Consider the following 55,295-nt stretch of genomic DNA (forward strand, 5'->3'; position numbering starts at 1 on the left):
TCCAGAATCGGCTGTCTTTCGCCAAAGCTCAGCTCGAGTGGAGCGCTATGGCTGCTGACCGCCTTACCGTTCACGCTTTCTAACACAAAGCGATGATGCGCAAGGCTCTCGCCGTTGGTCGACATTTTGCTGTTGTAAACGCAGCCTGAGAGAAGGGCGGCCGCCGCCAGCAGGAAAAACAGGTTCTTCATGGCACAGTACTTCTTCTTAATTATTGGTTTGGTGAATATATTGAAGTCTAACTTTAACGCGGGGCGTGTCTGTGGGGCTTATCCGAAAATGCTCCCCGGCCGTTGTTGCCGGGGAGCGGTGGACATCAGGCGATAGCGTTAGGGCAATCAGCGCCGGTGTCGATTTGCTGCAGGTTTTGCAGCGTGGTTTCTGAGATGCTGGTCAAGGCTTCCGCAGTCAGGAACGCCTGGTGGCCGGTAAACAGCACGTTGTGACAGGCGGAAAGACGACGGAATACGTCATCCTGAATCACGTCATTCGACTTATCTTCAAAGAACAGATCGCGTTCATTTTCATAGACGTCCATCCCCAGCGCGCCGATTTTCTGCGTTTTCAGGGCCTCAATCGCCGCCTGGGAGTCAATCAGGGCGCCACGACTGGTGTTAACAATCATCACGCCGTTCTTCATTTTTTCAAATGCGCTGGCGTTCAGCAGGTGGTAGTTCTCCGGCGTCAGCGGGCAGTGCAGTGAAATAATGTCCGACTCGGCAAACAGCGTCGGCAGGTCGACATACTCCACGCCCAGTTCAAGCGCGGCAGCGCTTGGGTACGGGTCAAAGGCCAGCAGGCGCATGCCGAAACCTTTGAGAATACGCAGGGCGGCAACGCCGATCTTCCCGGTGCCGATCACGCCAGCGGTTTTACCGAACATGGTGAAACCGGTCAGCCCTTCCAGTGAGAAGTTGGCATCGCGGGTGCGCTGATAGGCGCGGTGAATGCGGCGGTTCAGGGTCATCATCAGGCCGATAGCGTGTTCGGCAACGGCTTCCGGGTCGTAGGCCGGCACGCGCACCACGCGCAGCCCCAGCTCTTTCGCCGCGTCGAGATCGACGTTGTTGAAGCCCGCGCAGCGCAGCGCAATGTACTTCACGCCGTTGGCTTTTAACTCTTCCAGCACCGGACGGCTACCGTCATCGTTAACGAAAATACACACCGCTTCACAGCCATGGGCCGTTTTGGCGGTTTTCTCCGTTAACAGGAAATCAAAAAACTCAAGCCCAAATCCATATGCCTGATTAACATTTTGCAGATACTTTTTATCGTACTGCTTTGTACTGTAAACGGCGATTTTCATGAGACTTTTCTCCAATGATTTTAGAGTCAAGTTAGCATAATTCAAAAAATCTTACAAAATATAAAAATGTTTTGAATGCTAAGGATACGTAAATATATACGCATGAGTATAGGTCGTTTAAATGGGGGCGCGTAGAGGTAATCTCAATCAGAATCAACTGAAATTCCTCACATTTTATTATGCAGCAGCTACGCTTAATCCATCACAGCGGTTTCACTATCTGGTCTGACATGACACAATATGCGCCTTTGGACCGCCCGCTGTGCGGCCAGGCATGACTGCTTTTTCAATCTGGATATGACTGCACCCATGAAGGGTAAATATAAAGCCATCATTGCGCTACTCCTGCTTTTAGTACTGCTGCCGCTCACGCTGGTGATGACGTTGGGGTACTGGGTTCCTACGCTGGTGGGCATCTGGCTTCCGGCCGGAACGCGCATTGCCTTTAACGAAAGCCCGCGGCTGACCCGCTCGGCGCTACGCATTCCCGATCTTCGCTATCTGGTAGGCGACTGCGAACTGGCGACGCTCAAAGAAGTGACCCTGTCACACCCAAGCCGCTGGCGACTGCACGCCGCGGCGGTCAACCTCAACTCACTCTGCTTTACTAAACTGCCACAAAACGATGCCGTGCCCGGTGCGCCGCGCACGCTGGCGGAGTGGCAGTCAATGCTGCCCAACACCTGGCTGACGATTGATTCGCTCAGCATTTCGCCGTGGCAAAAATGGCAGGGCAAGCTAACGTCTTCGCTCACCCCGCAGCGCCAGGACATCGCGTATGAGGGCGAGCAGGTCGCACTGCGTGCCCGCCTGCACGGGCAGGCGCTGACGGTCAGCGAGTTTCGCGCTAGCCTGCTTGACGGGGAACCGCCGGTAAAGCTGCTGGGGGAATTTACGCTGCCGCTGGTGCCGGATGGCTTACCGATCAAAGGGCATCTCGAGTCGACGTTTCAGGTGCCTCAGGTGCCGTCTCCGGTTGACGCCGAGCTCAACTGGGACGGTAATCAAGGTCAACTGGTGATGATGGCCCGCGGTGAAGACGATCCGCTGGTCGATTTGCCGTGGACCTTAACCGAACAACGGCTCACCATCAGCGATGGCCGCTGGAACTGGCCTTATCAGGCCGGTATTCCGCTGAGCGGGCGCGTAGGCGTGAAGCTGGAAAACTGGCAGCAGGGGGTAGATAAGACGCAGGTAAGCGGTCGTCTTAGCGTGCTCACCTCCGGCGATGCTGGCAAAGGCGTGGCGGTGTTGAACGTGGGGCCCGGCGTGCTCAGTATGGACAACAGCGACATGCCGCTTCAGCTGGTGGGGGAAGCCAAACAGGGCGATCTGATTTTCTACGCCAAACTGCCCGCACATCTCAGCGGCCCGCTGATGACGCCGGTGCTGGCGTTCCAGCCCGGGGCACTGCTGCGTTCACGCGGGCGAGTGATTGATGCGCTCAATATTGACGACGTGCGCTGGCCGCTGGCTGGGGTGAAAATCTCCACTCAGGGGATTGATGGCCGCCTGCAGGCGATCCTTCGTGCCCACGAGCAGCAGACAGGGGATTTTGTGCTGCACCTTGATGGGCAGGCCGACAACTTTATGCCGGATAAAGGCACCTGGCAGTGGCGCTACTGGGGCGACGGTCATTTCACTCCGATGCAGGCTCGGTGGGATGTGACCGGCACCGGAGAGTGGCGCGACAGCGCGATTGTCCTCAATACGTTATCGACCGGTTTTGATAAGCTCCAGTACGGCACCATGACTATTGATAAGCCGCGCCTGAAGCTGGAGCAGCCGATTCACTGGATCCGCAATGAACAGCATCCGTCCTTTACCGGCGCATTGGCGCTGGACGCCAGCGAAACCCGTTTTACCGGCGGCAGCGTACTGCCAGCCTCGGCGTTAACCTTCAGCGTGGAAGGGCGCGATCCCACATTCTTTCAGTTTAAAGGTGACCTCAAGGCGCAGGCTATCGGCCCGGTGCGCGTAACCGGGCGCTGGGACGGTGAGCGTCTGCGCGGCCAGGCGTGGTGGCCCAAGCAGTCGCTGACGGTATTCCAGCCGCTGGTGCCGCCGGACTGGAAAATGAAGCTACGCGAAGGGTCGCTGTACGCACAGGTCGCCTTTTCCGCCGCCGCTGGCCAAGGCTTTGAAGCAGGCGGCCACGGCGTGCTGCGCAGCGGCAGCGCGTGGATGCCGGATAACGAAATTAATGGCGTTGATTTTGTGCTGCCGTTCCGTCTGAAGTCGGGCGTCTGGCAGTTGGGGACGCGACGTCCGGTTTCGCTGCGTATCGCCGAAATTGTTAACCAGGTGACCGCACGTAACGTGACCGCCGACCTTCAGGGCACCTGGCCGTGGAGCGAAGCATCGCCATTGCAGCTGAGCGACGTCAGCGTTGATGTGCTTGGCGGCAAGGTGACGATGCAGCAGCTGCGGTTGCCGCAGCATGATGCGGCGCTGCTGCGTTTACAGCATATTTCGACCAGTGAACTGGTGAGCGCGGTTAACCCGAAACAGTTTGCAATGTCCGGAGCGGTCGATGGCGCGCTGCCGCTGTGGCTGAACGACAGTCAGTGGATTATTAAAGACGGCTGGCTGCATAACCCGGGCCCGATGACCCTCCGGCTTGATAAAGACACTGCCGATGCGGTTGCTGCGGACAACATCGCCGCTGGCGCCGCCATCAACTGGCTGCGCTACCTGGAAATCTCACGCTCGTGGACGCGCATTAACCTCGATAGTCTGGGACAGTTATCGCTTCAGGCTACGGTTACCGGTACCGGGGTGATGGATGAAAAACGCAGTACGGTGCAGCTCAACTATACGCACCAGGAGAATGTTTTTGATTTGTGGCGAAGCCTGCGCTTTGGCGACAAACTTCAGTCATGGCTTGAGCAACACGCGACCCTTCCCGGGGGGCCGTGTCGTAGCGGCAAGGAATGTAAGGAGCAACAATGAAATTATCCATCGCCATGCTGGCCGTCGCGGCAACGGCATTGCTATCGGGCTGTGTACCGCGTATAGAGGTGGCGGCGCCGAAAGAGCCGATTACCATCAATATGAACGTCAAGATTGAGCATGAAATCCGCATCAAGGCCGATAAGGACGTTGAGGATCTGCTCAAATCGCGTAGCGATCTATTCTGAGGCCGGTGATGATAAGACAAATGCGTATAATCGCGGTTTTGCTGGGGGGCCTGATCGGCGCGCAGGCGATGGCATTAACGCTGTCGGACGCCCGCACACAGGGGCGGGTAGGCGAAACGCAGGGCGGCTATCTGGCGCCGATCGCGCAGGACAGTGAAACGCTGGCGCTGGTGAAAAAGATTAATCAGGCCCGTAGTGAGAGCTATCAGCAGCTTGCGCAAAGTCATAACCTGCCGCCGCAGGACGTGGCGCGGCTCGCTGGAAAAAAACTGATTGAAAAAGCGCAGCCTGGGGAATATGTGCAGGGGATTAACGGTCAGTGGGTGCGCAAGTAACATACTGGCAGGGATAAGAAAAAGTCTATTCCGGTTGAAAGAAGGGCTGTAACTCGCTCATAATCCTGGCATCTAACCTGTTTGTCGGCCACGCTTTTACCGACGGCATAGGACAATAATAAAGGAATTCGTTATGGCAGAAGAAACCATTTTCAGCAAAATTATTCGTCGGGAAATCCCGTCGGACATGGTGTATCAGGATGAACTGGTGACCGCTTTTCGTGATATCTCTCCGCAGGCACCAACCCACATTCTGATTGTGCCAAATACGCTGATTGCCACCACTAATGACGTTAGCGCGGAGCATGAGCAAACGCTGGGGCGGATGGTCACGGTGGCGGCCAAAATTGCGCAGGATGAAGGGATTGCCGAAGATGGCTACCGCCTGATCATGAACTGCAACCGTCACGGCGGTCAGGAAGTTTACCACATTCATATGCACCTGCTGGGCGGGCGCCCGCTGGGGCCGATGCTGGCACATAAAGGCTAACTTATGAAATCGGCATGTCTGGTTCTTTTGCTGGCTACGGCGCTGCTATCCGGGTGTCATTCACGCCCGGAAATCGCCGTCGGTGAACAGCAGACGCTGGTGATGGAGTCCAACGTTCTGGCCGCCGGGATCAGCGCAGAACAGCCTGAACTGACGCTGTCGGACATTCAGGCCACCGCCAGTGCAAAGCTGTTCAATGAAAGGCGAGAGCCGGTCACCGTTCATTATCGTTTTTATTGGTATGACGCCAGAGGGCTGGAAATGCACCCGCTGGAGGCGCCGCGCAGCGTGACGATACCCGCGATGGGCTCGGTCACCCTGTACGGGACAGCTAACGGTTTGGGGGCGCATAAAGCCCGACTGCATCTTTATCTCTGAGGGGTAAACAGGAATGAGTAAATTGGGTCGCTATGCGTTGATTGCTTCGCTGGCAATCGTGCTTGCCGGGTGTACGGTACGTCAACAGCCTGCACCGGTAGAGACGGCGAATCCGCAGCAGCCACAGCAGCCTGTTGAGCCGCAGCAGCCGGTGCCAACGGTACCGACGGTGCCGACGATTCCGCAGCAGCCGGGGCCGATTGAGCACGGCGGAGAAACGCCAGCGCAGCCTACGCCGCGTGTGCGTCATTACGACTGGAACGGCGCAACGCAGCCGCTGGTCGCAAAAATGCTGCAAACCGGCGGCGTTAACGCGGGCAGCATTCTGCTGGTCGATAGCGTCAACAACCGCACCAACGGTTCGCTGAACGCGGGCGAAGCCACCACCGCGCTGCGTAATGCGCTGGCGGGGAACGGCAAGTTCACGCTGGTCTCTGCGCAGCAGCTGGCGGTAGCGAAACAACAGCTGGGCCTGTCGCCGCAGGATAGCCTGGGTTCGCGCAGTAAAGCGATGGGGATTGCCCGCAACGTCGGCGCCCAGTATGTGCTGTATACCAACGCCACCGGCAACGTCAATGCGCCGACGCTGCAAATGCAGCTGATGCTGGTGCAAAGCGGTGAAATCGTCTGGTCAGGTAAGGGTGCGGTTGCGCAACAGTAAGCTCTCGCGTGACGCGCTGTTGTCACGCGAATTTCCGCATTATCACGTCGTCGCCAGCCCTGAAACTTCAGGGCTGAGCGGCAGCAGCTGTATTCTGCAATGCGGCGAAAGGCGGCTGGTGCTACGCCAGCATCACGCGCCCGATGCGCCGGAAAGCGAATTCCTTCGCCAGTATCATGCGCTGCGTCAGCTACCGTCGACGCTGGCGCCAAAGCCTATCTTTTATACGCCCGGCTGGATGGCGGTCGATTTTTTAGCCGGAGAGATCAAAAGCGTGCTCCCGGCGCCTCGACCGCTGGCCACTCTCCTGTATGATTTACACCAGCAGCGCCGATTCGGCTGGCGGCTCGCTTTGCTGCCGCTGCTTGAGCAGTACTGGCAGCAGTGTAGCCCGTCGCGACGAACCCCGCGCTGGCTTCGCTGTTTGCAGCGCCTGCGTCAGCAGGGGGAGCCGCGCCCGTTACGGCTGGCGCCGCTGCATATGGATGTCCACGCGGGCAATATTGTGCACACGGTAGACGGTTTACGTCTGATCGACTGGGAATACGCCGGTGACGGTGATGTTGCCCTGGAGCTGGCGGCCGTGTGGACGAAGGACAATCAACAGCGTCATCAGCTGATGCTGGCCTACGCCATGCTGGCGAGAATACCGCCGGAACGGCTTTGGCGTCAGACAATGCGCTGGCGACCATGGGTACTGATGCTGATGGCGGGCTGGTTCGAGTGTCGCTGGCAGCAGACCGGTGACGAACAATTTATCACGCTGGCCAATGAAACCTGGCAGCAGCTTAAGAATGATAAGGAGGCCGTGTGGGGCCAGTAATGTTGGATGTGGAAGGCTACGAGCTGGATGCCGAAGAACGTGAGATTCTGGCGCACCCGCTGGTGGGTGGCTTAATTCTGTTTACCCGTAACTATCACGATCCGGCGCAGCTACGTGAGCTGGTACGCCAGATTCGCAGCGCGTCGCGTAACCATCTGGTGGTGGCCGTGGATCAGGAAGGCGGCCGCGTGCAGCGCTTCCGTGAAGGTTTCACCCGCCTGCCGGCCGCGCAGTCTTTTGCTGCCGTTCTGGGCGAAGAGCAAGGGGGGCGCATGGCGGCCGAGGCGGGCTGGTTGATGGCCAGCGAAATGATCGCCATGGATATTGATATCAGCTTCGCGCCGGTGCTGGACGTTGGGCACATTTGCACCGCCATCGGCGAGCGCTCCTATCATGAAGACCCGCAAAAGGCGCTGGCGATGGCACGCCATTTTATTGACGGTATGCACAGTGCCGGTATGAAAACCACCGGTAAACATTTCCCGGGCCACGGCGCGGTCACCGCCGACTCGCACAAAGAGACGCCGCACGATCCTCGTCCGGAAGCGGACATCCGTGCAAAAGATATGGCGGTGTTCAGGACGTTAATTACCGAGAATGCGCTGGACGCGATTATGCCGGCGCACGTTATTTATGATGCGGTCGATCCGCGTCCAGCCAGCGGTTCCGCCCATTGGCTGCAAACCGTACTGCGCGGCGAGCTGGGGTTCAACGGCGTTATTTTCTCTGACGATCTGTCGATGGAAGGCGCGGCAATTATGGGGAGCTACGCCGAGCGCGGCCAGGCGTCGCTCGATGCCGGTTGCGATATGATCCTCGTCTGCAATAATCGTAAAGGTGCGGTGAGCGTGCTGGATAACCTGTCACCGATCAACGCAGAGCGTGTTACGAAGTTGTATCATAAAGGTTCATTTAGCCGTCAGGAACTGATGGACTCCGCCCGCTGGAAAACGGTTAGCGCTCAGTTGGAACAACTCCATGAACGCTGGCAGGATGTGAAGGCTGGTCATTAACCCTCCCGGTGTGGGAGTAATGGTGTGGTGAGGACGCGATGATTATCTATTTACACGGTTTTGACTCGAATAGCCCTGGTAACCATGAAAAAGTGCTGCAGCTGCAGTTTATCGACCCGGATGTACGGTTGATTAGCTACAGCACGCGGCATCCGAAGCATGACATGCAGCATCTGCTTAAAGAAGTGGACAAAATGCTGCAGCTGAACGCCGATGAGCGTCCGCTGATTTGCGGCGTGGGGCTGGGTGGCTATTGGGCCGAACGTATCGGTTTCCTGTGTGATATTCGTCAGGTGATGTTTAACCCGAATCTGTTCCCCAACGAGAACATGGACGGCAAGATAGATCGCCCGGAAGAGTACGTGGATATTGCCACTAAGTGCGTCAATAACTTCCGTGAGAAAAACCGCGATCGTTGCCTGGCCATTCTCTCTCGTCATGATGACGCGCTGGATAGCCAGCGTTCAGCTGACATGCTGCATCATTACTACGAGATCATCTGGGACGAACAGCAGGGCCATAAGTTCAAGAATATCTCGCCGCACCTGCAGCGAATCAAAGCGTTTAAAACGTTAGGTTAAACGCGGATCGGAAAAGCCCCGGCGTCGTCGAGTCGCCGGGGCTTTTTTTTGTTAATTTTTAACCTGGCACGGGCGTTTTTTGCGGGCTTAGCCGCCGTTCGTTCAACTTCTGCGCGATAAAACTTGATACACATCAATTTTGGTATGACCAATGCACCATTCATGTTATTCTCATTGCAGCTGAATGGTTTCTTGTTAGTAACTTGTTGTTAATTAAAGGCTATATTTATAACTTTTAATTAACAATTGGTTAATAAATTTTAAGGGGGTCTCGTGACTACGCCAATGAAGAAAATTGTAATTGTAGGTGGCGGCGCTGGCGGCCTGGAACTGGCGACTCAGCTGGGGCACAAACTTGGCCGCGGTAAAAAAGCGAAAATTACGCTGGTAGACCGTAACCATAGCCACCTGTGGAAGCCGCTGCTGCACGAAGTGGCGACCGGTTCGCTTGACGAAGGCGTAGATGCGCTGAGCTATCTGGCGCATGCGCGTAATCATCATTTCCAGTTCCAGCTGGGTTCGGTGATGGACATCAACCGCGAAGCAAAAACCATTACGCTGGCCGAGCTGCGCGATGAAAAGGGCGAGCTGCTGGTGCCGGAGCGTAAGCTGGCGTATGACACGCTGGTGATGGCGCTGGGCAGCACCTCGAACGATTTCAACACCCCGGGCGTGAAAGAGCACTGTATCTTCCTCGATAACCCGCATCAGGCGCGTCGTTTCCACCAGGAAATGCTGAACCTGTTCCTGAAATATTCGGCTAACCTTGGCGCGAATGGCAAGGTCAACATTGCGATTGTCGGCGGCGGGGCGACCGGCGTTGAGCTGTCGGCTGAGCTGCACAACGCGGTGAAACAGCTGCACAGCTACGGCTATAAAGGCCTGAGCAATGAAGCGCTGAACGTCACGCTGGTGGAAGCCGGCGAACGCATTCTGCCCGCGCTGCCGCCGCGCATTTCCGGCGCTGCGCACAGCGAACTGACTAAAATGGGCGTGCGCGTACTGACCCAAACGATGGTGACCAGCGCTGACCAGGGCGGTTTGCACACCAAAGACGGCGAATATATTCAGGCCGATCTGATGGTGTGGGCGGCAGGCATCAAAGCGCCGGACTTTATGAAAGAGATCGGCGGGCTGGAAACCAACCGCATTAATCAGCTGGTGGTGGAGCCGACGCTGCAAACCACCCGCGACCCGGATATCTATGCGATCGGCGACTGCGCATCCTGCGCGCGTCCTGAAGGGGGCTTTGTGCCGCCGCGCGCCCAGGCTGCACACCAGATGGCAACCTGTGCGCTGAATAACATTCTGGCACAGATGAAAGGCAAAGAGCTGAAGCCGTACACCTATAAGGATCACGGCTCTCTGGTGTCACTGTCCAACTACTCGACCGTTGGCAGCCTGATGGGCAACCTGATGCGCGGCTCAATGATGGTAGAAGGGCGTATTGCCCGTATGGTGTATATCTCGCTGTATCGTATGCACCAGATTGCGCTGCACGGTTACTGCAAAACCGGTCTGATGATGCTGGTGGGAAGTATCAACCGCGTCATTCGCCCGCGTCTGAAGCTGCACTAATCTCTGCACCCGGCCTGCATGTTCTGATGCGTGCAGGCCGGATTGGCACAGCGCTATTCGGCAATGCATGCCAACGTAGCCTGATGGTGCCACGCTTTCCAGGTTTCAAATCGTTACCCGTGTTTATCCTCTCGTTGGCCTTCAGAATCCTCTCAAACACCTCTTTCGCCAGAGAAAATCCTGCTTTTGGGCTTTTGTCTGATAGCGGTCATTTACCTTAAGTTGCACAATTGTTACCAATAGCAACAAAGGAGGATGTCCCGTGAATAAATCAATGTTGGCGGGTATGGGTATTGGCGTCGCCGCCGCGCTTGGGGTGGCTGCCGTGGCGAGTATGAATGTCTTCGATCGCGGCCCGCAGTATGCGCAGGTGATCTCCGCTACGCCCATCAAGGAAACCGTAAAAAACCCGCGTAAAGAGTGCCGCAACGTGACGGTCACCCACCGTCGTGCGGTCCAGGATGAAAATCGTATCGCTGGCTCAGTGCTGGGCGCGGTGGCAGGCGGTGTCATTGGTCATCAGTTCGGCGGCGGGCGAGGTAAAGACGTTGCCACCGTCGTCGGTGCGCTGGGCGGCGGCTATGCCGGTAATCAGGTGCAGGGTGCGATGCAGAACAACGATACCTACACCACCACCGAGCAGCGTTGTAAGACGGTGTATGACAAGTCTGAGAAGACGCTCGGCTATGATGTGACTTATAAAATCGGCGACCAGCAGGGAAAAATCCGCATGGATAAACAGCCTGGTAGCCAGATCCCGCTGGACAGCAACGGCCAGCTGGTACTGAATAAAGCCTAAAAAAGCATGAGTGTGCGATTCGCCCCGTCGTCTCCCCGACTGCGGGGCGTTTTTTTATGCGGTAATCATCTGCGGCCACAGACGCAGGGTGGTTTCCGTAATTTGCATCAGCGTTTCAAAGCTTGCCCCTTCGCGAGCGCTGATTGACATGCCCTGTAAAATACAGCCCAGGAACAGCGCCAGTTCGGCGACGTTTTTCTCTGCCGGGATTTCCCCGCGCGCTTGCCGCAGCTGCAGGAACTGGCTCAGCGTCTGCTCCTGTACCGCGTGGCGTGACTTGATAGTCTTCGCGATCTCTTTAGAAGACGCCGCCAGGGCCGCCGACGTGTTAATCATAAAGCAGCCCGCCGGCGTGTCCTTGCTGGTAAAGCAGGTTGCGACAGCGGTGAAATAGTTGCGTAACGCTTCAATGAGCGTCTGTTCTTCGCAAAACAGACAGGCTTCATTCTTCGATGCAAAGCGGCTGATATAGTGATCGAGAACGGCGCGGAACAGCCCCTCTTTATTCACAAATTCAGCGTACAGCGTCGGTGCCTTTGCCCCCGTAGCCTCGACAAGGTCGGAGAGGGATGTTGCTTCGTAACCATACTGCCAGAATAGCGTCATCGCTTTATCAAGCGCCGCTTCCCGGTCGAATACTTTAGGTCGCCCACGGCCTTTTTTCGCGCAACCTTGCGTGTCAGTTGTCATCGTGCCGCCTACCTCAGTCGGTGATTAGTGAACGGTCATTATAAAAATAATCTGCGACGGGGGCTAGCGCTTCCGCCGAGAAATACGAATTCATCATATTTGTATGAAAAATATATGAATTTATAATAAATAAACGGTCGTTATAAAAATACGTTGACGTGTGACCTGGATCTCATTATTATTATCTTATCGATCGTTAAGTTAATAACGTCTGACCTACAAAATTCATCTGCAAGGTAACAATCATGAAAAACGTAAAAACCCTGGCCATCGCCGCTGTACTGAGCTCTCTGTCATTTGCAAGTTTTGCCGCTGTTGAAGTGCAATCCACTCCGGCAGACCAGCATAAAGTCGGCAACATTGCCGCGTCCGCAGGCCCGAACCTGGCATCCCTGGAACAAGAATTAGCGCAGAAAGCTGACGAAATGGGTGCGAAATCTTTCCGCATCACCTCTGTTAGCGGTCCGAACTCCCTCCACGGCACTGCGGTAATCTATAAATAAGCGTTAAAACCCTCATAATGCTTATGTCACTGCAATAAAAAAGGCCCTGAGCGTATCCCGCTCAGGGCCTTTTACTTTTCAGCGTTTTTTCTACATATTTTGCTGCGTGACGCCGTGATGGCGGGTCACATCGACCGGCATACCGGAACGCACGGTCATGACTTTATTCATCACTTCCGCATCGGTACCCGCGCTTTGGCTAAACGCCTGCATGCTGGCATTCAGCACAATCGGCAGCGTTTTCGGATCGTCATCAATATGCTCAGACAACGGCTGGTGGACCTCGACCAGATGCACGCCGTTTGGCTCAATAGACGCTTTGATCGGCGTATTAATAATGTTCACTTTAGTGCCCGGGGACACCTTATCGTACAACGCCTTAATGTCGTTATCGCGCAGGCGAATACAGCCGGAGCTCACGCGCATACCGATGCCGAAATCGGCATTGGTGCCGTGCAGCAGGTACACACCGCCGTAGGCCGCCAGACGAATGGCGTGATGGCCCATCGGGTTGTCCGGCCCGGCCGGCATGACCGCAGGCAGCTCGATGCCCTGCGCGCGGTAGCGTGCGCGGATGTTGGCCGTCGGCGTCCAGGTCGGATTGGCGCGTTTATCGGAGACGGTGGTGACCATGGTCGGTGTCACCGTGGTGCCGCCAAGCTGACCGATGCCAATAGGGTAAACGGTGACGGTATTGCTGCCCGGCGGATAGTAATACAGCCGTAGCTCGGCGAGGTTAAGCACAATGCCTTCACGCGGTACATCCGGCAGCAGCGTCTGCAGTGGGATGGTCAGCACGCTGCCGGGACGCGGTACGTAAGGGTCAACGCCTGGATTGGCCTGCAGCAGCGCCAGGAAACCGACGTTATATTTTTTCGCAATGGCTTCCAGTGAACCGCCGTTGTTTTCGACGACGTGGAAGCGGTTTTCACCCACCAGGCGGCTACCCGGCGGCGGCAGCGGCCAGGTGTTGGCGCTGACCGGCAGCGCAACGCTGACGGCAAGCACAATCCCGGCCAGCCAGCGTGAAAGTTGCAGTGTGTGTCGCATCGCACTAATCCCTCAAAGTCACAAATGTTGTCCAAAAGTTAAAGTGGCTATTATGCGTAAGGATACTGTAGGGAAGTGACGATGGATTGAAAGAGTATGTAAAGCCCGAAGCCTGCACGTACGCTGGCCCCGGGCGGCAGGATCAGAAGGACATTTTCACCGTAAACTGCACTTCACGCGGGTCGCCAATCTGGTTACCCAGGTTATTGCTGGCAATTGACGAGGTGTAGTAGGTCTTGTTAAACAGGTTCTTAACGTTAACCTGCAAGGTGACCGGATATTGCAGCTTCATTTTGTACGCGGCGAAAACGTCCGCGACGGCATAACCCGGTAAGTAGTAGTCCGCGCCGTTGGTGCCGGAACGGCGGCTCAGAGCGTGACCACCGCCGCCTACGGTTAAGGTATTGCTGTCGTAGACGTTGTGAATGTCATAGGTCAGGAATAGCGAACCGGTGTGGCGCGGCACGTTCGGCAGCGGCTTACCCGCATAGTCCGGATCTTCCAGAACCTTCGCGTCGGTGTAGCCATAGCTGCCGATAATATTCAGGTTGTCGGTCAATGAACCGGCAACGTCAACTTCAATCCCCCGTGAGCGGACTTTCCCGGCGGTTTTCGCGTAGGTTTCATCGCCGATGGTTTCGGTATACAGCACGTTGCGTTTGTGGATATCAAAGAAGGTCACGTTCGACGTTACACCGTCGAAGAGGTCGAACTTGGCGCCGACTTCGTAGGAGGTTGCTTCTTCCGGCGGCAGATCGCCAATGTAGCTGGCAATAGAGGACTGCGGCATAAACGACTGCGCGACGTTACCGAATAGCGAGACCTGCGGCGACAGTTTGTACACCAGGCCGAATTTCGGCGTCAGTTTTTCATCCTGGCTGTCGGTATTTGCCTGGAACGGACGGCCTTTGCCCGCATACTGGGTGTAGTACTGGTAGCGCACGCCCGCGACCGCAATCCATTTATCCGTCAGATATAACGCGTCCTGTAAATAGGTGGCGTAGGTTTCCTGCTGAATACGCTGATCGCTGTCGGCAGCCGACACGGTGGTGCATTTATCCAGCGTACCGTACACCGGATTGTAGATATTAAGGCTCTTTTTAACATTCTTACAGCGGATCATATCCGTGCGCAGCAGGTCATAATTCTCATAGGCGATGCCGGTGAGCAGCTCATTATAGAAGCCACCGATCACCACGTTTCCTTGTAAATCTGCCCGCGTGGCATGCATGCGCTGGGTTGAACCCTGCGTGGCGTCGACGCGGCGGGTCAGGTCGCCGGTTTTGGCGTCATAGGCCATCACGCGCGCCTGGTTGTCGCTGTACATATCCTGGCTGAAGCTGTAGTCGAAACGCGCGGTCCATTGGCTATTGAGACGGTACTCCGCGTTCAACTGCGCGAGGTCAGAATTGCCGTCGGTAATGTTAAACGGTTCGTCGAAGCGTTCTTTACTCGGTACGTTAACCGCCTGACCGGTATTCAGGTCAAAAATTGTGCCGCGATCGAAAGGCGTATTGTAGTTCCGGTGGGACCACGACAGGTTAACCGTGGCGTCATCGCCAAACCAGGTCAGGGAAGGGGCAATAAAGCTGCTACGCGACTGACCAAAGCTGCGCCAGTAATCTTCATTCTGGTATTCACCAATCAGGCGATAGGCCAGCCGGGTACCGTCGATAGGCCCGGTGACGTCAATCTGTCCGGTACCGCCGCCGAAGCTGCTGGAGGTGGCGGAAATATCACCCGAAAAGGTACGTTCCGGGCGTTTGGTGACAACATTAATCAGCCCGCCGGGATCGAGTATGCCATACAGCGTCGAGGCGGGTCCTTTCAACACTTCAACACGCGACGTCGCGGCATTAAAACTGCGCGGCAATACGGTACGTAGACCGTTGGTCATAATCGAACCGTCGCGGTTTGCGCCAAAGCCGCGACGGGTGAAGGCATCCTGGGTGCCGCCGAGGGTATTGGTTTGCACAACGTTGGCGACGTTATACAGCGCTTCATCGAGTGAAGTGGCATGCTGATCGGCCAGTACCCGATCGCTGACGGTATTCACCACCTGCGGAATATCGAGCATAGGCATTGAGGTCAACGTGGCCGTCGAGCTGCTGAGCGGCTGGTAGCCGTCCGTCACGTCCCGATCTGCCTGCGCGGTCGCGCCGACCACCGTCATGGATTCTTCTTTTTTTGCCGCGTCACCCTGCGGCTGTGCTTCCGCCGCCATCAGCGAAGGGGACGCGACCGCCCCCAGAAAAAGCAGTGAAAAAAGTGCGCGCCCGGTAGTTCCCGTGAACGTCGGGGATAACTGTGTCATCTCTCTGTTTCCCATAAAAAATCTGCCGATGGACGGCAGACAAATTGTATAAAAATCATTGCCCTGAATCGCAAAATCTATCCGTTCACAAGCGTTATAAACGTTCCGGATGTGTAATGAGAATCATTCAAACATGACGAAATGTAGTAGTAAATGCATGGAGGAATAAATTTATAAGGCACAGGTAACGCAGGCTTTCAGGGGCGAGAGTAACGAGGTGGTCTGTTTTAACTATTTGAATATTTATATTTTTATTGTTCATGATGTGTCTGGCGGAACGCGGCGGCGCTCGAAAACCTTATGAAGCAAAGTGGTAATGTAGCGAGCTTGACTACTACATTACGTCATTGCATGATCAAAAGAGAATGAGATTTATTTAAAGTGCGAAACGATATCACGTCGTTGCGGCCGGAGAGAACGAAATATGCCTCAGCGGCAAGATACCCCGCAGGAAAGCGGGATTGTGCTGGAATCCCTGTGCGCAGGATACGGTAATCAGCGAATTGTCGATAACATCAGCCTGACGCTGCCCGTCGGTAAAATGACGGTGCTGGCAGGGGCTAACGGGTCGGGTAAGTCCACCTTACTGAATACGATTGCGCGCATGCTCAAGCCGCTGGGCGGCTGTGTACGTCTTGATGGTCGCGATATTCATCAGCAACCGACAAAGCAGGTCGCACGCCAGTTGGGGCTGCTGCCGCAGTCGCCGCTGACCCCGGAAGGTTTGACGGTATTTGAACTGGTGTCGCGTGGCCGCTATCCCTGGCAGGGGCTGATTCGTCAGTGGTCAGAGCAGGACGAGCTGGCGGTGGAAGAGGCGCTTCGGCTGACCGGGACGCTGGAATATGCGCATCTGGCGGTAGACAGTCTTTCCGGCGGCCAGCGTCAGCGCTGCTGGATTGCTATGGCCCTGGCGCAGCAAACCCCTACCATTTTACTGGATGAGCCAACCACCTGGCTCGATCTGCGCTACCAGGTGGAGATCCTTGAACTCCTTCAGCAACTGACCCGCGAACATGGGCGCACGGTCATTACCGTACTGCACGATCTCAATTTTGCCGTTAACTATGCCGATACGCTGGTGTTTATGAAGCAGGGGCGTATTGCGGGCGTGATTGATGAGCAGCAAACGTGCACGCCGACGCTGATCAAACAGGTGTTCGACGTTGACGTGCAGATGTTGCATAACCCGCAGACCGGCAAACCGTTGTTTATGCCGTTTTGCGCGCGTTCGGCGTTGTCCTGATGTCGGAGCAAAGCATGCTGGCGCGACCGCGTTCTTTCCGTCCGTTCTCGGCATTGATGCTGCTTGGTGCGCTGTTGTGCGCGGCGGCGATTATCCATCTTGGCCTTGGCGCGCGGATGATTGCGCCGCGCGTCGTGGTGGAGGCCTTATTCCACTACGATCCGCGTAATTTTGACCATCGCATTATTGTCAGCCTGCGATTAACCCGACTGCTGGCGGCGCTGCTCACCGGCGCGTCGCTTGGCGCGGCGGGTCTGTTGCTACAAACCGTTATTCGCAATCCTTTAGGTGAGCCGCATATCCTCGGCCTGAACGCCGGTGCCACGCTGGCGGTGGTGGCCTGCTCGGCGGCAGGGGTGTCGTTTAGCGACTGGGGTATCAGCCGCCCGCTGGCAGCAGCGGGCGGGGCGGCGGCCCTGTTTGGTCTGGTCATGCTGCTGGCCTGCGCCGGACGCGCGGGGGCGACGGCCATGAAAATAACCCTCTGCGGCGTGGCGCTATCGGCGTTTGCTTCAGCGATAACGGCCTCTATTTTGATCCTGGATGAGCAGACGCTCCAGGCGATGCGCACCTGGCTCGCCGGTGATTTAGCCGGTATGAATTTTCCCTCGCTACAGCTGGCCTGCCTCCCGGCACTATTGGGTGTGCTGATGGCGGCGTGCCTGACGCCGCGGCTGAATATTCTGGCGTTGGGCGACCGCGTTGCCAGCGGGCTGGGCGTGTCGGTGGCGCGGACCCGGCTACTGGGCGTCGTGGCGATTGCGCTGCTGTGCGGCGCATCGGTGTCAATCGCCGGGCCGATCGGATTTATTGGGCTGGTTGTGCCACATGTGATTCGTCGCTGGGCCGGGCAGGATGTGCGCGTTGGGCTGTTGCTGGCGCTACCGACCGGCGCGCTGCTGCTGCTGCTGGCCGATATTCTTGCCCGCTGGCTGCTGGCCCCGCAGGAGCTCGCCACGGGGGTGATGACCGCATTGATCGGGGCTCCGGTGTTTATCGCTATTGCCGTGAGGTATTTCAAATGACGCGCGCGGTGACCAAAGCGGGCTTCCGCCCGTTGACGCTAGGCCCCTGGCGGGTTTTGTTACGCCCAAGGCTATTAAAAATTAGCGCACTGCTGGCGGTGATGATTGCGCTGTTGTTGCTCTATGGGGTAACGCGCGGTTCGTTACCGATCCCTACCAGCGACATAGGGCGAGCGTTGTTTTATCCCCAGTCGCTTAACGCTCAGCAGCTTTATATCGTGCGGGATATCCGCCTGCCGCGCCTGCTGATGGCGATTTTCTGCGGCGGTATGCTGGGGCTGGCCGGCGCTGCGATGCAGTCGATGACCCGTAACGGTCTGGCCGACCCTGGGCTTATCGGCGTGAAAGAAGGCACCAGCGTTGTGGTGCTGACGCTGATCCTCGTTTTCCCGTCGCTAAGCCTGGCCTGGCGGCCGTTGGTGGGGATGGTCGGTGGTGTCCTGGTGGCGCTGCTGGTGATTGTGCTGGCGCGGGATCTTTCACGGCCGCGCTTTATTTTGATTGGTATTGGCGTGTCATGGGCGCTGTCGGCGGCGATGGGGCTGTTTGTCACCACCGCAGATATACGTGATGTCCAGACGGCGATGACCTGGCTTGCCGGCAGCCTGCACGCCGCGACCTGGCCGCTGCTTGCTGTGGCCGTCGCGTGGGCGTTGCCTGCGGTCGTGATTCTGTATCTGACTGCGCGGGCTGCAGATGTGGCGATGCTGGGCAATTCGGTTGCCAGCAGTCTGGGCGTGCGCCTTTCGCGCCTGACCCTGCTGCGCTTTTTCGCGCCGGTGCTGCTGACGGCGGCGAGCGTATCCTGCGTCGGTAGCCTGGGATTTGTCGGACTGATGGCGCCGCATATGGCGCGCTTCTTACTGCGCGGGGGGCAGGTTGCGCTGCTTTCCGGCAGTGCGCTGATTGGCGCACTGCTGGTGTTGCTCACCGATACCCTTGGGCGCCTGGCGTTTGCGCCGCTGCAAATTCCGGCGGGGATCATTATTTCCCTGATCGGCTGTCCGTTCTTTATTTTACTGCTGTGGCGTCGCCGCGACGCTTTGTGAGGATCCATGACCATTCGAGGGTTATTGCCCATTTTGTGGCTGATAAGCGCCGTTGCTGGCGCGCAAACGCAGGCATTTACTGACGATCTGGGGCGGGTGGTGCAGGTGCCTGAGCACCCGAAACGCATTGTATCGATGCACGATCTCGATATTACCATTCCGCTGATTGAACTCGGCGTGCCGCCGGTTGCCAGCCACGGGCGTACGCGGCCGGACGGTAGCCATTATCTGCGCGCCAGCGCCGAACTCACCGGCGTGGATTTTGAGAATAGCGACATCGCGTTCATTGGCACCGCTGATATCGATCTTGAGGCCGTGGCGGCGGCAAAGCCTGACCTGATTATTACCGAGCCTAACCGCAATGTGCCGATAGAGCAGTTGGCAAAAATTGCCCCCACGGTCAGTATTGACCATTTATTGGGCAGTGCGCCGCGAATCTACAGCAAACTGGCGCAGCTTACCGGCACTCAGGCGCGGCTGGCGGTGCTTGACCACCGCTATCAGACGCAGATTGCGCAGCTCAAGCAGACCGTGGATACGCAAAATATCAGCGTATCGGTCATTCAAGCCAATAATGGCAAAGTGACCGTACATCATTCATACCACTCACTGGGCCGCGTCCTGCGCGATGCCGGCTTTCGTTTCCCGCCGTTGATCGAACGCATTCCCGACGGACAGCGAATCGACGTTAGCGCTGAACAACTGCCGGATCTGGACGCGGATTTTGTCTTTGCCACCTGGCGCTCCGACACCGGCGGTAAACCGCAGGATGAGCTCAATGAGATGGAAAAAGTGATGCCGGGCTGGTGCGATTTTATGCGCGCCTGCCGTACCGGGCACTATGTCCTGCTGCCGCGCGATGAAGTTATCTCCAACTCGTATGCGGCGTTGAGCCTGCTGGTGGCGCAGGTGCAGTCCCAGATTGCCGGAAGACCGCTTGCCTCGGAGGGCAAATGAGCCAGAGCGTGCAGCGTAAGGAAAAAAAACGAGTAGATTTGTTCGGCGAGCGCCTGCGCAACCGGGCGGCACAGCTGTCGCCACGGCTATTAGCCGTGGCGCACTGGATTGACGATAACCGCGAAGCGGTGCTTGACCACACGGCAATGGAGATTGCAGCGGCGACGCAAACCTCAGATGCGACGGTGGTGCGCGCCATTCAGGCGCTAGGCTTCGCCGGGCTACGTGACCTTAAGCAAACGATGCAGCACTGGTTTGGCCCGACCATCACGTCATCAGAAAAAATGGCCTCTACCGTGGCGACGCTAACCAGCGACGTCAGCGCCAGCATTGATTTTGTCCTGGAAGGACACCTGCGCGCCTGTGAAGTACTGGCCACACCGGATAACCGTGCGGCTATCGCTCGCGCCGTCGCGCTGCTGAGCGACGCCCGTCAGGTTGCGCTGTTTGGCATTGGGGCATCGGGTATTCTCACCGACTATACCGCGCGAATGTTCAACCGTATCGGCCTGCCGTCGTATGTCCTTAATCGCACCGGATTTAGCCTGGCTGAACAGTTAATTTCACTCCAGCGTGGCGATGTGCTGATTATGATGGGGCAAAAGTCTCCGCACCGTGAAGGGCTGACGACCCTGCGCGAGGCCGCACGTTTGGGTATTCCGACGATTTTGTTGACCCAGGCAACCGACTCGCGGTTTAGCGAAATGTCTCAGGTGGTCATCCATGTTCCACGTGGTGAAAACGGCCGTGTGCCGTTGCACGGGACGGTGATGGTGTGCCTGGAGATGCTGGTGCTGTCGGTCGCGTCGACGGCTTCGCAGCGCACGCTACGCTCCATGAAACGCATTAACGATCTTCACAAAGCCATCGGCAAATCCGGTGGGCGAAAAAGCGAATAGCGCAACCCTCGCTAATGCCAGACCTCAACGGCGGACACTATGATGGACTAACCGGTTGCATTATGACCGGAAAATCATCAGGCTACAAAAAACGACCGAGCATGTGAGGAGAGAGAAATGAAGGCACTGCCCGCGGTAGCGGTTCTGGGATTGGGCGCAATGGGGCACGCATTTGCGGCCAATCTGCTAAAAAAAGGCTTCACGGTATACGGCTGGAACCGCACGCCAGGCCGTGGCGAGGACCTCGAGCACGCGGGGTTACAGCTGTGTAATGACCCCGCGCTGGCGGTCGCCGATGCGCAGGTAGTTATCGCCATGCTGACCGACGGCGATGCGACGCAGTCGCTGATCCGCGCCGTAGCCCCGTCCTGCCAGCAGGGGGCGACTTTCTGCCAGATGGGGACTATCGGGATTCAGGAAACCGCGAATGCGGTCGCGCAGCTTCACGCGCTGCGCCCGGATATGCTCTATCTCGATGCGCCGGTATCCGGTACTAAAGCCCCGGCTGAAAATGCGCAGATCCTGGTGATGGCCAGCGGCGATCGCACCCGCGCCGAGGCGGCGCAGCAGGTGTTTGACGCGATTTCTCGCGGGACACAGTGGTACGGTGAGGTGGGAAACAGCCAGAAAATGAAGCTGGTGATCAACGCCTGGCTGATTGCCATGATGCAGGGCGTGGCGGAAAGCATGCAGCTGGCAAAACAGTTTGGCTTCACGGCGGACAAGCTTTGGGAAACGCTGGAAGGCGGCCCGCTGGCAGCACCGTACGTGAAAGGGAAGCTGGCGATGATCCGCGAGAACGACTATACCCCGCAGATGCAGCTACAGCATGCGCTGAAGGATGCGCGTCTGGCGCTGGCAAACGCGCCGCAAGGCACGATGCCGATGATGAGCGATATTGCCACACTGTGGGAGAACGCAGCGCAGGGCGGGCTGGCCGAGCAGGATCTGGCGGCGGTGTACGCGTGGCTTGATAACGCGCGTCAAATCTAACGTGCGGGGAGGGGGCAATGGAGTGGCTACGTCAGCGTATTGAGCAGCAGGTACTGGGCCTGACGGGGATGGCGTTGAAAGAAATAGACTTCGAGCATCCTATCGGCGATCCGGGACTGTTTGGCCCGCAGTCGGCCATCTGGCCGGTGCACGGCGATTTTACCTCCATGCTGTGCGGTGGCATCAGCGCGTTGCTGCTGCAAATGCTGCACCCCTTGGCGCTGGCAGGCGTCTGGGATCATTCGTCATTTCGTGACGATATTTTCGGTCGCCTGCGGCGTACCAGCCAGTTCATTTCCGCAACTACGTTTGCGACCGAGCCAGACGCCGAGCGATTGATTGCCAAAGTCAACGCGATTCACGCGCGAATTAACGGCGTAGATAACGATGGTACGCCGTATGCGGCTAACGACCCGGACTTACTGACCTGGGTGCACGTTGCGGAATGCCGTTCGTTTATGGCCTCGCACCTGCGCTATCGGCGTACGGTGGTGAGTCCTGCGCAACAGGCCCAGTATTTTATTGAATCGGCCAGCATCGCCGAGCGGCTGGGCGCGCGAAACGTGCCGAAGACGCCGGACGCGGTGGCGGACTATCTGGCGCAAATGCGCCCACAGCTGCGCTGCGACGAACGGACGCGTGAGGTGGCGAGGGTGCTCATAACGACGCGACTGCCCGGCCGGTTGGCGCAGCCCGCCGGGGTGATTTTCATCAAGGCAGGAATCGATCTGCTGCCCGGCTGGGCGCAAGACATGCTGGATTTACGGCTGAGCCCGATCGAACGGCGTGCGGTACGCGGCGGTGTGCGTTTGATTGCCGCCATCCTGCGGCGTTCGGTTCGCAATGGTGCCTACCACTGCGCGATGCGACGAATGCAGCGAGAGGGATAATAAAAAACCGGCACGGGGTGCCGGTTTTTTATTAGATTTTGCAGGCGTCGCCGCAGTCGTCATCGGCGATGATCGCCTGCGCTTTCTTATCCGCATCGTCCAGACGCTCCGCATTACGTTCCTGCGCTTCGTCTAATCCATCAAAAACCAGATTGTCGAGATCAATTTCCATTCGTCATGTACTCACTCTGTTCTACACTTGTCACAGTATATTGCAAAAATGTTGATTGATGTACCCACTCAGACAGCCGCCGACCGTCTATTCAGCACGAACCGTCTCTTTTGCCGAACTCTTGGTCAAAATGTGACGTAGCGCGACTGGAATGCGCACGCATTGTTCAAAGTGATATCGATAACAGGCGAATACTGGAAACAGGAAAGCATATAACCTTAAAAAATGAACCAGTTCGGAGGGATATGCAATGCAGAAACAGGACCCACAGGCATTAACCAATTTTGATTTTTTGGCCCGCAGCTTTGCTCATATGCACGCGTTGGGCCATCCCATCGACATCAGCGCCGTAACGGGCAACATGAACGCGCAGCAGAAAGCCTGGTTTTGTGCAAGGTATGAACATTACCGAAAGCAGGCTGAGAGGGCCCGTACGCGGGCGCTGGAAGTGTGTTAATCATTAGCGGGCCGAATGGCCCGTTTTTATTGGTATCTGAGGGCCTGGGCTTGATGTTATGCGCTGTTCGTTTTTCACCCTCCTGCCGTCCCGCATGATTGATGAAATTTATTCATAGGCCAGTTCTGATTTACCCCGCTAATCGCCATCGTTGTCGCTCGCTATAATTCTCGCATCCACACATTCAGACGGGGCGACGGCTCCGTTTCGGAGACCATAACATGCACACCTTACTGAACGCTCGCCAGCAGGCGCTAATCCCGATTGCAGCATTTACCGCCTGCGGCGCGATGGACAAACTCGATCAGGCGCTAAATGCAGGGCTTGATGCAGGCTTAACGATTAATGAAATTAAAGACGTGCTGGTTCAGCTCTACGCCTATTGCGGTTTTCCACGCAGCCTGAATGCATTGGGCTGTTTTATGTCGGTTGTGGACGCGCGCAAACGGCAGGGGAAGGTGGACGACGAGGGCAAAAGCGCCACGCTGCCGCCGGAGGGCTGGAACAGCCTTGTTGCGGGAACGGATAATCAGACCCGGCTGGTCGGGCAGCCGGTTAGCGGGCCGCTGTTCGACTTTGCACCCGCAATAGACGTTTATCTGAAGGCGCATCTGTTTGGCGATATCTTCCAGCGCGATGTGCTGGACTGGCCTACTCGCGAACTGGCGACTATCGCGGCGCTGGCGGCCATTCAAGGGGCGGAAAGTCAGCTGAAAAGTCACTACGCCATCAGCCGTCATAATGGCATTACGGTGGAGCAACTGCGGACGTTTATCGCGGTACTGGCAGAAAAATGTTTGCCCGCCATGGCTGAAAACGCGCGTGCGGTGCTTGAACAATTTCTTAATCAACAGGAGCAGTGATGAACACACCGTTTGATGGTAATAGCGCCTTCCCGCGCGGTGAAAAAAATGAAGCCTACGCGCAATATTTCACCGGAACCAGCTACCTGACCATGCTGTCCCGTGAGGGAGTGACGATTGGCAACGTAGCGTTTGAACCCGGCTGTCGTAACTTCTGGCACATTCATCATCAGGGTGGGCAGATTTTGCTGGTGACCGGTGGGCGGGGCTGGTATCAGGCGTGGGGTGAAGCGGCACGTGAGCTGAAGGCGGGCGATGTGGTGAATATTCCTGCCGGTACCAAACACTGGCACGGCGCGGCGCACGATAGTTGGTTTGCCCATATCGCGGTTGAAGTCTCGGCGCCGGGAGCCTCAAATGAGTGGCTTGAAGCGGTGAGTGACGACGAATACGCAAAGCTGCCCTAGGCTTGCATGGAGCTGAATGGTCATGATACATGACTCAGGTCACCTTTTTACCGCGAATGATGGCTATCCCCTATAAATCAGAGGGCTATAATCTGACGTGACGTTTAATTTGAGGAAATATCATGTCTAAACAGCTTCGACTGCTTAAAAAAATCCTGCTTGCCGGTACCGTTATGCTGGCCTCTACCGCGACCTGGGCCGCTGAGCATTGGATTGATGTACGCACGCCAGAACAGTATCAGGAAACGCATGTTCAGGGCGCGGTGAATATTCCGCTTAAGCAGCTGGCGGCGCGAATTGGCGAAGTGACGCAGGACAAAAACGATACGCTGTACCTGTACTGTAATACCGGCAACCAGTCGGGTAAAGCAGAAACGCTGCTGCAAAAAATGGGCTACAAGAACGCCATCAATGAGGGTGGCCTGAAAGACGTTGAGAAAAAACAAACGCTGGTGAAGTAATCGCCGTTCGCTGGCCGAGGGTTGGCGAAAATGAGACTCCGTTGCTAGCCTGAATAATTCAGGTCCCCGGGTGGTTTCCGCGTGAAGCCGCTCGGGGTAGTCATTAATGCACGAAGGATCTCACATGAGCGAAGTCAAGATTGTTGCCACTCTCACCCCCCGTCCGGAATATATCGACACCATCAGACAAGCCGCGCAGGCCATGGTACCGCTGACGCACCAGGAGGCGGGGTGCCTGCAGTACGATCTTCATGAAAGTAAGGCCATTCCCGACGTGCGTGAGCTGGCGAACGAGGGCAGGGTATCGTTCGTGTTTATCGAGCGCTGGAAATCAGAGGATGATCTGAAAAAGCACGTCGCAATGCCGTACCATGATGATTTTCTGGCAACGCTGGATGGAAAGCTGGACGGCATCAGCGTACAGCGCTTAACCAAGCTGCCGTGATGATGTGATACATAAGAGAAGAGAGAGGCGCCATATCGAGAGGATATGGTGCGTTCGATTGGACTCGAACCAACGACCCCCACCATGTCAAGGTGGTGCTCTAACCAACTGAGCTACGAACGCGTTATGGTGCGTTTAATTGGACTCGAACCAACGACCCCCACCATGTCAAGGTGGTGCTCTAACCAACTGAGCTATAAACGCATAATGGTGCGTTCGATTGGACTCGAACCAACGACCCCCACCATGTCAAGGTGGTGCTCTAACCAACTGAGCTACGAACGCATTGTTGCTTGCGGCAACGGGGACGAATATTAGCGGCAGCGCCGGGCTGTGGCAAGTGGAAAATGTGTGATTTCACGCGACTGGAGAACTTTTGCCCATCTCTGACGCATTTTTCTTCGCTTTACAAAATACGTTGATCTCGCTGGCTTTTATTCCCCCCACTTTTGACGCTTTTTATCACTCCTGCCGCTGCCGGCCATTTTTGTCATCGATGGTTGAAAATGGAAATGTAATGTTATAACGTTTTGCACCCTATCAATATCACAGAAGGAAGAGGCGAGTGAAGCATCTGGGAAAAATGGCGCTAGCGATGGGCGCGCTGCTGATGAGCGGGCAAACATGGGCCCATGGACATCACGATCACGGCAAGCCGTTGTCGGAAAAAGAGCAGAAGGCAGCAGAAGGCATTTTTGACGTCAGCGACGTGAAGGATCGCCCGCTTGAGGACTGGGACGGCGTGTGGGAGTCGGTGAATGCGCTGCTGCTGTCCGGCGAGCTCGATCCGGTTTTCCGCCAGAAAGCGCAAAAAGACCACAGCAAAACGTTCGCGCAGATTAAAGAGTATTACCGTAAAGGTTACGCGACGGACGTGAACATGATTGGCATTGAAAACGGCGTCATGGAGTTTCACGTAGGTGACAAGGTCAGCGCCTGCCAGTACCGCTATGCCGGGCACAAGGTGTTAACCTACGCGTCAGGCAAAAAAGGGGTGCGCTATTTGTTTGAGTGTCAGGATGCCAAAAGCGCTGCGCCGAAATACGTGCAGTTCAGCGATCACACGATCGCGCCGCGTAAATCCGCACATTTCCATATCTTTATGGGCAACCAGTCGCAGGAAGCGCTGCTGGCTGAGATGGATAACTGGCCGACGTACTATCCGTACCAGCTCACCAGCAAGCAGGTTGTAGAAGAGATGCTGCACCACTAAGGTACGGCCCGCGCCGCGTGGGTTCACGGCGGCGCGGGCGGGGCAATTAGCGTGCCGCGCGTTGTAAAATAACCGCCGCAGGCTGACGCTGAAGGAAACGCATTCTGAGCATCATCATGATTGCGGCCGAGGTCAGACCAATAATGAAGCCCCACCAGAAACCCGCCGGACCCATGCGCTCAACCACCAGATCGGTCAGCGCGAGCACATAGCCGCACGGCAGGCCCAGCACCCAGTAGGCAATAAAGGTGATAAAGAAGATGGAGCGAGTATCTTTATAACCGCGCAAAATTCCGCTGCCAATCACCTGAATGGAGTCGGAGATTTGATACAGCGCTGCCAGCAGCATCAGCTGTGCCGCCAGCGTCACCACTTCCGGGTTATCGTTATAGAGCAGGGCGATATGGGTCCGCATCAGCGTCGTGAATACTGCCGTACAGACGGCCATGCATACGCCGACGCCCAGGCCGGTGCGGGCAGAAACCTGTGCGTCGGGCGTTGAACCCTGGCCCAGACGGAAGCCTACGCGAATCGTCACCGCTGCCGCCAGCGACATCGGCAGAACGAACATCAGCGAGCTGAAGTTGAGCGCAATCTGATGGCCAGCGACATCCACGATCCCCAGCGGAGAGACCAGCAGTGCGACAACCGCGAACAGCGTCACTTCGAAGAACAGCGCCAGCGCAATCGGCAGCCCCAGCGTGGTCAGCCGCTTCAGAATGGTGAGGTCCGGGCCGCTAAAACGCGCGTGGTGACGAATATCTCGCATCGAGCCTGCGTGGCGGACGTAGTACAGCATGCTGAAGAACATCACCCAATAAACCGAGGCGGTTGCCACACCGCAGCCAACGCCGCCGAGTTCCGGCATCCCAAAATGCCCGTAAATAAAGATATAGTTCACCGGAATGTTCACCAGCAGGCCGATAAAGCCCATGACCATGCCGGGCTTGGTTTTCGCCAGCCCTTCACACTGGTTACGTGCTACCTGGAAGCAGAGATAGCCCGGCGCGCCCCACAGCAGCGCACGCAGATAACCAACGGCTTTGTCGGCCAGCGCCTGGTCAATGTTATGCATGGCGCGGATAATATGGCCCGCATTCCACAGGACAACCATGATCAGCAGAGAGACAAAACCGGCCAGCCAGAACCCCTGGCGAACCTGAAGCGCGACGCGGTCGCGTCGGCCGGAGCCGTTAAGCTGGGCGATAACCGGCGTCAGCGCCAGCAGGAGGCCGTGGCCGAAAAGAATGGCGGGTAGCCAGATAGACGTGCCGATCGCCACGGCGGCCATATCGGTGGCGCTGTAACCGCCGGCCATCACCGTATCAACGAACCCCATGGCCGTTTGTGCTACCTGCGCAAGGATAACCGGGATAGCCAGAGCTAATAACTGACGCGCTTCGCTAAAGTACTTCTGCACGTGAACACCTGTATTGTTGTTATTTATTCTCGCCGTACGCCGTGTACGGGAGACAGATAAGCCGCCTTAACCGGCAGCAAGAAGAATAAATAGAGGAATTGCTCCGATATTGTAGCGGGGATTTGCTATTAATCTAGTCAAAAAAAGGGGGGAGCGGCGCGGAAGGTGGCAACCTGTTTTATCAACTGCTATTGTGCGTAGCAGATGAACCGGTAGCGATGCCGGCACGATGATTAATAGGAGTTGACGATATGTTCACGGGTATTGTGCAGGGCACGGCAAAAATCGTGTCTATTGATGAGAAACCGAACTTCCGCACCCACGTAGTAGCGCTGCCAGAATCTATGCTGGCCGGGTTGGAAACCGGGGCTTCGGTTGCACACAACGGCTGTTGCTTAACGGTCACGGAAATCAACGGCGACCAGATTAGCTTCGATCTGATGAAAGAGACGCTGCGTATTACCAACCTTGGCGATGTGAAGGTTGGTGACGTCGTTAACGTTGAGCGCGCGGCGAAGTTCAGCGACGAAATTGGCGGCCATTTGATGTCGGGTCATATTATGACCACTGCGGAAGTGGCTAAAATTCTGACGTCTGAAAACAACAAACAGATTTGGTTTAAAATCCAGGACCCGTCGCTGATGAAATATATCCTCTACAAAGGATTTATCGGCATCGACGGTATTAGCCTGACGGTAGGTGAAGTCACGGCGACGCGTTTTTGCGTGCACCTGATTCCAGAGACGCTGGAGCGCACGACGCTGGGTAAAAAACGTCTGGGTGACCGCGTGAATATCGAGATCGATCCGCAAACGCAGGCGGTAGTGGATACCGTTGAACGCGTGATGGCCGCGAAAGAGGCTGCCGCGCAGGCGGTAGCAGAATAACGGAAAACGCCTGCGCCGGGTGGCGCAGGCGTCAATGCCGGATTACCGCGCGACGCGCAGACCTTGTTCAACCCCACGGGAGAACATAACCTGCCACAGCTGAATATCACGCGCACGGAAGGCTCCCGCACAGGCGTTAAGATAGTAGCTGAACATGCGTTTGAATCGTTCAGAATAGTTGTCGGCGATTTCCGGCCAGCTGGCGAGGAAACGGCTATGCCAGGCCATGAGCGTGGTATCGTAGTCGGCACCAAAGTTGTGCCAGTCTTCCATCACGAAGTGTGGTTCGCTGGCGACGGCAATCTGGCGCACGGACGGTAAACAGCCATTCGGAAAGATGTATTTGTTGATCCACGGATCGACATTGTTGTCGGTTCTTTTCGAACCAATGGTGTGCAGTAAAAACAACCCATCGGGCTTGAGATTGCGGTCAACGACGGAGAAATAGGTGTCGTAGTTTTTTGGCCCAACGTGCTCAAACATGCCGACGGACACGATGCGGTCGAACTGATCGTTTAAGTCGCGGTAGTCCTGGAGCAAAATCTCAACGTCCAGCCCTTCACAACGCGCCTGCGCCATCTTCTGCTGTTCAGCGGAAATGGTGACGCCCTTGACGGTCACGCCGTAGTTTTTCGCCATATAGGCTGCCAGGCCACCCCATCCGCAGCCGATATCCAGCACGCGCATTCCCGGCGCCAGCTGCAGCTTCTGGCAGATAAGCTCAAGCTTGGCCTGCTGGGCTTGCTCGAGGTTTTCAGCCTCTTTCCAGTAGCCGCAGGAGTATTGCATGAAAGGGTCGAGCATGCGGCTAAAGAGATCGTTGCCGAGGTCGTAGTGCTCTTTGCCCACCTGCCAGGCGCGTCTGCGGCTCTGGAGGTTAAACAAACGCGCACCGGCCACGCGCAGCGTATCTTTGAAATGATGGGGGAGTTGGTTTTCAAGTCCGGCGCGCAGTACCTTGTCGAAGAAGATATCCAGACGATCGCATTCCCACCAACCGTCCATATAGCTTTCGCCAAGACCCAGCGAACCTTCCTGTAAAACTCGTTTAAAAAGACGCGGATTTTTAACCTGAATATCGCAGGAGGCATTGCCGTTAATTTCAATGCCTGCTCGGTTTAGCAGCTCGCTAACGATACGATACCAGTCGTCATCCGGTACGCTTACTTCTTCTATACACGATGAGCTCATAGCTTCTCCATCCCGACCTGATGATCAGAACCTTAAAACAGCGTAGACGCTTTTTTCTGGTTTGTGAGAAATGTCACGAAAAATTCGTGAGCCTGCTATCCGACGTAGCACAGAGGAAGGGAAGAACCCCTTGCCGAAAGCCAATCCGTGGTTTAAGGGGAAGCCGTCCTGCTTCCGCATAATAAGTTCAATGTATACTAATTATGTGATGCCGATCCAGTATAGGACGCTAAGTGCCTTGATTCAACAAAAAAACTTAGCGCCCTAATCATTTATGGAGGTATTGATGCGAGGAATATTCAGACGTGGGACGCAGCGGCGTCAGCCTGGCGTTCGGCGCGACGGGCGGCGCGCTGCATGCCGTAACCGATACCGGCCAGCACTACGGTTACCAGCATCACGCTGGTAGTGGTAAGCAGCGGAGTCGCAATCAGTGTCGATACCGCCAGGCTGGCCAGGAAGCACAGACCGAGCTGAAGCGTATTTTGCAACGCCGCCGCGCGACCGGTGGCCTGTGGGAACGGCTTCAGCGCCTGTGCCACGACGATCGGATAGATAGCGCCGTTAGCGGTGGCCATCACGCAGAACGGAATCAGCAGTGCGGTCAGCGACACACCCTGGGCCAGGCCGACGGCCCAGGTTCCCACGACGCTCAGTGCGAACCCGACCAGCAGCCATGGCAGCAGCTGTGAACCCTGCCATTTTTGCAGTGCGGCGCGACAACCGTAGCCACCAATCAGGAACGCGATTGTCTGCGGCACATAGCTCAGGCCAATGACGGTCGGGCTATAGCCCATTTCGTGCAGGATAAACGGCGAGCCGGTCAACCAGGCAAAGAAGCTGGCGGAGCAGGCGGCGTAGATAAGTACGTTACCGCGATAGTCTTTACTGCGCAGCAGGCGCATAAACGTCAGCTTTTCTCCGTTGACGGCGTGCTTTTTGTGCGCGGGCTTGAGACGAAAAGCCGGCAGCATCAGCACCAGCGTGATAATAAACAGCGTCGCAAAGATGGCCTGCCAGTCAAAGTGGACCAGGAGCCAGCTGCCAAGCAGCGGTGCCAGCGCGGGTGACAGCCCGACGAGCGGCATGATGGTTGCGAAAATGCGGTTAGTACGCTGGGCCGGATAGTAGTCGGTGACCATTGCCTGCCAGGTAACGGCTGCGGCGCATACACCGACCGCCTGCACAAAGCGCAGCACCAGCAGGGTAGTGCCGTCACGGACCCACAGCATCCCCAGACAGCCCACGGCGAAAATGGTTAAGCCCGCCAGCAGAATGGGTTTGCGGCCATAGCGGTCAGACAGCGGCCCCCACAGCAGCTGCGCGACGGCGAAGCCGGCCAGGAACAAACTCAGGCTGGCGCTGACCGCCGAGGCCGGCGTTTGCAGGTCTTGCTGAATGGCAGCAAAAGCAGGCAGGTACATGTCGGTGGCCAGAAAACCCAGCACGCTCAGCCCCGCGAGCCAGACTAAAAATCCTTTCCCAGGTTGCATAAATTGCCCTTTATTATCTGATATTAACCTTGCCGCCGAGTGTAGAGAGTGCATTCAGGGTTGTGAAACGCTAATATTTGAGTCATGGATTCAAATTTTTTGCAGGCAGAAAATGTGGTCTGAATATTCTCTTGAAGTCGTTGATGCGGTAGCGCGTAACGGTAGCTTTAGCGCCGCCGCGCAGGAACTGCATCGTGTGCCTTCTGCGGTAAGCTATACGGTACGACAGCTGGAAGAGTGGCTGGCTGTACCGCTGTTTGAACGCCGTCATCGCGACGTGGAATTAACGCCTGCCGGGGCATGGTTCCTGAAAGAAGGGCGGTCTGTTATCAAAAAAATGCAGATCACCCGCCAGCAGTGCCAGCAGATTGCCAACGGCTGGCGTGGCCAGTTGGCGATTGCCGTTGATAATATTGTTAAGCCACAGCGTACGCGCCAGCTGATCGTCGATTTTTACCGTCACTTTAGCGACGTTGAGCTGATTGTTTACCAGGAAGTCTTTAACGGCGTATGGGATGCGCTGGCGGACGGCCGCGTCGAGCTGGCGATTGGCGCCACGCAGGCGATTCCGGTCGGGGGGCGCTTTGCTTTTAGGGATATGGGAATGCTCAACTGGCACTGCGTGGTGTCCAGCGCACATCCGCTGGCGCGTCTGGATGGGCCGCTCAGCGATGATGTGCTGCGCAACTGGCCGTCACTGGTGCGCGAGGATACTTCGCGTTCGCTGCCTAAGCGTACGACCTGGCTGCTGGATAACCAAAAACGCGTGGTGGTGCCGGATTGGGCGTCGTCAGAAACCTGTATTTCCGCCGGCTTATGTGCGGCGATGGTGCCGGGGCATCTGGCTCAGCCATGGCTGGAGAGCGGAGAGTGGGTCGCACTGACGCTGGAGAACCCGTTCCCGGATGCCGCCTGTTGCCTCACGTGGCAGCAAAGTGAAGCGTCACCGGCATTAAGCTGGCTGCTGGAGTACCTGGGGGATAGTGAGACGCTGAACGAGGAGTGGCTGCGAACGCCCGTATAGGGCGCTCGCAGAACGCGATTAACGGCGGTAGTCGCGATACGGACCGTCGGCCACAGAACGACGCTCAATCAGGCGCGGGTGCACCTCAATTGACTGTGACTCTTCGCGCTTGCTGACAATGCGATCCATCAGCATGTTAAAGGCCGTTTCGCCAAGCGAGTCCTTCGGCTGATGGATAGTGGTCAGCGCGGGGGTGAAGAAACGTGAGTTACGCACGTTATCATACCCGATCAGCGAAATATCCTGCGGCACGCGCAGCCCCATTTCATCGGCGGCACACAGTGCGCCCATGGCCATAATATCGCCGCCGCAGAAGATGGCGGTTGGGCGCGGGTGCTGGGACAGAATCTGCTGCATCGCCCGGTAGCCGGATTCTGGTTCAAAGTCGCCCTGAACAATCCAGTTTGCCGGTACGTTAATCTGCGCTTCTTCCATCGCTTTCATAAAGCCTGCCAGACGGCCTGCGCCGGTATTGCGCTCCAGCGGGCCCGGGATCACGCCGATATCGCGATGGCCGCGTTCGATCAGATAGCGGCCCGCCATATAACCGCCTTCGAAGGCGTTATCGATAACCGAGTCGGTAAAATCGGCTTTGGCTTCGCCCCAGTCCATCACCACCATTGGAATGTGACGATACTCTTCCAGCATGGAGAGCAGTGACTCCGGGTATTCTGAGCACATGACCAGCAGACCGTCGACGCGCTTTTGCGCCATCATTGACAGGTACGCGCGCTGCTTCTCAAGATTGTTCCACGCGTTGCCGAGGATCAGGGTATACCCTTTCTGGAAGCAGTTTTTCTCTACGGCCTCAATAATTTCGGCAAAATAGGCTGCTTCACTGCTGGTGGCCAGCAAACCAATGGATTTGGTGTGGTTGACCTTCAGGCTGCGGGCAACGGCGCTCGGCGAGTAGTGCAGTTCTTTAATCGCCGCCCAGACCGCTTCACGCGTCTCTTCGGCGACAAAACGCGTTTTGTTAATTACATGTGATACGGTTGTAGTGGAAACGTTTGCGCGCTTCGCTACATCTTTAATTGTTGCCATTCCATCTCACTCCAGACCCTGGCCTGCCCCTGAAAAAATCGAAAGGAAAACGTTTGCCTTCACACACCCTGACGCAATTTTGTGAATTGCGATTCGCCGGGAAAACGATACAGGACGACAGGAGGGGGTCAATGGCCGGTACGCTTATAAATAAGCGTCGAATTTTGACGTATCCCGACGCAAAGTGGAAGAGCAAAAAACAACATCCTGCTAAATCTGTGAAGATTTTTACGATTATCTGTGCAAAAATGAGTAAGCTCAGTTTCACTGTGGCAATAAAAAGGAGAAAAATTGATGAGTACCGAACTTAAGCTGTCGCTCACCACTACCATTATTACGCTTGCGCTCATTGTTGCCGCTGCACTGACCGCCGTATTGCATTAATTCCTCCGGTGAGGGAGTTCGCTCCCTCCCGTCAATTGTTATCAAATTAGCAATAATCTTTTGCTGTTTTGTACACTTCTGATTTTCTGTGATTGATGTCATGCTTTTGCCCTATGTTGTCATGCCGCCAGCTGTGCGCGGCCAACCGGAGTTTTTGCATGAAAGTCAATTATCCCCTGCTTGCCCTGGCGATTGGCGCCTTTGGCATAGGGACCACCGAATTCTCGCCCATGGGGCTGCTGCCGGTCATTGCGAAGGGCGTTGACGTCTCTATTCCCGCCGCGGGAATGTTGATCAGCGCCTACGCCGTGGGCGTGATGGTCGGGGCCCCGCTGATGACGCTGCTGTTGTCTCATCGCGCGCGGCGCAATGCGCTGATTTTCCTGATGGCGATTTTTACCCTTGGTAACGTGCTGTCGGCTATCTCGCCTGACTACACCACGCTGATGCTGTCGCGCATTATTACCAGCCTCAACCACGGCGCGTTCTTTGGTCTGGGGTCGGTGGTTGCCGCGAGCGTTGTGCCAAAGCATAAGCAGGCGAGCGCGGTAGCGACCATGTTTATGGGCCTGACGATTGCCAATATCGGCGGCGTTCCGGCGGCGACCTGGCTGGGTGAAACCATTGGCTGGCGCATGTCGTTCCTGGCGACTGCTGGCCTTGGGATTGTCGCCATGGCGGGGCTGTGGCTGTCGCTGCCGAAGGGTGGGGCAGGGGAAAAACCGGACGTTAAGCGTGAGCTGGCGGTACTGGTGCGCCCACAGGTACTTTCTGCCTTACTGACCACCGTGCTCGGCGCTGGTGCGATGTTTACGCTTTATACCTACATTTCGCCGGTATTGCGGACCCTGACGCACGCCACGCCGGGATTTATTACGTTGATGCTGGTATTGATTGGCGTTGGCTTCTCTATTGGCAACTTCCTTGGCGGCAAATTTGCTGACCGCTCGGTTAGCGGTACGCTCAAAGGTTTCTTGCTGCTGCTGATGGCCATTATGCTGGCCATTCCCTGGCTGGCGCAGAGCCAGGTGGGGGCGGCGTTTAGCATGGTGGTGTGGGGCGCGGCAACGTTTGCCGTGGTGCCGCCGCTACAGATGCGCGTGATGCGGGTAGCACACGAAGCGCCGGGGCTTTCGTCGTCGGTGAATATTGGCGCGTTTAACCTCGGTAATGCGCTGGGGGCCGTGGCCGGCGGTGCGGTTATATCGGGCGGGCTGGGCTACAGCTTTGTACCGGTGATGGGGGCGATCGTTGCTGCGCTGGCGCTGGCGGTCGTGTTCTTCAGCGGCCGTCGCCGTGGTGCGCAGGCGCTGGTCAGCGAGTAAAAAAAAACGCAGAAGGCAAGCCTTCTGCGCGATGGCATATCACCCGGCGAAGCATGACAACGCCGGGTTTTTTGTGCTTACGCAGCCAGATTTTCAGCCACGAACGCCCAGTTCACCAGAGCCCAGAAGTGCTCCAGGTAGTTAGGGCGGGCGTTGCGGTAGTCAATATAGTAAGCATGTTCCCACACGTCGACGGTCAACAGCGGCTTCGCGTCGGTGGTCAGCGGGGTGCCGGCGTTAGACGTGGATACGATGGCCAGAGAACCGTCAGCTTTCTTCACAAGCCAGGTCCAGCCTGCGCCGAAGTTTTTCACTGCGGCATCGGTAAACTGGGCTTTGAAGTCGGCGAAGCTGCCGAAGGATTTGTTAATCGCTTCTGCAACGGCACCGGTCGGTTCGCCGCCGGCGTTCGGCGCCAGGCAGTTCCAGTAGAAGGTGTGGTTCCAGACCTGAGCCGCGTTATTGAACACGCCGCCTTCAGAGGTGCGTACGATCTCTTCGAGCGTTTTACCCTCAAAGGCGGTGCCTTTGATCAGGTTGTTCAGGTTGGTGACGTAAGTCTGGTGGTGTTTACCATAATGATACTCAAGCGTTTCCACAGAAATATGCGGAACCAGGGCGTCTTTGGCATACGGTAATGCAGGTAATTCGAACGACATTGCTACTCTCCTTTTATTATTTTTACTCTCAATAACCTTGTATTGAGTGGGGATAGAGTAGCAAATTAAAAGGTGAGATAAAAGATAAGCTTACCCCGTTTATTAACAAACGGGGTAAGTAATTAACGAATCGTCTTCGGGGTGACCACGCGACGGGCGCCGACATAGTGGCGTACCCAGTAGTCTTCGCTCAGCGAGGTAATGCGGATGTCCTGACCGGTGCGAGGCGACTGGATAAATTTACCGTTACCAACATACACGCCGACGTGATCGGCAGTGCCGCGACCCTGGGTCCGGAAGAAGACTAAATCACCGCTTTCCAGCTCGCTGCGGTCAACCGGGCGGGCATCGCGCAGGTGGTACATTTCGTTAGCGGTACGCGGAATACGGATATTCACCAGATCTTTATAAGCATAGTAAACCAGACCGCTGCAATCGAAACCGGTACGCGGCGAGTTGCCGCCCCAGCGGTAGGGTTTACCCAACTGGCCCATCAGTTTGTTCATGGCGGTTTTTTGCGCTTTCTGCACGCGAACTTTATGCGCCTGGGCGATGGTGGTGGGCTGACTTTCTACTTTGCTGGTGGTACAGGTTTTTTTATGCCCTTTGCGGGTCGTCTTGCAGGTTGTCACGACGCTGGCGGTTTTTACCGCGCTGGCTTTGCGGGTTTTGCTGGCGACCGTTTTACGTGAAGGGGTAGCGGCCTTTTTCGCTTTGCTGACCGCGGGTGCGGTTTTGTTCTTCGCGACGGTGCTGGTTTTTTTCTTGCTGGTTGATTTGCTGACCGTATTCTTTTTCTTGCGTTCACTGCCCTTAACGGGTAGTGATTTTTGCGCCGTCGGTGTTTTGGCATGCCCTGTTGCATGCGCCAACGGCGTGAACGATAACGATGTAAACAACAATGCACAGAGCGTGATCGACCATTTTTTTATCTGCGCCACTGAACAACCCTCTGAGTATGCAGGCTAAATATCCTTGCCTGGGTATGGTTTACAAAACCCAACGATTCTAATCCATAAAAACACGAAATGTTAATAGTGTTTTTCATCCCAAAACGCTGTTTCGTTAGCAAGTGCAAAAAAAAACATCATTTGATACAGCTTGAGCTAAAAAATGAGCAGGTTTTTCATCCAGCTGCCGATAAACACATATTTATAAGGCAACTTCAATGCGCAGAGGATAAAATAATAAGGCGTGAATAAAATGTTATTTTCTGTTCAGGCCGCAAAACGTTACAATGGTGGACTACTGCCGTAAAAAGAAGTTTGAGGAAGCAAGACAATGAGCGAAACAATTGAAAAAATTCAGCGCCAGATCGCTGAGAACCCGATCCTGCTGTACATGAAAGGCTCCCCGAAGCTGCCTAGCTGCGGTTTCTCTGCGCAGGCCGTTCAGGCACTGTCTGCCTGCGGCGAACGCTTTGCTTATGTTGATATCCTGCAGAATCCGGACATCCGTGCCGAACTGCCAAAATATGCAAACTGGCCGACCTTCCCGCAGCTGTGGGTTGACGGCGAGCTGGTTGGCGGCTGCGATATCATCATTGAAATGTATCAGCGTGGCGAACTGCAGCCGCTGATCAAAGAAACCGCGGCGAAGTATAAAGCGGAAGAGCCAAAAGCGGAATAAATCTTCAATCCCGATGGCGCGTTGCGCGGCATCGGGGAGTGCTATGCAGAAATAAAAAAGCGACCGTCAGGTCGCTTTTTTTTGCGTTATTCCGCAACGACGGGCAGCGGCCAGCCGCCCAGACGTTTCCAGCGGTTGACGATCTCGCAGAACAGAATGGCGGTCTGCTCGGTATCGTACAGGGCAGAGTGGGCCTGGCTGCTGTCGAAATTCATACCTGCCGCAGCGCAGGCTTTCGATAAAACCGTCTGTCCCAACGCCAGCCCGCTCAGCGCGGCGGTGTCGAAGGTCACGAATGGATGGAAAGGGTTGCGTTTCAGCGATGCACGCTCGGCGGCAGCCATCATAAAGCTATGATCGAACGTCGCGTTGTGGGCCACCATAATCGCGCGGTTACAGTCGCTATCTTTAATACCCTTGCGTACCATTTTGAAGATGGCGTGCAACGCATCGTATTCGCTGACCGCGCCACGCAGCGGGTTATTCGGATCGATCCCGTTAAACGCCAGCGCCTCCGGCTCGAGGTTCGCTCCCTCAAACGGTTCAACGTGGAAATGTAACGTGTTGTCCGGCATCAGCCAGCCTTGCTCATCCATTTTCAACGTAATTGCCGCTATTTCGAGCAGGGCATCCGTTTTGGCATTGAATCCGGCGGTTTCAACATCAATCACCACTGGATAAAACCCACGAAAACGGTCGCATAGACCATTAAGTTGCGCATTGTCGGACATCAGAATCTCTTAACTCAGAAAAAGTAGCGCGCATTATGGCAAATTTTGCCGCGGCTTGGAAAGGCAGGGGGAAAAAACGGGTGCTAAAAGCACCCGCAGAAAATCAGTTGCCGAGACCTTTGCCGGCATCTTTTTCTTCGATCAGTTCGATTTTGTAACCGTCCGGATCTTCAACAAACGCAATCACCGTGGTGCCGCCTTTTACCGGGCCGGCTTCACGAGTGACGTTGCCGCCGTTCTGACGAATACGGTCGCAGGCTTCGGCAGCGTTATCAACGCTCAGCGCGATATGACCGTATGCGTTGCCCAGGTCGTATTTGTCTACGCCCCAGTTATAGGTCAGCTCGATCACCGCTTCATCACGTTCGTCACCGTAGCCCACAAAGGCCAGCGAGTATTTGTACTCGGTGTTTTCGCTGGTGCGCAGCAGCTTCATGCCCAGCACCTTGGTGTAAAAATCAATGGAGCGTTGCAGGTCGCCGACGCGCAGCATGGTATGCAGTAAACGCATGATATCCCTCGTCCTTACTTATGAATAATCTGACTAGTATAGCGGCGGAAGGCCGCCGCTATCAATGCAGGATCACAGGGTTGGGTAATCGGTGTAGCCTTCCGCGTCGCCGCCGTAGAAGCTTTCCGGGCGTTGTGGGTTCAGCTCGGCTTTGTGCTGCAGGCGAGCGACCAGATCCGGGTTGGCAATATAAGCGCGGCCAAAAGCAACGGCGTCAATCAGCCCTTTTTCAATCAGCTCCTCGGCTTTTTCTGGCGTATAGGCACCCGCACCAATGATGGGGCCATGGAAACGTGCGCGTACTTTCTCACGGAAGGCATCGCTATACGGCTCGCCACCCGCCCAGTCAGGTTCGGACATATGCAGATAGGCAATACCGCGTTTACCCAGTTCTTCTATCAGATACAGCGCATCGGCTTCTTCGTTCGGACCGTTGTCGACGTTCTGGAAGCTACCAATCGGCGACACGCGAATACCGATGCGGTCGGCACCCCATTCTTTAATCCCGGCATCCACCACTTCCAGCACCAGACGCGCGCGGTTTTCAACGCTGCCGCCATACTGATCGGTACGGTGGTTAGAAGACGGAGAAAGGAACTGGTGCAGCAGGTAGCCATGAGCAGAATGCAGCTCAACCAGGTCGAATCCGGCTTCACGAGCGTTGGCAATCGCCTGGCGGAAATCGTTCACGATCCCCGGAATTTCAGCGGTTTCCAGCGCGCGTGGCATAGAGGTATCGACGCGAATCGCGTGACCATTTTCATCACGCAGCGAAGTGCGGGTACCGGCGCTCAGCGCGGAAGGGGCAACAGGCGCTTCACCGTTTGGCTGCAGGCTGTTGTGTGAAATACGCCCGGTGTGCCACAGCTGTACGGCGATACGGCCGTTTTCAGCGTGCACGCCGGCGGTGATTTTCTGCCACGCGGCAATCTGCTCTGGGCTGTGCAGACCCGGCGCGCCCTGGTAGCCTTTGGCCTGGGCGGAAACCTGAGTGGCTTCAGAGATAATCAAGCCTGCGCTGGCGCGCTGGCGATAGTACTCGGCCATCAGCGGAGTGGGAATGTCGCCTGGCACGATGCTACGCAGGCGCGTCAGCGGGGCCATAAACACGCGGTTTGGGACGGTAACCGCACCCACTTTCAGTGGGGTAAACAGTTTTTCTTGTGACATGGTGACTCCTAAGTAGACCGGTCGTCTAGCAATTTACGAAATAAAAACGCCGGGATTATTCCGGCGCAGCAATCAGATTTCTGACGTGCGTCAGCGCGCTTTCCAGCGGTGCAGAACTGCGCGAAATTTTTGCCTGCAGGTTCGCCCCCAGCCACAGTGAATAGAGCACCTGGGCTGTCATGGCGGCTTCACCGCTGAACGTCAGGCAGCCTTCACGGCGGCCGTTTTCCAGCGCTTGCGCGAGCAGAACCATAATCTGGCTAGCACCTTTATTCATGGCGGTACGCATATCTTCAGAAAGATCGCACACCTCAGCAGACAGCTTGACGGTCAGACAACCGCTAATCAAACCTTGCTGGCAAAACTGTTCAAGCGTGTGCTGGTAGTAGTTCAGCAAGCGGTCACGGTAGTTACCGGCCCCTTGCGTGAAATGCTGCGTCAGGCGCTGGTGATAATCAGCAAAATGCCGCTCCAGCATGGCCACGCCAAAGGCTTCTTTTGAACGAAAATAGTGATAGAACGATCCCTTCGGCACTTCCGCCGTCTTCAGGAGTTCGCTCAGGCCCATCCCGGTGAAACCGCGGTGCATGCAAAGACGCTCGCCGGTTGCCAGGATATGTTCACGGGTATCATGTTCAATGGATTTGCTCATAGCAGGCACTGTAATAGACCGATTGGTCTAATGCAAATTTTTTTTGCCCCATCTCGCCAGATGAGCACGAAAGGGGATAAAAGTTGCGTACTGGGAAGTAAACGTCTTCAATGAAGGAATGACGAGGTAATGGGGAGGCTAACGTGGCAGAGCAACTGGAGTTTTTCCCGGTTCAAAGTCCGTGCCGGGGAATTTGTCAGTCGGACGAACGCGGCTTTTGTCGCGGCTGTTTTCGTAGTCGCGACGAGCGTTTTAACTGGCAGACGATGAGCGATGCGCAAAAACAGGAAGTGCTGCGGCTATGTCGCCAGCGGCTACTGCGCAAATTGCGCGCAGCGAAAGCGAATCCAACGGAAGATCCTCAGCAGCCCTCACTGTTTTAAGCGCAAAAGTGCGTATACTCAATCCAACTTTTTTGTTGAGGAAGTGGTTATGGTTCAACGTATTACTTTGGCGCCGCAGGGGCCGGAATTTTCACGCTTCGTCATGGGCTACTGGCGTCTGATGGACTGGAATATGTCCGCGCGTGAGCTTGCCAGCTTTATGGAAGCGCATCTGGATCTTGGCGTGACGACCGTTGACCACGCCGATATCTACGGCGGCTACCAGTGTGAAGCGGCGTTCGGTGAAGCCCTGAAGCTAGCACCGCACCTGCGTGAACGGATGGAAATTGTCACCAAATGCGGTATTGCCACCACGGCAAAACCGGAACATGCAATCGGGCATTACATTACCGATCGCCAGCACATTGTGCACAGCGCTGAACAGTCACTGCGTCATCTGGCGACCGACGTTATTGACCTGTTGCTTATCCACCGTCCGGACCCGCTGATGGATGCGGACGAAGTGGCCGAGGCGTTTACGGCGCTGCATCAGAGCGGCAAAGTGCGTCATTTTGGGGTGTCAAACTTTACGCCAGCGCAGTTTGCGCTGCTGCAGTCGCGTTTGCCGTTCACGCTGGCGACGAACCAGGTTGAAATTTCGCCTGTTCATCAGCCGACGCTGCTGGATGGCACGCTGGATCAGCTTCAGCAACTGCGTATTCGTCCGATGGCCTGGTCATGCCTGGGCGGTGGTCGCCTGTTTAACGACGACGCGTTCCAGCCGCTGCGCGATGAGCTGGCAAAGGTGGCGAATGAGCTGAATGCCGGGAGCATTGAACAGGTGGTCTACGCGTGGGTCATGCGCCTGCCGTCGCAGCCGCTGCCGATTATCGGTTCCGGGAAAATTGAGCGCGTGCGTTCGGCAATTGTCGCGCAGTCTCTCGATATGTCTCGTCAGCAGTGGTTCCGCATTCGTAAAGCTGCATTGGGCTACGACGTGCCGTAATGTCTAAACAGCAGGCGCTGCCGCCTGCTGTCGTTTTTACGCCGTTTGCTCGGTCAGCGTATCGGGTGCCGGTGCCGCCTCAAGCTGCGATAGCGAGCAGTACAGCCGCCAGACGATGGACGCCAGTTCACGAGCAGCAGGCTGGTGATGATGGGCCAGGGCGGCGCAAATTCGCTGCAGTTCTTCAAGGGTTGCGGCTAACGGTCGTTGCTGCACCCCGCGTTCGCTCATTACATCCCGCAGCAGGCTAATACACATATCGCGCACCTGCGACAGCGGGTCCGAGCGCGCCTCCCAGCTTCGCAGTTGCCACACCACGTGCGAACAGTTCAGCAGCACCACGCCCCAGCGCAGCAGCCAGCGGCGCGCGGCGTCATCCTGGCTCGCGCTGAGCTGGCTAACATGATGATAAACCAGAGATTCAAACTCATGTTCGCGGTTTGACGGGTGACGGCTGAGCTGATCGACAAAGTGACGGCGTAACGCGCGAATATGGCGACGACTTTTGCGCGCGTCCGAGCCGGGCGTCAGTACCGCAAATGCCAGCCACGCCAGCCCGACGCCGATAATCTTGGCCAGATTATCGTTGAGAAAATCGGCGAAGTTATACACCGGTGGGTTAGTCACGGCGATAAACGAACCCATAAAGACGATCAGCGATCCCCACAGCCGTGCCTGTTTCGGCATTTGTAGCTTTAACAGCTGCATGGTCAGTAGCAGTGGAAATAAGAACAGCATGAACTGCCACAGATCGTTAATTTGCACCATCAGGCCAAACTTAACGCCGAAGCTAAAGAATGACAGCAGAATCAGCGTGCGCATCAGCAGCGTGAGAGAGCTGAACGGCGAGGGGACATTGGAATAAAGCACGCAGCAAATGGCTGCCAGCGTCAGCGCCGCCGCGCCGGACTCCCACTGGGTGCTGATGCTTAATGCTCCCACGCTGACCAGGGCGAAAAAGGTCCGGATACCGCTCCAGGCCGCCTCGGCGTGATCGGTATGGCGCATCAGCGCGGGCGCAGCCGGGACGGAAAACTCTGTGACCGCCGTTGCGTTCTCCAGCCGCTGAAGCCAGCGACTGGTTTTAAGGTACAGACGACAAAAATAGCGCAGGCGATCCCAGAAGGCATGGTAGCGATAATCCTGCGGATCGACGGGGGCCAGAGGGGCGATAATACGCGCGACGGTGTAGGCGTCACAGCCCGGAGACGCCAGCGCCTGGAGCAAGGTTTCCAGCACAGGGCGAACATGATTTGGCAGATTGGGCCAGTTGAGCATTAGCCGCCGCAGGCTGGAGATAACGCTGGTGAGGCGCAGCTGCTGGTGCAGCAGATAGTTGAGCAGCGCATTTTGCCGACGCAGACGATAGTGGCTCCAGAAGGCCTGAATGCGCAGCAGATTCATGGTCAGGATCTGACTGATGACGCTCTGGTGGGCGCTGCGGATGGCGTCGGTGGTCACCGGCTGCCACAGCATACTGGCATGCTCAAGCAGACGTGCGTGCATATTTTTCAGCGCGGTAAGCAGCGCGCTGCCGTCGGAGGTGCTGGGCAAAATCATCATCATCAGCCCGCCGCACAGAATACCGACGATCACTTCACAAACGCGTGCCTGGGCTATCTCCCACAGTTTAGTCGCGTCGACCACGTTAATGATCGGGAAAGCAATGATGGCGCAGGTGTAGCCCGCCAGTTGGAAGGCGTAGGCGACATTATTGCTGTACATCGCGCAGGCCCAGGTGCAAAAACCCAGCCAGCCAGACATCGCGAACAAAAAGAGCCACGGGTCGGTCAGCGTGTGCCCGGCGATAAGCAGCGCGGCGCTGGCGCCCAGCAGGCTGCCCGCGATGCGGCCCAGGCTTTTGCTGATGACGCCGCCGACGGTGGGGAAGCTGACCACCGCAGCGGAGGTCATGGCCCAATACGGTTCGTCAAGATTCAGCCAGTAGGCGAAAGTCAGCGCCAGACACATGGCGATCGCGTTGCGCAGTGCGTAGCGCCACTGAGGAACGGTGGCTTTAAACCAGGGCAATGCGCTCCACGTCAGCGTGGGCAGGGTCATTGCTGACGGCCTGTAATTGACACCGTGCACGTGGTGCCCGCGATCAGGATGGTATCCGCAGGCTGTGGATCAAGCGCAATGCGAACCGGGACGCGCTGGGCCAGGCGCACCCAGGGGATGGTTGGCTTGATGTCTGCAACCAGCGTTCCATCCGTGGCCAGGCTCTGATCGTGGATAGCGCGACCGATGCTGGAAACGTGACCCTGTAACTTTTTATTATCGCTATAGAGTACGATATCTGCGCGGTCGCCTTCGCGGATATGCCGCAGCTTGGTCTCTTCAAAATAGCCGACAACATAAAATGAGTGGCTGTCGATAAGGGCGAAAACCGGCTGGCCGACCGCGGCATAGTTGCCTGCTCGGGTCGTAAGGTTGGTGACCCAGCCGTCGACCGGCGCTTTGACTTCGGTTTGCGCCAGCTGCCAGCGGGCATGGTCCAGTTCGGCTTTAGCGGCGTCTGCATTGGCCCGCGCGACTTTCAGCGCGATGTTGACGGTATCAAGGTCTTCAGCGGAGATAACATTTTGCGACAGCCCCCGTCGACGTTCCACTTCATGGCTTGCGCGCAGTAGGTCGGACTGCGCCTTGGCCCATTTGGCTTCGGCGTTCATGACGGTGATTTTCCACGGCGTTGGGTCTATTTCGAACAGAACGTCACCGGCCTTCACAAACTGATTATCCTTCACGTTGAGGTGCAGAATGCTACCGGATACCTGCGGGGTGATGTCGACCTGTTCGGCGCGAATTTTACCGTCACGCGTCCACGGTGACTGCATGTAATAGTTCCAGACCAGCCAGACGGCGACGATAGCAACGGCGGCGATCAGCAGCGTTGAGAAGTATTTTAATTTTTTCATTGAATGACATCACCACCAGACAAGGAGCAGCAGCGCGAGGCATACCGAAAGCGCAAAGAAAGAGAGATCCATTAATAGCGGGTGCCAGATATCACCAGCGTACATCCAGTCACGCAGCAGACGGTGGAGAACCAGCCAGAACAGGAAGCCGAGCAGAACTGCCTTAAATACGGGAGGAAAATAGATCGAAGCACCGACGACAAGGTCTTGTAGAGGCAGTCCCGGGATGTGGAGAATCGACTTCACAAGCAGAAATCCTTTGCAATTGAAGAGTTATAACTCGATAGTGTGTCGTGTTTTGACATAAAATCACATGATTTGAAACAGTGTAAAGCATGGATCTGGTTTACGTGCACGTGGCAATTCATTTGTTTTGCTAATTTAAATACTGCACACTATTCTAAAATCAGTATAATAACTTAGCAAGCTAATTATAAGGAGATGAAATTGGAATCGCCATTAGGTTCTGATCTGGCACGGTTGGTGCGCATTTGGCGTGCTCTGATTGACCATCGCCTCAAACCTCTGGAACTTACGCAGACACATTGGGTCACGCTGCATAACATTCATCAGCTTCCGCCTGAACAGTCGCAAATCCAACTGGCTAAAGCGATCGGCATTGAGCAGCCGTCATTGGTACGAACACTGGATCAGCTGGAAGAGAAGGGACTGATTTCCCGCCAGACCTGTGCCAGCGACCGTCGTGCTAAACGTATTAAGTTAACTGAGAAGGCTGAACCGCTGATTCAGGAAATGGAAGCGGTCATCAGCCATACGCGCGGTGATATTCTGGCAGGTATCTCAGCCGATGAGCTGGAGATCCTGACGACGCTTATTCGTAAGCTTGAGCAGAACATCATCGAGCTGCAATCACGCGATTGACACTAAAAACCCGCGAATATCGCGGGTTTTTTATTATCCCCCTCGCACACGCCTGGTGAAGGGGGATACTCTCATTCCCACACCACAACGCGGTTTCGTCCCGTTCCCTTCGCGCGGTACATCGCCTCATCAGCGCGACGCACGCACTCTTCAACCGGTACCGACAAATCGGTCACGGTAAAGACGCCGATACTGATGGTAATTGGCTCAGGCAACTTGTCCTGGCTGCTATTGGAATCATGCTGACCGATGGCCAGACGAATACGTTCCGCGATAGCGTGGGCTTCTTCTGCATCGGTGTTGGCTAACAGCAGCGCAAACTCTTCACCGCCGATGCGCGCGGCGATATCATTCTGGCGTACCGAGTCCTGTAGTACTTTCGCGACGAACTGAATCACCTTATCGCCCTGCAGGTGACCATATTTGTCGTTAATGCGCTTGAAGTGGTCCAGATCGCTCACAATAACCGATACCGGGTTTCCGCTGGCGATAGAAGCCTGTAGCGCGGTAAAAGAGTCGTAGAAATAGCTGCGATTGTACAGCCGCGTTAATGGATCGCGGATGGAGTTTTGGTACGAGTTCAGGTATTTCGTGTTTGACTGGCGGTACAGCGTGAACACATCGCAAAACAGAACGAAGATCAGGAACATTGTTGAAATAGTTTCAAACAGTCGTGCCTGATACCAGCTGTAGCTGGCGGTGTCCTGACCGGACATCAGCACCAGTAGGGTGAAGATATAGCAGGCGCAGAAGAAAGCACCGCTATACCAGAATATATTGTTCAGGCGAGTGATAAATATCAGCGTAAATAGCGTGACCAACCATATTATGACCAATGCCCAGTTCATAATATCGTTCCACGTTTCGCTATATTGATATGTGGCATTATCGACCAGATGTACGCTTAACGCTGGATTATGGCTGGAATACAGCCACGATAATATCAGCATAATAATGGCGAAACCGAAGATGCCGCATAATATAAAAATATGATTTCTGGTACTGTGCATATCGCGTGATTTGATGGCGTATAAGCCCACCGAAGCAATAAACAATACGGTCATAATAATATTGCGGAAAAAATAAAATATGAGCGTATCGTTATAGTTCACCTCGCTTGCGGCACCGCACAAGAACCACATCGGGTAGCTGTTCAGCGTCCCCATCATCAAAATGGCTGAGCTGGCAAAGGCACAGGCAATCGCCATCAAATAAAGACGCTGCCTGTCGCACAGGTACTTCATCACCATGAATACCGCGATCATCGTGTGGAAGACCATCAGAAACATCGTCAGCGTGGGAAAAAGAATAGGCGCAATCGAGGGAACGTGGCGAATAAAAATAGTAGAAAAATGATTGAGTAACAGAATACCAATCAGGCATATCGTGATATAAATCAAGAAGCGTTGCAGTGGGAATTTTAAAAGCATAGATGAGTCCTGTATACGCTAAGCGCTGCAAACCTTCGGGCGTCCTGCCCGGATTGGACTCAATTTTAATAGATTGGCTGTAAAGAAATATTGTCCGTGCGCAAATAATAGATTGCCTGAATAGATTTTATCTATTTGTAGTATGAATTAATAGAAGGGAAGTAAGCGGTAAGTGTTATGAAAGCAGGTGCGCGCGATAGGCACGCACCCGAAGAACATTAACGCGGAGAAACGGTTACCTGGCGGCCGTTGCTGGCCATCACGACGCGCTGACCGGCTGAGAAACGGGTATCGCCCTGTTTCTGCACCACCATGATGGTGTTGCCGTCATCTTTACGAATTTCCAGCTCGACGCCCTGGGTTTTGTTCATCGCGCCCTGGACGCTCTGGCCCGCTACGCCGCCGGCAACGGCACCCGCTGCGGTAGCCAGCGAACGACCGGTACCGCCGCCGACGGTGTTGCCCAGGAAACCACCCAGTACTGCACCGCCGATAGCGCCGATGACGTTGCTATCATCGCCACCCTGAATCTGAACCGGACGCACGTGTACAATGGTACCGTAGGTCACGTTCTGAACCTGTTTTGCTTCGGATGCTGAGTAAACATCGCCTGACAAACCGCTGTTGTTGGCACATCCGGCCAGGGATAAACCAATCATTGAAACAGCCAATACGCGTAACATCATTTATGAATCTCCAGTTCACTAAGAATTGCTCTCTTGAGCATCCGTACTAAACAATTATATGGCATTTGATCGGAGCGGTCATATCTTCCGCATTCATTATTCACGATAATAAGCCATCCTGACTTAACCAACGCTAAACGCAAGAAAAACTGTGGCGCAGCGCTAAAAACAGCGGTGGGGCGGGCGTATATTGTTAAAAAATATTATTGGTTAATAGCATTACGTACGGCTTTATGCTGGAGTGTTAACTTTACAGAGCTGACTAAGGACGGCGTATGAAATCCGGGCGATATATTGGCGTGATGTCAGGAACCAGCCTTGATGGCGTGGATGTGGTGCTGGCGGTTATTGATCAACATAGCGTAGCGCAGCTGGCGAGCCTTTCCTGGCCCATCCCCATCGCACTGAAAGAAGCAGTACTGGCCGTTTGCCAGGGGCAGCCGCTCACGCTCTCTCAACTGGGCCAGTTGGATAACCGACTGGGGCATCTGTTTGCAGACGCCATTATGGCGCTGATGGCTCAGGAAAAACTGGCCGCCCAGGATATTGTGGCCATCGGCTGCCACGGGCAAACCGTCTGGCATGAACCGACCGGCGATGCGCCCCATACCCTACAGATTGGCGACAACAATATTATTGCCGCCCGCACCGGCGTGAGCGTGGTGGGGGATTTCCGCCGTCGCGATATGGCGCTTGGCGGGCAGGGCGCGCCGCTGGTTCCGGCCTTTCACCAGGCGCTGCTGGCAGACCCCAGCGAGCGCCGCATGATCCTGAATATTGGCGGCATTGCTAATCTTTCGCTGCTGATACCCGGCCAACCGGTACGTGGCTATGATACCGGTCCAGGCAATATGCTGATGGATGCCTGGATCTGGCGCAGCCTGGGCAAACCGTATGATAAAGACGCCGAATGGGCGAATGAAGGTCGGGTTATTCTGCCGTTGTTGCAGGATATGCTGAGCGATCCTTATTTCGCCGCACCCGCGCCGAAAAGCACCGGCCGTGAGTACTTCAACTACGGCTGGCTGGCACAGTTCCTCGCACGCTATCCGGGGCTGCGCGCCCAGGACGTCCAGGCGACCCTGACCGAGCTGACGGCGGTGACCATCAGCGAGCAGGTGCTGCTGAGCGGTGGATGCGAGCGTCTGCTGGTGTGCGGCGGGGGCAGCCGCAACCCGCTGGTTATGGCGCGCCTTGCCGGGCTGCTTGCCGGAACCGAGGTGGCGACCACCGACGAATACGGCATCAGCGGTGATGATATGGAAGCGTTGGCCTTTGCATGGCTGGCGTGGCGTACCGTTGCCGGGTTACCGGGCAACCTGCCGTCGGTGACCGGCGCGTCACAGGCAAGCGTGCTGGGGGCCATTTTCCCCGCGAACCCACAGAATAATAAGAGTTAACTGACATCATCTTTTACACTGGGCCGGTAGACTTAAGCAAAACGGGAGTGTGAAAATCACTCCTTGACCAGGAATGTCGAAAGGCCCGGAAAAATGAAAAAACTTCTTATCGTTGCTCTCCCTTTTATGCTCGCAGGCTGTAGCGCCTATAACCAGTTTATGGAGCGGATGCAAACCGACACGCTGGAGTATCAGTGTGATGAAAAACCGCTGACGGTGCATCTCAACAACTCGCGCCAGCAGGTGAGCTTTATCTATGATAATCAACAGCAGACCCTTGCGCAGGGCGTTTCCGCTTCCGGAGCGCGTTATACCGACGGTATCTACGTTTTCTGGTCGAAAGGCAATGAGGCGACCGTCTACAAACGTGACCGTATCGTGTTGAATAACTGTCAGTTACAAAATCCTAAGCGTTGAGATTTTCAGGCGGGCGGCGCACAATAACGCCACCGAATGATTACGGGTTTCAACGCCATGTCTGACAACGACGATCTGCAGCAAATTGCGCATCTGCGCCGAGAGTACACCCGTGGCGGCCTGCGTCGCCACGACCTTCCCGCTGAACCGCTCCCGCTTTTTGAACGCTGGCTTTCTCAGGCCTGTGAAGCAAAACTGGCCGATCCGACGGCGATGGTAGTGGCAACGGTCGATGAAAACGGCCAGCCGTACCAGCGTATTGTTCTACTGAAGCATTATGACGAGAAAGGGCTGGTCTTTTACACCAACCTGGGCAGCCGCAAAGCGCATCAACTCGAGCAAAATCCGCGCATAAGCCTGCTATTCCCGTGGCATATGCTGGATCGTCAGGTGATGGTTATTGGCAAGGCCGAGCGTTTATCGACGCTGGAAGTGGTCAAATATTTCCATAGCCGACCGCGCGATAGCCAGATAGGTGCCTGGGTGTCAAAACAGTCCAGCCGCATCTCCGCGCGCGGTATTCTCGAAAGCAAATTTATGGAGCTGAAGCAGAAATTCCAGCAGGGTGAAGTACCGCTGCCGAGTTTCTGGGGTGGTTTCCGCGTCTCTGTTGAACAGATGGAGTTCTGGCAGGGCGGTGAACATCGTCTGCACGATCGTTTTTTATACCAGCGCGAAGACGGTGCCTGGAAAATCGACCGGCTGGCGCCGTAATCCCCGAAATTTGTTGTTTTAAGCGCTAGCGCTGAGGGCGTCAGCGCTTTATTCTATAGAGCTTTCGCGTCTGGCGAAAAGTCGTGTACCGGCAAAGGTGCAGTCGTAAAGAGATGGAGAATTTGATGGCAAGCAGTAACTTGATTAAACAACTGCAAGAGCGGGGGCTAGTTGCCCAGGTAACGGACGAGGTAGCGTTAGCAGAGCGACTGGCGCAAGGCCCGATCGCGCTCTATTGCGGCTTCGATCCTACCGCTGACAGCTTGCATTTGGGGCATCTTGTTCCATTGTTATGCCTGAAACGCTTCCAGCAGGCAGGCCATAAGCCTGTGGCGTTGGTTGGCGGCGCGACCGGTCTGATTGGCGACCCGAGCTTTAAAGCCGCTGAACGTAAGCTGAACACCGAAGATACCGTTCAGGATTGGGTGGCCAAAATCCGTAAGCAGGTTGCGCCGTTCCTGGACTTTGACTGCGGCGATAACTCCGCCATTGCAGCGAACAACTACGACTGGTTCGGCAGCATGAACGTGCTGACCTTCCTGCGCGATATCGGCAAACACTTCTCTGTTAACCAGATGATTAACAAAGAAGCGGTGAAACAGCGTCTGAACCGTGACGATCAGGGGATTTCCTTTACCGAGTTCTCCTACAACCTGCTGCAGGGCTATGACTTTGCCTGCCTGAACAAACTGCACGGCGTTGCGCTGCAGATCGGCGGCTCTGACCAGTGGGGTAACATCACCTCCGGTATCGACCTGACTCGTCGCCTGCACCAGAACCAGGTGTTCGGTCTGACCGTTCCGCTGATTACCAAAGCGGACGGCACCAAATTTGGTAAAACTGAAGGTGGCGCGGTATGGCTGGATCCGAAGAAAACCAGCCCGTACAAATTCTACCAGTTCTGGATTAACACCGCGGATGCCGACGTATACCGCTTCCTGAAGTTCTTCACCTTCATGGACATTGAAGAGATCAATGCGCTGGAAGAAGAAGACAAAAACAGCGGCAAAGCACCGCGCGCGCAGTACGTACTGGCCGAACAGGTCACCCGTCTGGTGCACGGCGAAGAAGGGCTGGTGGCGGCGAAGCGCATCACCGACAGCCTGTTCAGCGGCTCCCTGAGCGCGCTGAGCGAAGCTGACTTTGAGCAGTTGGCTCAGGACGGCGTGCCGATGGTTGAGATGGATAAAGGCGCAGACCTGATGCAGGCGCTGGTCGATTCCGAACTGCAGCCGTCTCGTGGGCAGGCGCGCAAAACCATCGCGTCAAACGCGGTCACCATCAACGGTGAAAAACAGGCTGACCCGGAATACTTCTTCAAAGACAGCGATATTCTGTTCGGGCGCTACACGTTGTTACGCCGCGGTAAGAAAAATTACTGTTTGATCTGCTGGAAGTAATCTTTAGAAACAGGGGGGCGTGGGAAACTACGCCCCCTTCTTTTTTGTCGTCTGAGTAGAACTAATGAACAACATTCTCGCCATTCAATCCCACGTTGTTTTCGGGCATGCGGGCAACAGCGCCGCCGAATTTCCTATGCGCCGTCTTGGCGCGAACGTCTGGCCGCTAAATACGGTGCAGTTCTCCAACCATACGCAGTATGGCCAATGGACGGGCTGCGTGATGCCGCCTGCGCACCTTACGGAGATAGTGCAGGGTATTGCGGCTATCGATCAGTTGAAACGCTGTGACGCCGTGCTGAGCGGCTATCTCGGGTCCGCAGAGCAGGGTGAACATATTCTTGGCGTCGTACGTCAGGTGAAAGCGGCCAATCCGCAGGCAAAATACTTTTGCGATCCGGTGATGGGGCATCCGGAAAAAGGGTGTATCGTTGCGCCGGGCGTGGCGGAATTCCACAAGCGTTATGCGCTGCCGGCAAGCGACATCATCGCCCCGAACCTGATTGAGCTGGAGATCCTTTGCGGTCATGATGTGCAGGACGTTAACGGCGCCGTGCAGGCGGCTCGCGAGCTTATCTCCCTGGGGCCGCAAATTGTGCTGGTGAAACATCTGGCGCGTGCGGGCTACAGCGCGGACCGTTTCGAAATGCTGCTGGTCACCGCTGATGAAGCCTGGCACATCAGCCGTCCGCTGATTGATTTTGGCACACGCCACCCGGTGGGTGTTGGTGATGTGACCAGCGGGCTGCTGCTGGTCAAACTGCTACAGGGGGCTTCGCTGCAGGATGCGCTGGAGCATGTCACCGCAGCGGTGTACGAAATCATGGTTACAACGAAAGAGATGGGCGAGTACGAACTGCAGGTTGTTGCCGCGCAGGATGGTATTGCTAAACCAACCTGCCACTTTAGCGCCACTCAGCTGTAGTCGGCAGCGCCGGATTGCGGCGTAAAAGCGCCGGCTCTCTTATCGAGCCGGCGTGGGATATTACTTCAGACCTTCTGCGGCCAGTGCCGCCGCGACTGCCGGACGCGCTGCAACGCGCGCCATATAGTCGGCAATATTTTTGTATCCCGCCATATCCATCTTCACAGCAAACGCCCAGCGCAGCACGGTAAACAGGTAGGCATCGGCAATCGTGAAGCGAGCGCCGCTGATCCACTGTGCGCCAGCCAGCGACTCATCGATGTAGGCCAGTTTTTTATCCAGCAGCGCACGTACCGTTGGTTTGTAGTCTTCCGGAGTGTCTGGACGGAACAGCGGAGTAAAGCCTTTGTGCAGCTCGGTAGCGATGAAGTTCATCCACTCCAGCGTTTTGTAGCGGTTGATGGTGCCAACCGGTGCCAGCAGCTGGCGGTCGGCTACGCTATCGGCGAGGTACTGCATGATCGCCACGCCTTCGGTCAGCAGAGTGTTATCGTCCAGCAGCAGCGCCGGAACCTGGCCTTTCGGGTTGACCGCCAGGAAATCGTCACCGTTTTCCATACGTTTGTGCATCAGATCGACGCCAATCAGCGTAAAGTCCTTTCCGCTCTCCCGAAGCGTGATATGCGATGCGAGGGAACAGGCGCCGGGTTTATAGAACAATTTCATGGGTAACTCCTTCAGACTATGATTATTTTTGTTCTCTACTGGCAGAAGGGCACCAATAGATATGAAGGTATGTTAGTGCTTGCGGTAAGAAAAAAAAAGCCGCTAACAGCAGTTAGCGGCCCAAAATTATTCGTTTCCCGATGACGTTAGGCGGAAGCGACTTTACCTTCAGCAGTTGCTTTTGAGTCGTCCTGAGTCATGCGGTTCAGCTTAGGTGCGGTCAGCAGCATCAGTACGGCAATCACGGCAGTCGCGACGCCAATCTGCAGGAACACGCGGCCGTATACTTCCAGCGACATCAGCGGATCGGTCACATTTTCCGGTACTGCCATCATGCCAGCGACATAGCCGCCAATGATGTTTGCGCCGGCAGTGGTCAGGAACCAGCTACCCATGATGAAGCCCATCAGACGTTGCGGTACCAGCTGTGCCACCATCGCGAGGCCCAGACCGGAGATCATCAGTTCACCGATGCTCTGCAGGCCGTAGCTGATGATCAGCCAGTTCACGGAGACGATACCAGCGTCAGAGGCGAATTTTGCCCCCAGCGGCAGAATCAGGAACGCACCGGAACACAACACCATACCTATGGCAAACTTGGTTGGCATCGGCAGGGTATCACCCATTTTGTTATAGATAGCGGCCAGAATCGGGCTACCGATAATAATCCAGAACGGGTTCAGCGCCTGATACTGTTCCGGCTCGAACGCGATGCCCAGAATGGTGTGCTCAACGTTACGAATCGCGAAGAAGTTCAGCGACGTCGGCATCTGGCTGTACAGCACGAAGAAGATGATGGCTTCGAGCATCAGGATAAAGGCCACAATCATTTTACGACGCGGCGCACCGGACATCGCGAAAGTTTCTTTACCAAAGATAATCACGATGCCCAGCGCGATCACGCCCAGAACCATACGTGCGATGCCCTGGTTGTGCAGCAGCCAGGTGGCAACGGCAACCAGAATAACCACGCCTACGATGGTCAGCAGCAGGTTACGGAAGTTAACCGGCTCGAAGTCAGGTTTAGAACCGTACTGTTTCACCCAGCGCTGGCAGAAGGCGAAGTTCACTACGGTGATCAGCATACCCACAACGCTCAGTGCGAATGCGGTGCTCCAGCCGTATTTGGCCGCCAGCCACGGGGTTGCCAGCATAGAGAAGAACGAACCGATGTTGACGGACATGTAGTACATGGTGAATGCACCGTCCAGACGCGGGTCGTCTTTGGCATAGCAGGTAGACAGCAGAGAGGACGGGTTGGCTTTGAACAGGCCGTTACCCACAGCGATAGCCGCCATACCCATATAGACGATACCGGCGTCGTGCCCTGACCACGCCACTAAAGCGTAGCCGATAGCGAGGACCACGGCCCCCAGCATAATAACGCGCTTGGTGCCCAGTACTTTGTCGCCCAGCCAGCCGCCGATGGCAACTAGACCGTAGACCAGAGCACTGAAGGAGGAGAACAGCGTAATGGAGTCTGCTTCAGACATACCCAGCTGTTTCACCAGATAAACGGCCATAATGCCTTGCAGGCCGTAGAAGCCGAAACGCTCCCATAACTCGATGGAGAAAATGAGATAGAACGCTTTAGGCTGTTTGAAGGCGTTTAAGCTAACGCTTTCCGTTGGTTTATTGTTTGCAGTAGACACATATACCTCTTATTTACA

The 55,295-nt window shown here is 55.8% G+C and carries 60 protein-coding genes, 3 tRNA genes and 1 pseudogene (1 of these 64 only partly in view); 38 read left to right on the forward strand and 26 right to left on the reverse strand.

Annotated features, from left to right (window positions below; genetic code table 11):
- Nucleotides 1-191, reverse strand: partial view of a heat shock protein HslJ gene (hslJ, locus tag V6942_RS09015; protein ID WP_182967673.1) — the beginning only. The gene continues 250 nt to the left of window position 1, outside the view; 191 of the gene's 441 nt are visible here — the first part of the coding sequence; its start codon is at nucleotides 189-191; its stop codon lies beyond the left edge, outside the window.
- Nucleotides 192-316: 125 nt separating this feature from the next.
- On the reverse strand, nucleotides 317-1,306 hold the full coding sequence (locus V6942_RS09020) for a 2-hydroxyacid dehydrogenase (RefSeq protein ID WP_333501133.1): 990 nt from the start codon (nucleotides 1,304-1,306) through the stop codon (nucleotides 317-319).
- A 309-nt stretch (nucleotides 1,307-1,615) separates the two neighbouring features.
- Here V6942_RS09020 and V6942_RS09025 point away from each other — a divergent pair, with 309 nt between their 5' ends.
- The 11 genes from V6942_RS09025 to V6942_RS09075 all read left to right on the forward strand — a co-directional run bounded on the left by V6942_RS09025 (nucleotide 1,616) and on the right by V6942_RS09075 (nucleotide 11,104).
- Nucleotides 1,616-4,258 carry a YdbH family protein gene (locus tag V6942_RS09025; RefSeq protein WP_333501134.1) on the forward strand — a complete coding sequence of 881 codons (2,643 nt, stop codon included), beginning with the start codon at nucleotides 1,616-1,618 and terminating at the stop codon, nucleotides 4,256-4,258.
- Entirely contained in the window at nucleotides 4,255-4,446 is a 192-nt protein-coding gene (locus V6942_RS09030) for a YnbE family lipoprotein (protein ID WP_106926698.1), read from the forward strand. Before V6942_RS09025 ends, V6942_RS09030 begins: the two co-directional genes overlap by 4 nt.
- Nucleotides 4,447-4,466: 20 nt before the next feature.
- Nucleotides 4,467-4,781, forward strand: coding sequence for a YdbL family protein (locus V6942_RS09035; protein ID WP_223878932.1), 315 nt, complete (start codon nucleotides 4,467-4,469; stop codon nucleotides 4,779-4,781).
- Between the two features lie 133 nt (nucleotides 4,782-4,914).
- Nucleotides 4,915-5,271, forward strand: a complete 357-nt coding sequence (hinT, locus tag V6942_RS09040) for a purine nucleoside phosphoramidase (protein ID WP_106926702.1) — start codon at nucleotides 4,915-4,917, stop codon at nucleotides 5,269-5,271.
- 3 nt (nucleotides 5,272-5,274) lie between these two features.
- Nucleotides 5,275-5,649, forward strand: coding sequence for a YcfL family protein (locus V6942_RS09045; protein ID WP_106926704.1), 375 nt, complete (start codon nucleotides 5,275-5,277; stop codon nucleotides 5,647-5,649).
- A gap of 22 nt (nucleotides 5,650-5,671) precedes the next feature.
- Nucleotides 5,672-6,310: a penicillin-binding protein activator LpoB gene (gene lpoB / locus V6942_RS09050; protein ID WP_181358000.1), complete on the forward strand. Its 639-nt coding sequence runs from the start codon at nucleotides 5,672-5,674 to the stop codon at nucleotides 6,308-6,310.
- Entirely contained in the window at nucleotides 6,291-7,133 is an 843-nt protein-coding gene (gene thiK, locus V6942_RS09055) for a thiamine kinase (RefSeq protein WP_333501195.1), read from the forward strand. Before lpoB ends, thiK begins: the two co-directional genes overlap by 20 nt.
- Nucleotides 7,121-8,146, forward strand: coding sequence for a beta-N-acetylhexosaminidase (nagZ, locus tag V6942_RS09060; RefSeq protein ID WP_333501135.1), 1,026 nt, complete (start codon nucleotides 7,121-7,123; stop codon nucleotides 8,144-8,146). Before thiK ends, nagZ begins: the two co-directional genes overlap by 13 nt.
- 38 nt (nucleotides 8,147-8,184) lie before the next feature.
- The gene (gene ycfP, locus V6942_RS09065; protein WP_106926712.1) at nucleotides 8,185-8,727 is read left to right on the forward strand and encodes an alpha/beta hydrolase YcfP; all 543 of its coding nucleotides are present in this window, start codon (nucleotides 8,185-8,187) and stop codon (nucleotides 8,725-8,727) included.
- Between the two features lie 273 nt (nucleotides 8,728-9,000).
- Nucleotides 9,001-10,305, forward strand: coding sequence for an NAD(P)/FAD-dependent oxidoreductase (locus tag V6942_RS09070; protein ID WP_106926714.1), 1,305 nt, complete (start codon nucleotides 9,001-9,003; stop codon nucleotides 10,303-10,305).
- Between the two features lie 262 nt (nucleotides 10,306-10,567).
- Nucleotides 10,568-11,104: a glycine zipper 2TM domain-containing protein gene (locus tag V6942_RS09075; RefSeq protein WP_106926716.1), complete on the forward strand. Its 537-nt coding sequence runs from the start codon at nucleotides 10,568-10,570 to the stop codon at nucleotides 11,102-11,104.
- Between the two features lie 54 nt (nucleotides 11,105-11,158).
- On the opposite strand, the gene V6942_RS09080 is transcribed toward V6942_RS09075, so the two are convergent.
- A complete protein-coding gene (locus tag V6942_RS09080; RefSeq protein ID WP_106926718.1) occupies nucleotides 11,159-11,794 on the reverse strand; it encodes a TetR/AcrR family transcriptional regulator in 636 nt (211 codons plus the stop codon).
- Nucleotides 11,795-12,039: 245 nt separating this feature from the next.
- On the opposite strand from V6942_RS09080, the gene bhsA reads away from it, so the two are divergent.
- A complete protein-coding gene (bhsA, locus tag V6942_RS09085) occupies nucleotides 12,040-12,297 on the forward strand; it encodes a multiple stress resistance protein BhsA (protein ID WP_106926720.1) in 258 nt (85 codons plus the stop codon).
- Between the two features lie 90 nt (nucleotides 12,298-12,387).
- On the opposite strand, the gene ldtC is transcribed toward bhsA, so the two are convergent.
- Nucleotides 12,388-13,347, reverse strand: coding sequence for a L,D-transpeptidase LdtC (gene ldtC, locus V6942_RS09090; RefSeq protein ID WP_106926722.1), 960 nt, complete (start codon nucleotides 13,345-13,347; stop codon nucleotides 12,388-12,390).
- Nucleotides 13,348-13,489: 142 nt separating this feature from the next.
- Nucleotides 13,490-15,571 (reverse strand): TonB-dependent siderophore receptor, encoded by a 2,082-nt coding sequence (locus tag V6942_RS09095; protein WP_227673974.1) that lies wholly within the window; start codon nucleotides 15,569-15,571, stop codon nucleotides 13,490-13,492.
- A 514-nt stretch (nucleotides 15,572-16,085) separates the two neighbouring features.
- Between V6942_RS09095 and V6942_RS09100 the strand changes: the two genes are divergently transcribed.
- From V6942_RS09100 to V6942_RS09130, 7 genes and pseudogenes are all read left to right on the forward strand, one after another.
- Nucleotides 16,086-16,907, forward strand: coding sequence for an ABC transporter ATP-binding protein (locus V6942_RS09100; RefSeq protein WP_106926726.1), 822 nt, complete (start codon nucleotides 16,086-16,088; stop codon nucleotides 16,905-16,907).
- A complete protein-coding gene (locus V6942_RS09105) occupies nucleotides 16,907-17,932 on the forward strand; it encodes a FecCD family ABC transporter permease (RefSeq protein WP_106926728.1) in 1,026 nt (341 codons plus the stop codon). The genes V6942_RS09100 and V6942_RS09105 overlap by 1 nt, the downstream gene beginning before the upstream one ends.
- Nucleotides 17,929-18,981 (forward strand): FecCD family ABC transporter permease, encoded by a 1,053-nt coding sequence (locus V6942_RS09110; RefSeq protein WP_182967685.1) that lies wholly within the window; start codon nucleotides 17,929-17,931, stop codon nucleotides 18,979-18,981. The genes V6942_RS09105 and V6942_RS09110 overlap by 4 nt, the downstream gene beginning before the upstream one ends.
- A 6-nt stretch (nucleotides 18,982-18,987) precedes the next feature.
- Nucleotides 18,988-19,938 (forward strand): ABC transporter substrate-binding protein, encoded by a 951-nt coding sequence (locus V6942_RS09115; protein WP_333501136.1) that lies wholly within the window; start codon nucleotides 18,988-18,990, stop codon nucleotides 19,936-19,938.
- A pseudogene (locus tag V6942_RS09120) lies at nucleotides 19,904-20,837 on the forward strand (MurR/RpiR family transcriptional regulator). Before V6942_RS09115 ends, V6942_RS09120 begins: the two are co-directional and overlap by 35 nt.
- Nucleotides 20,838-20,954: 117 nt before the next feature.
- Nucleotides 20,955-21,830, forward strand: a complete 876-nt coding sequence (locus V6942_RS09125) for an NAD(P)-dependent oxidoreductase (protein ID WP_182967687.1) — start codon at nucleotides 20,955-20,957, stop codon at nucleotides 21,828-21,830.
- A 17-nt stretch (nucleotides 21,831-21,847) separates the two neighbouring features.
- Nucleotides 21,848-22,720, forward strand: a complete 873-nt coding sequence (locus tag V6942_RS09130; protein WP_333501137.1) for an oxygenase MpaB family protein — start codon at nucleotides 21,848-21,850, stop codon at nucleotides 22,718-22,720.
- 31 nt (nucleotides 22,721-22,751) lie between these two features.
- On the opposite strand, the gene V6942_RS09135 is transcribed toward V6942_RS09130, so the two are convergent.
- Entirely contained in the window at nucleotides 22,752-22,892 is a 141-nt protein-coding gene (locus V6942_RS09135) for a hypothetical protein (protein ID WP_106926738.1), read from the reverse strand.
- 250 nt (nucleotides 22,893-23,142) lie between these two features.
- On the opposite strand from V6942_RS09135, the gene V6942_RS09140 reads away from it, so the two are divergent.
- The 5 genes from V6942_RS09140 to V6942_RS09160 all read left to right on the forward strand — a co-directional run bounded on the left by V6942_RS09140 (nucleotide 23,143) and on the right by V6942_RS09160 (nucleotide 25,525).
- Entirely contained in the window at nucleotides 23,143-23,349 is a 207-nt protein-coding gene (locus tag V6942_RS09140; protein WP_106926740.1) for a glycogen synthesis protein GlgS, read from the forward strand.
- A gap of 221 nt (nucleotides 23,350-23,570) precedes the next feature.
- Nucleotides 23,571-24,212: a carboxymuconolactone decarboxylase family protein gene (locus V6942_RS09145; RefSeq protein ID WP_106926742.1), complete on the forward strand. Its 642-nt coding sequence runs from the start codon at nucleotides 23,571-23,573 to the stop codon at nucleotides 24,210-24,212.
- Entirely contained in the window at nucleotides 24,212-24,619 is a 408-nt protein-coding gene (locus tag V6942_RS09150; RefSeq protein ID WP_333501138.1) for a cupin domain-containing protein, read from the forward strand. Before V6942_RS09145 ends, V6942_RS09150 begins: the two co-directional genes overlap by 1 nt.
- Nucleotides 24,620-24,759: 140 nt before the next feature.
- Nucleotides 24,760-25,080 (forward strand): thiosulfate sulfurtransferase PspE, encoded by a 321-nt coding sequence (pspE, locus tag V6942_RS09155; RefSeq protein ID WP_420107847.1) that lies wholly within the window; start codon nucleotides 24,760-24,762, stop codon nucleotides 25,078-25,080.
- Nucleotides 25,081-25,204: 124 nt separating this feature from the next.
- Nucleotides 25,205-25,525 (forward strand): putative quinol monooxygenase, encoded by a 321-nt coding sequence (locus tag V6942_RS09160; protein ID WP_106926748.1) that lies wholly within the window; start codon nucleotides 25,205-25,207, stop codon nucleotides 25,523-25,525.
- A 46-nt stretch (nucleotides 25,526-25,571) separates the two neighbouring features.
- Here the strand turns inward: V6942_RS09160 and V6942_RS09165 are convergent.
- The 3 genes from V6942_RS09165 to V6942_RS09175 form a co-directional block, all read right to left on the reverse strand.
- Nucleotides 25,572-25,648: transfer RNA gene (locus tag V6942_RS09165), tRNA-Val, on the reverse strand.
- A 4-nt stretch (nucleotides 25,649-25,652) separates the two neighbouring features.
- Nucleotides 25,653-25,729: transfer RNA gene (locus V6942_RS09170), tRNA-Val, on the reverse strand.
- Nucleotides 25,730-25,733: 4 nt separating this feature from the next.
- Nucleotides 25,734-25,810 (reverse strand) — tRNA-Val (locus V6942_RS09175).
- A gap of 298 nt (nucleotides 25,811-26,108) precedes the next feature.
- On the opposite strand from V6942_RS09175, the gene zinT reads away from it, so the two are divergent.
- Complete coding sequence (gene zinT / locus V6942_RS09180) at nucleotides 26,109-26,738, forward strand: metal-binding protein ZinT (protein ID WP_106927047.1); 630 nt, start codon at nucleotides 26,109-26,111, stop codon at nucleotides 26,736-26,738.
- A gap of 46 nt (nucleotides 26,739-26,784) precedes the next feature.
- Here the strand turns inward: zinT and mdtK are convergent, their stop codons facing one another.
- Nucleotides 26,785-28,158: an MdtK family multidrug efflux MATE transporter gene (gene mdtK / locus V6942_RS09185; protein ID WP_333501140.1), complete on the reverse strand. Its 1,374-nt coding sequence runs from the start codon at nucleotides 28,156-28,158 to the stop codon at nucleotides 26,785-26,787.
- 251 nt (nucleotides 28,159-28,409) lie between these two features.
- Here mdtK and V6942_RS09190 point away from each other — a divergent pair, with 251 nt between their 5' ends.
- Complete coding sequence (locus tag V6942_RS09190) at nucleotides 28,410-29,045, forward strand: riboflavin synthase subunit alpha (protein WP_106926752.1); 636 nt, start codon at nucleotides 28,410-28,412, stop codon at nucleotides 29,043-29,045.
- A 42-nt stretch (nucleotides 29,046-29,087) separates the two neighbouring features.
- On the opposite strand, the gene cfa is transcribed toward V6942_RS09190, so the two are convergent.
- Together cfa and punC are read right to left on the reverse strand one after the other, a co-directional pair.
- Nucleotides 29,088-30,236, reverse strand: coding sequence for a cyclopropane fatty acyl phospholipid synthase (gene cfa / locus V6942_RS09195; protein WP_106926754.1), 1,149 nt, complete (start codon nucleotides 30,234-30,236; stop codon nucleotides 29,088-29,090).
- A 299-nt stretch (nucleotides 30,237-30,535) separates the two neighbouring features.
- Nucleotides 30,536-31,729: a purine nucleoside transporter PunC gene (gene punC / locus V6942_RS09200; RefSeq protein WP_333501141.1), complete on the reverse strand. Its 1,194-nt coding sequence runs from the start codon at nucleotides 31,727-31,729 to the stop codon at nucleotides 30,536-30,538.
- Between the two features lie 112 nt (nucleotides 31,730-31,841).
- On the opposite strand from punC, the gene punR reads away from it, so the two are divergent.
- Nucleotides 31,842-32,753, forward strand: a complete 912-nt coding sequence (gene punR, locus V6942_RS09205) for a DNA-binding transcriptional activator PunR (protein WP_106926758.1) — start codon at nucleotides 31,842-31,844, stop codon at nucleotides 32,751-32,753.
- Between the two features lie 18 nt (nucleotides 32,754-32,771).
- On the opposite strand, the gene purR is transcribed toward punR, so the two are convergent.
- The gene (gene purR / locus V6942_RS09210) at nucleotides 32,772-33,797 is read right to left on the reverse strand and encodes an HTH-type transcriptional repressor PurR (protein ID WP_064545731.1); all 1,026 of its coding nucleotides are present in this window, start codon (nucleotides 33,795-33,797) and stop codon (nucleotides 32,772-32,774) included.
- A 294-nt stretch (nucleotides 33,798-34,091) separates the two neighbouring features.
- Here purR and V6942_RS09215 point away from each other — a divergent pair, with 294 nt between their 5' ends.
- Both V6942_RS09215 and V6942_RS09220 read left to right on the forward strand, forming a co-directional pair.
- Nucleotides 34,092-34,181, forward strand: coding sequence for a YnhF family membrane protein (locus tag V6942_RS09215; RefSeq protein WP_106926760.1), 90 nt, complete (start codon nucleotides 34,092-34,094; stop codon nucleotides 34,179-34,181).
- Nucleotides 34,182-34,339: 158 nt separating this feature from the next.
- Complete coding sequence (locus V6942_RS09220) at nucleotides 34,340-35,506, forward strand: MFS transporter (protein ID WP_106926762.1); 1,167 nt, start codon at nucleotides 34,340-34,342, stop codon at nucleotides 35,504-35,506.
- Nucleotides 35,507-35,583: 77 nt separating this feature from the next.
- On the opposite strand, the gene sodB is transcribed toward V6942_RS09220, so the two are convergent.
- Entirely contained in the window at nucleotides 35,584-36,165 is a 582-nt protein-coding gene (sodB, locus tag V6942_RS09225) for a superoxide dismutase [Fe] (RefSeq protein WP_106926764.1), read from the reverse strand.
- Between the two features lie 122 nt (nucleotides 36,166-36,287).
- Nucleotides 36,288-37,106 carry a C40 family peptidase gene (locus V6942_RS09230; RefSeq protein WP_182930488.1) on the reverse strand — a complete coding sequence of 273 codons (819 nt, stop codon included), beginning with the start codon at nucleotides 37,104-37,106 and terminating at the stop codon, nucleotides 36,288-36,290.
- A 340-nt stretch (nucleotides 37,107-37,446) separates the two neighbouring features.
- Here V6942_RS09230 and grxD point away from each other — a divergent pair, with 340 nt between their 5' ends.
- Nucleotides 37,447-37,794 (forward strand): monothiol glutaredoxin 4, encoded by a 348-nt coding sequence (gene grxD, locus V6942_RS09235; RefSeq protein WP_106926768.1) that lies wholly within the window; start codon nucleotides 37,447-37,449, stop codon nucleotides 37,792-37,794.
- Nucleotides 37,795-37,880: 86 nt separating this feature from the next.
- Here the strand turns inward: grxD and rnt are convergent, their stop codons facing one another.
- From rnt to V6942_RS09255, 4 genes are all read right to left on the reverse strand, one after another.
- Entirely contained in the window at nucleotides 37,881-38,525 is a 645-nt protein-coding gene (gene rnt / locus V6942_RS09240; protein WP_106926770.1) for a ribonuclease T, read from the reverse strand.
- A gap of 103 nt (nucleotides 38,526-38,628) precedes the next feature.
- Nucleotides 38,629-39,036 carry a lactoylglutathione lyase gene (gloA, locus tag V6942_RS09245; protein ID WP_106926772.1) on the reverse strand — a complete coding sequence of 136 codons (408 nt, stop codon included), beginning with the start codon at nucleotides 39,034-39,036 and terminating at the stop codon, nucleotides 38,629-38,631.
- A gap of 72 nt (nucleotides 39,037-39,108) precedes the next feature.
- A complete protein-coding gene (locus V6942_RS09250; RefSeq protein ID WP_106926774.1) occupies nucleotides 39,109-40,206 on the reverse strand; it encodes an alkene reductase in 1,098 nt (365 codons plus the stop codon).
- 55 nt (nucleotides 40,207-40,261) lie between these two features.
- Nucleotides 40,262-40,858 (reverse strand): TetR/AcrR family transcriptional regulator, encoded by a 597-nt coding sequence (locus V6942_RS09255; RefSeq protein ID WP_106926776.1) that lies wholly within the window; start codon nucleotides 40,856-40,858, stop codon nucleotides 40,262-40,264.
- 143 nt (nucleotides 40,859-41,001) lie between these two features.
- On the opposite strand from V6942_RS09255, the gene V6942_RS09260 reads away from it, so the two are divergent.
- Together V6942_RS09260 and V6942_RS09265 are read left to right on the forward strand one after the other, a co-directional pair.
- A complete protein-coding gene (locus V6942_RS09260) occupies nucleotides 41,002-41,241 on the forward strand; it encodes a DUF1289 domain-containing protein (protein WP_106926778.1) in 240 nt (79 codons plus the stop codon).
- 49 nt (nucleotides 41,242-41,290) lie between these two features.
- Nucleotides 41,291-42,187 carry an aldo/keto reductase gene (locus V6942_RS09265; protein WP_106926780.1) on the forward strand — a complete coding sequence of 299 codons (897 nt, stop codon included), beginning with the start codon at nucleotides 41,291-41,293 and terminating at the stop codon, nucleotides 42,185-42,187.
- Between the two features lie 36 nt (nucleotides 42,188-42,223).
- Here V6942_RS09265 and V6942_RS09270 read toward each other — a convergent pair whose 3' ends face one another.
- From V6942_RS09270 to V6942_RS09280, 3 genes are read right to left on the reverse strand one after another with little or no spacing between them, the layout of a single operon-like run.
- On the reverse strand, nucleotides 42,224-44,248 hold the full coding sequence (locus V6942_RS09270) for an FUSC family protein (RefSeq protein ID WP_333501142.1): 2,025 nt from the start codon (nucleotides 44,246-44,248) through the stop codon (nucleotides 42,224-42,226).
- Nucleotides 44,245-45,105, reverse strand: coding sequence for an HlyD family secretion protein (locus V6942_RS09275; protein WP_182930490.1), 861 nt, complete (start codon nucleotides 45,103-45,105; stop codon nucleotides 44,245-44,247). The genes V6942_RS09270 and V6942_RS09275 overlap by 4 nt, the downstream gene beginning before the upstream one ends.
- Before the next feature lie 9 nt (nucleotides 45,106-45,114).
- The gene (locus V6942_RS09280) at nucleotides 45,115-45,351 is read right to left on the reverse strand and encodes a DUF1656 domain-containing protein (protein WP_106926786.1); all 237 of its coding nucleotides are present in this window, start codon (nucleotides 45,349-45,351) and stop codon (nucleotides 45,115-45,117) included.
- A gap of 195 nt (nucleotides 45,352-45,546) precedes the next feature.
- On the opposite strand from V6942_RS09280, the gene slyA reads away from it, so the two are divergent.
- The gene (gene slyA / locus V6942_RS09285) at nucleotides 45,547-45,987 is read left to right on the forward strand and encodes a transcriptional regulator SlyA (RefSeq protein WP_106926788.1); all 441 of its coding nucleotides are present in this window, start codon (nucleotides 45,547-45,549) and stop codon (nucleotides 45,985-45,987) included.
- Nucleotides 45,988-46,058: 71 nt separating this feature from the next.
- Here slyA and V6942_RS09290 read toward each other — a convergent pair whose 3' ends face one another.
- Nucleotides 46,059-47,417, reverse strand: coding sequence for a GGDEF domain-containing protein (locus tag V6942_RS09290; RefSeq protein WP_106926790.1), 1,359 nt, complete (start codon nucleotides 47,415-47,417; stop codon nucleotides 46,059-46,061).
- Nucleotides 47,418-47,635: 218 nt separating this feature from the next.
- The gene (gene slyB / locus V6942_RS09295) at nucleotides 47,636-48,103 is read right to left on the reverse strand and encodes an outer membrane lipoprotein SlyB (protein ID WP_106926792.1); all 468 of its coding nucleotides are present in this window, start codon (nucleotides 48,101-48,103) and stop codon (nucleotides 47,636-47,638) included.
- 275 nt (nucleotides 48,104-48,378) lie between these two features.
- Here slyB and anmK point away from each other — a divergent pair, with 275 nt between their 5' ends.
- From anmK to pdxY, 5 genes are all read left to right on the forward strand, one after another.
- The gene (gene anmK / locus V6942_RS09300; RefSeq protein ID WP_182930492.1) at nucleotides 48,379-49,503 is read left to right on the forward strand and encodes an anhydro-N-acetylmuramic acid kinase; all 1,125 of its coding nucleotides are present in this window, start codon (nucleotides 48,379-48,381) and stop codon (nucleotides 49,501-49,503) included.
- A gap of 93 nt (nucleotides 49,504-49,596) precedes the next feature.
- Nucleotides 49,597-49,920, forward strand: a complete 324-nt coding sequence (mliC, locus tag V6942_RS09305) for a C-type lysozyme inhibitor (protein ID WP_106926796.1) — start codon at nucleotides 49,597-49,599, stop codon at nucleotides 49,918-49,920.
- Between the two features lie 57 nt (nucleotides 49,921-49,977).
- Nucleotides 49,978-50,634: a pyridoxamine 5'-phosphate oxidase gene (gene pdxH / locus V6942_RS09310; protein WP_106927049.1), complete on the forward strand. Its 657-nt coding sequence runs from the start codon at nucleotides 49,978-49,980 to the stop codon at nucleotides 50,632-50,634.
- A 125-nt stretch (nucleotides 50,635-50,759) separates the two neighbouring features.
- Nucleotides 50,760-52,034: a tyrosine--tRNA ligase gene (tyrS, locus tag V6942_RS09315; RefSeq protein WP_106926798.1), complete on the forward strand. Its 1,275-nt coding sequence runs from the start codon at nucleotides 50,760-50,762 to the stop codon at nucleotides 52,032-52,034.
- Nucleotides 52,035-52,098: 64 nt separating this feature from the next.
- Nucleotides 52,099-52,959, forward strand: a complete 861-nt coding sequence (gene pdxY, locus V6942_RS09320; protein ID WP_333501143.1) for a pyridoxal kinase PdxY — start codon at nucleotides 52,099-52,101, stop codon at nucleotides 52,957-52,959.
- Nucleotides 52,960-53,019: 60 nt separating this feature from the next.
- Here pdxY and gstA read toward each other — a convergent pair whose 3' ends face one another.
- The gene (gene gstA / locus V6942_RS09325) at nucleotides 53,020-53,625 is read right to left on the reverse strand and encodes a glutathione transferase GstA (protein ID WP_106926802.1); all 606 of its coding nucleotides are present in this window, start codon (nucleotides 53,623-53,625) and stop codon (nucleotides 53,020-53,022) included.
- A gap of 146 nt (nucleotides 53,626-53,771) precedes the next feature.
- A complete protein-coding gene (dtpA, locus tag V6942_RS09330) occupies nucleotides 53,772-55,277 on the reverse strand; it encodes a dipeptide/tripeptide permease DtpA (protein WP_106926804.1) in 1,506 nt (501 codons plus the stop codon).
- Between the last annotated feature and the right edge of the window lie 18 nt (nucleotides 55,278-55,295).

The sequence above is a fragment of the Kluyvera genomosp. 2 genome (genome assembly GCF_036759865.1).
GTDB lineage: Bacteria > Pseudomonadota > Gammaproteobacteria > Enterobacterales > Enterobacteriaceae > Kluyvera > Kluyvera ascorbata_B.

Excerpts from the sequence above, each read along its gene's own strand:
- V6942_RS09020 (WP_333501133.1), bottom strand. The coding sequence starts at position 1,306 with ATGAAAATCGCCGTTTACAGTACAAAGCAGTACGATAAAAAGTATCTG.
- V6942_RS09025 (WP_333501134.1), top strand. The coding sequence starts at position 1,616 with ATGAAGGGTAAATATAAAGCCATCATTGCGCTACTCCTGCTTTTAGTA.
- V6942_RS09030 (WP_106926698.1), top strand. The coding sequence starts at position 4,255 with ATGAAATTATCCATCGCCATGCTGGCCGTCGCGGCAACGGCATTGCTA.
- V6942_RS09035 (WP_223878932.1), top strand. The coding sequence starts at position 4,467 with ATGCGTATAATCGCGGTTTTGCTGGGGGGCCTGATCGGCGCGCAGGCG.
- hinT (WP_106926702.1), top strand. The coding sequence starts at position 4,915 with ATGGCAGAAGAAACCATTTTCAGCAAAATTATTCGTCGGGAAATCCCG.
- V6942_RS09045 (WP_106926704.1), top strand. The coding sequence starts at position 5,275 with ATGAAATCGGCATGTCTGGTTCTTTTGCTGGCTACGGCGCTGCTATCC.
- ycfP (WP_106926712.1), top strand. The coding sequence starts at position 8,185 with ATGATTATCTATTTACACGGTTTTGACTCGAATAGCCCTGGTAACCAT.
- V6942_RS09080 (WP_106926718.1), bottom strand. The coding sequence starts at position 11,794 with ATGACAACTGACACGCAAGGTTGCGCGAAAAAAGGCCGTGGGCGACCT.
- bhsA (WP_106926720.1), top strand. The coding sequence starts at position 12,040 with ATGAAAAACGTAAAAACCCTGGCCATCGCCGCTGTACTGAGCTCTCTG.
- ldtC (WP_106926722.1), bottom strand. The coding sequence starts at position 13,347 with ATGCGACACACACTGCAACTTTCACGCTGGCTGGCCGGGATTGTGCTT.
- V6942_RS09095 (WP_227673974.1), bottom strand. The coding sequence starts at position 15,571 with ATGGCGGCGGAAGCACAGCCGCAGGGTGACGCGGCAAAAAAAGAAGAA.
- V6942_RS09100 (WP_106926726.1), top strand. The coding sequence starts at position 16,086 with ATGCCTCAGCGGCAAGATACCCCGCAGGAAAGCGGGATTGTGCTGGAA.
- V6942_RS09105 (WP_106926728.1), top strand. The coding sequence starts at position 16,907 with ATGTCGGAGCAAAGCATGCTGGCGCGACCGCGTTCTTTCCGTCCGTTC.
- V6942_RS09110 (WP_182967685.1), top strand. The coding sequence starts at position 17,929 with ATGACGCGCGCGGTGACCAAAGCGGGCTTCCGCCCGTTGACGCTAGGC.
- V6942_RS09115 (WP_333501136.1), top strand. The coding sequence starts at position 18,988 with ATGACCATTCGAGGGTTATTGCCCATTTTGTGGCTGATAAGCGCCGTT.
- V6942_RS09125 (WP_182967687.1), top strand. The coding sequence starts at position 20,955 with ATGAAGGCACTGCCCGCGGTAGCGGTTCTGGGATTGGGCGCAATGGGG.
- V6942_RS09130 (WP_333501137.1), top strand. The coding sequence starts at position 21,848 with ATGGAGTGGCTACGTCAGCGTATTGAGCAGCAGGTACTGGGCCTGACG.
- V6942_RS09135 (WP_106926738.1), bottom strand. The coding sequence starts at position 22,892 with ATGGAAATTGATCTCGACAATCTGGTTTTTGATGGATTAGACGAAGCG.
- V6942_RS09140 (WP_106926740.1), top strand. The coding sequence starts at position 23,143 with ATGCAGAAACAGGACCCACAGGCATTAACCAATTTTGATTTTTTGGCC.
- V6942_RS09145 (WP_106926742.1), top strand. The coding sequence starts at position 23,571 with ATGCACACCTTACTGAACGCTCGCCAGCAGGCGCTAATCCCGATTGCA.
- V6942_RS09150 (WP_333501138.1), top strand. The coding sequence starts at position 24,212 with ATGAACACACCGTTTGATGGTAATAGCGCCTTCCCGCGCGGTGAAAAA.
- V6942_RS09160 (WP_106926748.1), top strand. The coding sequence starts at position 25,205 with ATGAGCGAAGTCAAGATTGTTGCCACTCTCACCCCCCGTCCGGAATAT.
- zinT (WP_106927047.1), top strand. The coding sequence starts at position 26,109 with ATGGCGCTAGCGATGGGCGCGCTGCTGATGAGCGGGCAAACATGGGCC.
- V6942_RS09190 (WP_106926752.1), top strand. The coding sequence starts at position 28,410 with ATGTTCACGGGTATTGTGCAGGGCACGGCAAAAATCGTGTCTATTGAT.
- cfa (WP_106926754.1), bottom strand. The coding sequence starts at position 30,236 with ATGAGCTCATCGTGTATAGAAGAAGTAAGCGTACCGGATGACGACTGG.
- punC (WP_333501141.1), bottom strand. The coding sequence starts at position 31,729 with ATGCAACCTGGGAAAGGATTTTTAGTCTGGCTCGCGGGGCTGAGCGTG.
- punR (WP_106926758.1), top strand. The coding sequence starts at position 31,842 with ATGTGGTCTGAATATTCTCTTGAAGTCGTTGATGCGGTAGCGCGTAAC.
- purR (WP_064545731.1), bottom strand. The coding sequence starts at position 33,797 with ATGGCAACAATTAAAGATGTAGCGAAGCGCGCAAACGTTTCCACTACA.
- V6942_RS09215 (WP_106926760.1), top strand. The coding sequence starts at position 34,092 with ATGAGTACCGAACTTAAGCTGTCGCTCACCACTACCATTATTACGCTT.
- V6942_RS09220 (WP_106926762.1), top strand. The coding sequence starts at position 34,340 with ATGAAAGTCAATTATCCCCTGCTTGCCCTGGCGATTGGCGCCTTTGGC.
- sodB (WP_106926764.1), bottom strand. The coding sequence starts at position 36,165 with ATGTCGTTCGAATTACCTGCATTACCGTATGCCAAAGACGCCCTGGTT.
- grxD (WP_106926768.1), top strand. The coding sequence starts at position 37,447 with ATGAGCGAAACAATTGAAAAAATTCAGCGCCAGATCGCTGAGAACCCG.
- rnt (WP_106926770.1), bottom strand. The coding sequence starts at position 38,525 with ATGTCCGACAATGCGCAACTTAATGGTCTATGCGACCGTTTTCGTGGG.
- gloA (WP_106926772.1), bottom strand. The coding sequence starts at position 39,036 with ATGCGTTTACTGCATACCATGCTGCGCGTCGGCGACCTGCAACGCTCC.
- V6942_RS09250 (WP_106926774.1), bottom strand. The coding sequence starts at position 40,206 with ATGTCACAAGAAAAACTGTTTACCCCACTGAAAGTGGGTGCGGTTACC.
- V6942_RS09255 (WP_106926776.1), bottom strand. The coding sequence starts at position 40,858 with ATGAGCAAATCCATTGAACATGATACCCGTGAACATATCCTGGCAACC.
- V6942_RS09265 (WP_106926780.1), top strand. The coding sequence starts at position 41,291 with ATGGTTCAACGTATTACTTTGGCGCCGCAGGGGCCGGAATTTTCACGC.
- V6942_RS09270 (WP_333501142.1), bottom strand. The coding sequence starts at position 44,248 with ATGACCCTGCCCACGCTGACGTGGAGCGCATTGCCCTGGTTTAAAGCC.
- V6942_RS09275 (WP_182930490.1), bottom strand. The coding sequence starts at position 45,105 with ATGAAAAAATTAAAATACTTCTCAACGCTGCTGATCGCCGCCGTTGCT.
- slyA (WP_106926788.1), top strand. The coding sequence starts at position 45,547 with ATGAAATTGGAATCGCCATTAGGTTCTGATCTGGCACGGTTGGTGCGC.
- V6942_RS09290 (WP_106926790.1), bottom strand. The coding sequence starts at position 47,417 with ATGCTTTTAAAATTCCCACTGCAACGCTTCTTGATTTATATCACGATA.
- slyB (WP_106926792.1), bottom strand. The coding sequence starts at position 48,103 with ATGATGTTACGCGTATTGGCTGTTTCAATGATTGGTTTATCCCTGGCC.
- anmK (WP_182930492.1), top strand. The coding sequence starts at position 48,379 with ATGAAATCCGGGCGATATATTGGCGTGATGTCAGGAACCAGCCTTGAT.
- mliC (WP_106926796.1), top strand. The coding sequence starts at position 49,597 with ATGAAAAAACTTCTTATCGTTGCTCTCCCTTTTATGCTCGCAGGCTGT.
- pdxH (WP_106927049.1), top strand. The coding sequence starts at position 49,978 with ATGTCTGACAACGACGATCTGCAGCAAATTGCGCATCTGCGCCGAGAG.
- tyrS (WP_106926798.1), top strand. The coding sequence starts at position 50,760 with ATGGCAAGCAGTAACTTGATTAAACAACTGCAAGAGCGGGGGCTAGTT.
- pdxY (WP_333501143.1), top strand. The coding sequence starts at position 52,099 with ATGAACAACATTCTCGCCATTCAATCCCACGTTGTTTTCGGGCATGCG.
- gstA (WP_106926802.1), bottom strand. The coding sequence starts at position 53,625 with ATGAAATTGTTCTATAAACCCGGCGCCTGTTCCCTCGCATCGCATATC.